The sequence below is a fragment of the Chryseobacterium sp. II3a genome, from assembly GCF_057815135.1.
In genome coordinates this window covers 576714-620224 of sequence record NZ_JBYPZJ010000003.1, presented here as the reverse complement: position 1 = coordinate 620224, position 43511 = coordinate 576714, and the positions used below count along the sequence as shown (strand labels likewise).

Annotated in this window: 37 protein-coding genes (1 of these 37 only partly in view); 21 read left to right on the top strand and 16 right to left on the bottom strand. The window is 35.6% G+C overall.

Annotation, left to right across the window (positions count from 1 at the left end; genetic code table 11):
• Positions 1 to 65 precede the first annotated feature (65 nt).
• The 3 genes from AC3HD6_RS11345 to AC3HD6_RS11335 form a co-directional block, all read right to left on the bottom strand.
• Complete coding sequence (locus AC3HD6_RS11345; protein ID WP_488896434.1) at positions 66 to 1100, bottom strand: IS110 family RNA-guided transposase; 1035 nt, start codon at positions 1098 to 1100, stop codon at positions 66 to 68.
• Positions 1101 to 1518: 418 nt separating this feature from the next.
• Positions 1519 to 2490, bottom strand: coding sequence for an iron chelate uptake ABC transporter family permease subunit (locus AC3HD6_RS11340; protein ID WP_488896433.1), 972 nt, complete (start codon positions 2488 to 2490; stop codon positions 1519 to 1521).
• A gap of 20 nt (positions 2491 to 2510) precedes the next feature.
• Entirely contained in the window at positions 2511 to 3074 is a 564-nt protein-coding gene (locus AC3HD6_RS11335; protein WP_488896432.1) for a TlpA family protein disulfide reductase, read from the bottom strand.
• Between the two features lie 32 nt (positions 3075 to 3106).
• Between AC3HD6_RS11335 and AC3HD6_RS11330 the strand changes: the two genes are divergently transcribed.
• Together AC3HD6_RS11330 and AC3HD6_RS11325 are read left to right on the top strand one after the other, a co-directional pair.
• A complete protein-coding gene (locus AC3HD6_RS11330; protein ID WP_488896431.1) occupies positions 3107 to 4231 on the top strand; it encodes a ferredoxin--NADP reductase in 1125 nt (374 codons plus the stop codon).
• Positions 4228 to 4845, top strand: coding sequence for a SanA/YdcF family protein (locus AC3HD6_RS11325; RefSeq protein ID WP_488896430.1), 618 nt, complete (start codon positions 4228 to 4230; stop codon positions 4843 to 4845). Before AC3HD6_RS11330 ends, AC3HD6_RS11325 begins: the two co-directional genes overlap by 4 nt.
• Here AC3HD6_RS11325 and tamL read toward each other — a convergent pair.
• Positions 4842 to 7448, bottom strand: a complete 2607-nt coding sequence (gene tamL / locus AC3HD6_RS11320) for a translocation and assembly module lipoprotein TamL (protein WP_488896429.1) — start codon at positions 7446 to 7448, stop codon at positions 4842 to 4844. The genes AC3HD6_RS11325 and tamL overlap by 4 nt on opposite strands.
• Here tamL and AC3HD6_RS11315 point away from each other — a divergent pair.
• Positions 7434 to 8159: a TrmH family RNA methyltransferase gene (locus AC3HD6_RS11315; RefSeq protein ID WP_488896428.1), complete on the top strand. Its 726-nt coding sequence runs from the start codon at positions 7434 to 7436 to the stop codon at positions 8157 to 8159. The genes tamL and AC3HD6_RS11315 overlap by 15 nt on opposite strands.
• 101 nt (positions 8160 to 8260) lie before the next feature.
• Here the strand turns inward: AC3HD6_RS11315 and AC3HD6_RS11310 are convergent, their stop codons facing one another.
• The 5 genes from AC3HD6_RS11310 to porQ form a co-directional block, all read right to left on the bottom strand.
• Positions 8261 to 8758: a phosphoribosyl-ATP pyrophosphatase gene (locus AC3HD6_RS11310; protein WP_488896427.1), complete on the bottom strand. Its 498-nt coding sequence runs from the start codon at positions 8756 to 8758 to the stop codon at positions 8261 to 8263.
• A complete protein-coding gene (locus AC3HD6_RS11305) occupies positions 8751 to 9071 on the bottom strand; it encodes a phage holin family protein (RefSeq protein ID WP_068943141.1) in 321 nt (106 codons plus the stop codon). Before AC3HD6_RS11305 ends, AC3HD6_RS11310 begins: the two co-directional genes overlap by 8 nt.
• An 80-nt stretch (positions 9072 to 9151) precedes the next feature.
• Positions 9152 to 9502, bottom strand: coding sequence for a YtxH domain-containing protein (locus AC3HD6_RS11300; RefSeq protein ID WP_045496352.1), 351 nt, complete (start codon positions 9500 to 9502; stop codon positions 9152 to 9154).
• Positions 9503 to 9597: 95 nt separating this feature from the next.
• Complete coding sequence (cmk, locus tag AC3HD6_RS11295) at positions 9598 to 10272, bottom strand: (d)CMP kinase (RefSeq protein WP_488896426.1); 675 nt, start codon at positions 10270 to 10272, stop codon at positions 9598 to 9600.
• A gap of 73 nt (positions 10273 to 10345) precedes the next feature.
• Positions 10346 to 11338 carry a type IX secretion system protein PorQ gene (gene porQ / locus AC3HD6_RS11290; protein ID WP_488896425.1) on the bottom strand — a complete coding sequence of 331 codons (993 nt, stop codon included), beginning with the start codon at positions 11336 to 11338 and terminating at the stop codon, positions 10346 to 10348.
• 168 nt (positions 11339 to 11506) lie between these two features.
• On the opposite strand from porQ, the gene pyrH reads away from it, so the two are divergent.
• The 3 genes from pyrH (at position 11507) to AC3HD6_RS11275 (ending at position 14142) form a co-directional block, all read left to right on the top strand.
• Positions 11507 to 12214 carry a UMP kinase gene (pyrH, locus tag AC3HD6_RS11285; RefSeq protein WP_068943145.1) on the top strand — a complete coding sequence of 236 codons (708 nt, stop codon included), beginning with the start codon at positions 11507 to 11509 and terminating at the stop codon, positions 12212 to 12214.
• A gap of 134 nt (positions 12215 to 12348) precedes the next feature.
• Complete coding sequence (frr, locus tag AC3HD6_RS11280; RefSeq protein WP_068943146.1) at positions 12349 to 12903, top strand: ribosome recycling factor; 555 nt, start codon at positions 12349 to 12351, stop codon at positions 12901 to 12903.
• A 177-nt stretch (positions 12904 to 13080) separates the two neighbouring features.
• Positions 13081 to 14142, top strand: coding sequence for a 3-oxoacyl-ACP synthase III family protein (locus AC3HD6_RS11275; protein ID WP_488896424.1), 1062 nt, complete (start codon positions 13081 to 13083; stop codon positions 14140 to 14142).
• A gap of 67 nt (positions 14143 to 14209) precedes the next feature.
• Here AC3HD6_RS11275 and AC3HD6_RS11270 read toward each other — a convergent pair whose 3' ends face one another.
• The 5 genes from AC3HD6_RS11270 to AC3HD6_RS11250 all read right to left on the bottom strand — a co-directional run bounded on the left by AC3HD6_RS11270 (position 14210) and on the right by AC3HD6_RS11250 (position 20760).
• Positions 14210 to 15007, bottom strand: coding sequence for a hypothetical protein (locus AC3HD6_RS11270; RefSeq protein ID WP_488896423.1), 798 nt, complete (start codon positions 15005 to 15007; stop codon positions 14210 to 14212).
• Positions 15008 to 15261: 254 nt separating this feature from the next.
• On the bottom strand, positions 15262 to 16719 hold the full coding sequence (locus AC3HD6_RS11265; RefSeq protein ID WP_488896422.1) for an LptF/LptG family permease: 1458 nt from the start codon (positions 16717 to 16719) through the stop codon (positions 15262 to 15264).
• A gap of 107 nt (positions 16720 to 16826) precedes the next feature.
• The gene (gene lolA1, locus AC3HD6_RS11260) at positions 16827 to 17474 is read right to left on the bottom strand and encodes an outer membrane lipoprotein periplasmic chaperone LolA1 (RefSeq protein ID WP_068943150.1); all 648 of its coding nucleotides are present in this window, start codon (positions 17472 to 17474) and stop codon (positions 16827 to 16829) included.
• Between the two features lie 120 nt (positions 17475 to 17594).
• Entirely contained in the window at positions 17595 to 18056 is a 462-nt protein-coding gene (locus AC3HD6_RS11255) for a hypothetical protein (protein ID WP_488896421.1), read from the bottom strand.
• 97 nt (positions 18057 to 18153) lie between these two features.
• Positions 18154 to 20760: an FtsK/SpoIIIE family DNA translocase gene (locus tag AC3HD6_RS11250; RefSeq protein WP_488896420.1), complete on the bottom strand. Its 2607-nt coding sequence runs from the start codon at positions 20758 to 20760 to the stop codon at positions 18154 to 18156.
• 1389 nt (positions 20761 to 22149) lie between these two features.
• Between AC3HD6_RS11250 and AC3HD6_RS11245 the strand changes: the two genes are divergently transcribed.
• The 7 genes from AC3HD6_RS11245 (at position 22150) to AC3HD6_RS11215 (ending at position 32104) form a co-directional block, all read left to right on the top strand.
• Positions 22150 to 25017 carry a DUF8202 domain-containing protein gene (locus tag AC3HD6_RS11245; protein ID WP_488896419.1) on the top strand — a complete coding sequence of 956 codons (2868 nt, stop codon included), beginning with the start codon at positions 22150 to 22152 and terminating at the stop codon, positions 25015 to 25017.
• A gap of 31 nt (positions 25018 to 25048) precedes the next feature.
• A complete protein-coding gene (locus AC3HD6_RS11240) occupies positions 25049 to 25549 on the top strand; it encodes a hypothetical protein (RefSeq protein WP_488896418.1) in 501 nt (166 codons plus the stop codon).
• 121 nt (positions 25550 to 25670) lie between these two features.
• Positions 25671 to 26315: a cysteine hydrolase family protein gene (locus tag AC3HD6_RS11235; RefSeq protein WP_488896417.1), complete on the top strand. Its 645-nt coding sequence runs from the start codon at positions 25671 to 25673 to the stop codon at positions 26313 to 26315.
• Between the two features lie 68 nt (positions 26316 to 26383).
• Positions 26384 to 26965, top strand: coding sequence for a Crp/Fnr family transcriptional regulator (locus AC3HD6_RS11230; RefSeq protein WP_488896416.1), 582 nt, complete (start codon positions 26384 to 26386; stop codon positions 26963 to 26965).
• Positions 26966 to 27252: 287 nt separating this feature from the next.
• On the top strand, positions 27253 to 30531 hold the full coding sequence (locus tag AC3HD6_RS11225; protein WP_488896415.1) for a cytochrome c biogenesis protein: 3279 nt from the start codon (positions 27253 to 27255) through the stop codon (positions 30529 to 30531).
• A 434-nt stretch (positions 30532 to 30965) separates the two neighbouring features.
• Positions 30966 to 31832, top strand: a complete 867-nt coding sequence (locus tag AC3HD6_RS11220; RefSeq protein WP_488896414.1) for an SPFH domain-containing protein — start codon at positions 30966 to 30968, stop codon at positions 31830 to 31832.
• Between the two features lie 83 nt (positions 31833 to 31915).
• Positions 31916 to 32104, top strand: a complete 189-nt coding sequence (locus AC3HD6_RS11215; protein ID WP_068943158.1) for a type II toxin-antitoxin system antitoxin — start codon at positions 31916 to 31918, stop codon at positions 32102 to 32104.
• Positions 32105 to 32281: 177 nt separating this feature from the next.
• On the opposite strand, the gene AC3HD6_RS11210 is transcribed toward AC3HD6_RS11215, so the two are convergent.
• Complete coding sequence (locus AC3HD6_RS11210) at positions 32282 to 32431, bottom strand: histidine kinase (RefSeq protein WP_045496381.1); 150 nt, start codon at positions 32429 to 32431, stop codon at positions 32282 to 32284.
• A gap of 136 nt (positions 32432 to 32567) precedes the next feature.
• Here AC3HD6_RS11210 and amaB point away from each other — a divergent pair, with 136 nt between their 5' ends.
• The 8 genes from amaB (at position 32568) to AC3HD6_RS11170 (ending at position 43197) form a co-directional block, all read left to right on the top strand.
• The gene (gene amaB / locus AC3HD6_RS11205; protein ID WP_045496383.1) at positions 32568 to 34118 is read left to right on the top strand and encodes an L-piperidine-6-carboxylate dehydrogenase; all 1551 of its coding nucleotides are present in this window, start codon (positions 32568 to 32570) and stop codon (positions 34116 to 34118) included.
• A gap of 112 nt (positions 34119 to 34230) precedes the next feature.
• Complete coding sequence (gene lat / locus AC3HD6_RS11200; RefSeq protein WP_488896413.1) at positions 34231 to 35556, top strand: L-lysine 6-transaminase; 1326 nt, start codon at positions 34231 to 34233, stop codon at positions 35554 to 35556.
• A 61-nt stretch (positions 35557 to 35617) separates the two neighbouring features.
• Positions 35618 to 35845 carry a DUF2007 domain-containing protein gene (locus AC3HD6_RS11195; RefSeq protein ID WP_488896412.1) on the top strand — a complete coding sequence of 76 codons (228 nt, stop codon included), beginning with the start codon at positions 35618 to 35620 and terminating at the stop codon, positions 35843 to 35845.
• Positions 35846 to 36286: 441 nt separating this feature from the next.
• Complete coding sequence (locus tag AC3HD6_RS11190) at positions 36287 to 36799, top strand: GNAT family N-acetyltransferase (protein ID WP_488896411.1); 513 nt, start codon at positions 36287 to 36289, stop codon at positions 36797 to 36799.
• 116 nt (positions 36800 to 36915) lie between these two features.
• Positions 36916 to 37371 (top strand): transcriptional regulator, encoded by a 456-nt coding sequence (locus tag AC3HD6_RS11185; protein WP_068943164.1) that lies wholly within the window; start codon positions 36916 to 36918, stop codon positions 37369 to 37371.
• Between the two features lies 1 nt (position 37372).
• The gene (locus tag AC3HD6_RS11180; protein ID WP_488896410.1) at positions 37373 to 38560 is read left to right on the top strand and encodes an efflux RND transporter periplasmic adaptor subunit; all 1188 of its coding nucleotides are present in this window, start codon (positions 37373 to 37375) and stop codon (positions 38558 to 38560) included.
• Positions 38560 to 41706 carry an efflux RND transporter permease subunit gene (locus AC3HD6_RS11175; protein ID WP_488896409.1) on the top strand — a complete coding sequence of 1049 codons (3147 nt, stop codon included), beginning with the start codon at positions 38560 to 38562 and terminating at the stop codon, positions 41704 to 41706. The genes AC3HD6_RS11180 and AC3HD6_RS11175 overlap by 1 nt, the downstream gene beginning before the upstream one ends.
• Before the next feature lie 75 nt (positions 41707 to 41781).
• Complete coding sequence (locus AC3HD6_RS11170) at positions 41782 to 43197, top strand: efflux transporter outer membrane subunit (RefSeq protein ID WP_488896408.1); 1416 nt, start codon at positions 41782 to 41784, stop codon at positions 43195 to 43197.
• Positions 43198 to 43339: 142 nt separating this feature from the next.
• Here AC3HD6_RS11170 and AC3HD6_RS11165 read toward each other — a convergent pair whose 3' ends face one another.
• Positions 43340 to 43511, bottom strand: the 3' end of a protein-coding gene (locus AC3HD6_RS11165; RefSeq protein ID WP_488896407.1) for a BtrH N-terminal domain-containing protein. Its footprint extends 812 nt past the window's final position; 172 of the gene's 984 nt are visible here — the last part of the coding sequence; the start codon falls outside the window, past its right edge; its stop codon occupies positions 43340 to 43342.

Here is a 43511-nt window from a genome sequence, read left to right as displayed (position 1 = left end):
ATAATATTTATATTTTTTTGTAAATTTGTTTTTTAAGTCGGCCTAGAGCTAGACTCTGTAGCGTGCTATACTATCTCAGTTTTCACGCTATTTTTTGATTTATATTTACCGTCATAAACGGTTTCATTTTTAAAAAGAATATAGATCAATTCTAATATTTTTCTTTGGATTGCTACTAAAGCCTTCATTTTTATTCCATGTTTTGAAGTGAGTCTTATATAAACTTCTTTGAAGTTATCATCCCACTTCACAATTGTTAAAGCCGGCAAAAACAAACATTTCCTTAACATTCTATTTCCTTTTTTTGATATCCGTGATTTACCTTTTACCGACGTTCCAGATTGTTTTTCTCTAACATCTAACCCTGCATAACTTGATAATTGAGACTTGTTTCTAATCAGTTCAAAGCCATTGGTCTCTCCCAAAACAGTAACCGCAGTTAAAACACCAACTCCCGGTATTGTTGTAAGTCGTTCTATCAATTGTTTTATCACAGGATTAGTATTGATAATACTATCGATATCTTTCTTTATTGCTTTTTCTTGAGCATTGAGCAAATTCATACGAGCTTGCATTCTTTCTATACTTTTTAAATGAGGAGAAGCTTGAATAGTTTCTGCATGAAGCTGATTTTTTATCACATTCCGCTCCTGAACAATTTGATCACGCTCTCTGGTAAGCTGTTGCAGCTCATTATAAGTCTGATCAGGTTTTTTCCAGTGATTTAATTTTCTTTCAAGACCGAACTGAGTAATAGCCTGAGAACAACTTTTATCAGTTATCGTTTTTATATCAAGAGTTCTTAGGTAGCTACTTATTTTATTGGGCAAAACGATATAGACCTTTTTATTATTCTCAGCAAGATAATAAGCGAACTTCTGATGATAAACCCCTGTGGCTTCCATAACATAGTGAATTTCCTGATCTTCAACACTTTGTTTTTCAATCCAATTAATCAATAATGGGATTCCAACATCTGTGTTTTTAAATACCTTATAAGCTAGAAATTTTATAGTTTGATCTTCATATAGACAACCTAAAGTAACTACTAATTCTTTTTGAGACACATCTATACCGGCTACTTGTTTTAATACTTTCATCTTTTATTGCTTTTTAAGTGAGATATCTTCCTTCGTCTTTTCTCCTGATTGGATATTCTGGATATTAAATGGGGTTTTTAATTCCTTACATTCTGCTCTGACTCTAAAAGATAAAAAAAGAATGAGGTCGTTTCTTGCGCCGAATATGTTTCTTTGAACTATTGGATTTTTATTCAACTCTCATTCTTATTCACTTTATGGCTAAGATAATATTTGAGATAAAGCAAATTATAACTTATACAAACATAGGAGGTTTTATACATTGTATATATTTTTAAGGCGCAAGAAAATCAAAGATTTTCAGCAAGCGGAGTGTTTTATTTATGGGTATTCAATTTTATCGTAGATAAAACCTTTGCGCCTTAAAGCCCAGTGATGGGAAATAATTTTGAGTCTTTGCGTTTATCCAACAAAAAAATTAAACCTTATTCTGTTTCAAAAGCATCAGTAAGATCACAGGAATTCCAAATACGGAACTTATCACATTCAGCGGGATCTGAGTTTTTTCCGCAATCACAGAGAAAAATAACATCACGAGCATTCCCAGGAACATATTTAAGATCCACTGCTGCCATAATTTGGAAGGATTGTAGATTAGTCGGCAAAAATGCGGAACAATAATTCCAATAAACAGAATTGGTCCTAAAAATGCAGTAATAGAGGCAGAAAGCAGGGAAGATGCTACTATTATTAAAAGTTTTAAATGCTTCAGATTAACTCCTAAACTCTGGGCATACGAAGTGCCTAATGAATTTCCGATTAATGGTTTTATAGATTTAAAGCAGAAAAATAATCCTATCAATACTAAGATGGATAACACATAGATCTGATTTCTGGTTACCATATTATTAGCCCCGAAAGACCATAAAATATAGTTTTTAAGACTTTGATTCTCCGCGTAAAACTGTAATAATGAAACGATAGCTCCGGCAAAGGCAGATACCAGAAATCCGAAAATAATTAGATAAGATTTATCCTGAAATTTATTAGACATGGATAAAAGGATCAGCATCAGTAATAAGCTTCCCCCAATAGCTGATAAGCTGAGAAAACTGTTCTGCAGAAATTCTGGGATCAGAATATTATGAGAGAAGAAAATATAGAAGGCTACTGATAAACTGGCCACAGAAGTTATCCCCAGAATATCAGGCCCTGCTAACGGATTTTGGAAGTATTCCTGCATCAAAAACCCTGATGTTGGAATTGAAATTCCAGCTAATAGCATAACCAGAACTCTGTTAATACGGATTTCTGCAATTTGGCTCTGTGCAGAATTCTGGAAGAAATCCTGAAGGTTTAAACTCAAAAATCCTGTGTTCAGGTTAACAATGGCGCCTCCAATGATGGCAATGGTCAACAATAAACACAGGATTTTAAATCTTTTTGACATGATTCAGAAAGATGTATATTTTATTTTAGAAATGCATCGATTTTAGAGTTTAATGCTTCCTCAGTCATCATTCCTAAAAATTCATCTGTTTTATCTCCTTTTCTCATGAACGTAAAGGGAATGGAACCGCCATCCCATTGTTTAAAGTTTTTGGAAAAGAAACCTGGATCCAACTTTTGTCCATCCAATAAAATAACATTGTTCCCAAGATTGTGTTCTGCCACAAAATCTTTCACTGCAGTATCCCAATCTGCCCTGTCATCAAGGTTTACAAAGGTGAACTTTACAGGTTTATCTTTCAGTTCCTGCATTTTATTCTTAAAACTTGGAATTTCTCTGATGCATGGGCCACACCACGTTGCAAAAAAGTTCGTAACGTATAACGTATCATTATTTTTAGCCAAATGTTGACCTACATTTTCAGGAGATAGTTCTTTGGGGATATATGTAGCTGTCTGAGCAGGTGTGTTTTGAGTTGTAGCTGCTGAATCTGTAGCAACGGTGCCTTCTTCAGTTTTTGTAGCTTCTTTTTTACAGCTGTAAAGTGCAGTCAGGACCAACGTGGATAAAATTATCTTCTTCATAAATTATTTTTTATCTATTTTTGAATTGAAGTATGGAACAACAAATCTATAAAGGGAAACTAATACAGTTTCATCCGTTAAAAATAGCGAAAAAGGTAGAGCTGACCAAAAATACTTTTTCTCTGGAGTTTGATATTCCGGAGAATTTGAAAGAAAATTTTAAGTTTGATGCGGGGCAGTTCGTCAGTGTAAAATTTCAATCACATGGAGCAGAAGTTATTAATGATTATTCAATGACTTCTGCTCCTTATGAGGGGAAAATATGTTTGGGAATAAAAGTTAATTCTCCAGGTGGAGCTACTTCTCAGCTTTTTCAGAATTATAGTGAAGGAAATGAGTTAATGGTAAGTGAACCTGCCGGAAGATTTACAATAGTATCGAAACCAAGCGAGTTCAGAACAATTGTTGCTTTTGCTGCTGGGATTGGAATTACACCTATTTTAAGTCATTTTAAAAATATCCTCCATAATGAACCAAGAACAAGATTGTTTCTGTTCTTTGGAAATAAAAGTTCAGAAGACCTAATCTACAGAGATCAATTAGACAACCTTGCCAGAACATGTGGAGACAGACTTCAAATCTTTTACTTCTTTTCACAAGAAAAAACGGCAGACCAGTTTTTCTATGGCCGATTAGATGAAAAGAAATTAAACTTAATTATCAATCAGATCCTTCATTTGGATAATACTGACGAAGAATCTACGATTTGGGATGCTGTGGATGAAGTATTGATCTGTGGAAAAGGAGAGATGATTAAAACACTGGCAAATGCTTGTTATCATCACGGAATTCCCAAAAGAAATATTCATTTTGAACTTTTTGAAGAATATAATGATGATATTTATCCTGTAGAAAAAGAATTCCCACTTATTGAGAATATAGAGGTTGAATTTACCATGCTTGGAAAAAAATATACTACTCAACTTCCTGATAATAAGGACAGAATATTACAGCAGCTTTTGATTCAAAAATTTCCGGTTCCTTATTCATGTAAGTCAGGAATCTGCGGAAGCTGCGAATGCTCTTTGGAAGAAGGAGAAGTGGAATTGCTGGAAAATGAATATCTTACCGAAAAAGAGGAAGGGCAGGGGCATATATTAGCTTGCATGTCCATAGTGAAAAGTAAAAAAATAAAGCTTAACTTTGATCTTAGTTGAGAATTATTAAGAACATATTTAACCTGGGATTGGTATCATTAGAATTAGGAATTTTAATGATATGTTTCTGTAATGTTTGGGTTTTCGGACTTACTAACGGCCGTACCTATACCAAAATTTCAAAAATTCCGCCACGGGAAGTTGCTTTAGTGCTTGGAACTTCTCCAAAGATGAGATCTGGTGTGTCTAATCCTTATTTTACCAAAAGAATGGATGCTGCAGCTCTTCTTTATCATCATGGAAAAATCAAAAAAATTATTGTAAGCGGGGAGAAAAGTAAAGGGTACAATGAACCCGCTGCAATGAAAAACTATCTGACCTATCAGGAAGGTGTTCCTGAAGATATCATTGTTGAAGATCCGAAAGGGTTCAACACTTACAAAAGTATTCTACGTTGTAAAGATGTTTATAAGAAGAAAAACGTCATTATCGTTTCCCAGGGGTATCATAATCTTCGTGCTTTATTTTTTGCGAGAAATAATGATATGAATGCGTTGGGATTTGATGCGCAGGATGTAACGAAGCCTGAAAGTTTTTACAGAAATCAGGCGAGGGAAATCCTCGCCCGTGTTATTGCTGTAGTCTATTTTATTTTGGGTGTGTCTCCGGATTAGAAAGGATATCCGAAAGCAAAGTTGATCGTAGGTTTGAAAGGCTGTAACGTTTTGAATCTCCAACGGTCACCTTCTGGCTTATTCGGATCAAAGATTTTATAAGCAAAATCTAATCTTAGGGTGATGTACGCTACGTTTATTCTTAAACCGAATCCACTACCAATACCCATTTGTCCTAAGAACTTGTTGAATCTGAATTCATCCTTGTGCGCATCATTATGATTACGAAGACTCCAGGTATTTCCTATATCTGTAAACAAGGCACCTTCATACATATTATTAAATGGGACTCTGTACTCAATATTGGTTGTTAGTTTTACATCATTAGTCATATAAGCACGTACTCTTTCATCTACCTGAGAATCCGCGGGACCTAGTCCTCCGAAAGCCACCCAAGCTCTGATATCATTAGATCCACCATTGAAATAAGATTTAATAATAGGCATGTCATCAGAATTTCCATAAGGAATACCAACTCCAATAAACTGGCGGAGAACCAAGGTCTGATTGCCATTGAATTTAAAGTATTTTCTGGTATCAATATCAAATTTTACGAATTGGGCATAAGGAATTCCAAAGATCGTTTTTTGGGGTGCTGAAACAACTCCTCCGTCATTACTTTTCTTATTGAATAGACTTAAAATATTACCTGCAAGCTCAACTTTTCCATTAAAATAGAAGGCATTTGGATAATCTTTCTTTCCAATTTCATTATAAACAAAGTTATAGATCATGGAAGATATAAAAACATCCTGTGTCTGTCTTTCTTTATTAATTAAACTTCCTTTGAATGTTGTAAAAAGATCTTGGCCTTGTTGATTAAGACCATTTTGATATTCGGTATTTTGAAGAATCATCTCTGTAAGCTGATCTCCTGTAAGCGTTCCTAATTTTAATCTTTTTAAAATCTCTTCTTTCGGATAGTGAGCATCATAGTCAATAAAAATTTCATCTCTTACAACCTTATCATTGACAAAATAATCATAATAAGCATTTTTATTTTTTGTCAAACTGATTTGTGTATTAAATAAAGTCAGTTTATGATATACCAAATCATTAACTGTTGCCTGATAATTTAATCCCGTATTAAAGTTAACCCTTCCAAGCCCGATATTGTTCTGTATAGATGCTCCCAACAAAATTGATGAAGTAGGTGTGTATCTTTTAGGAATGAATTTATAATAATTAAACGGCAATAGTAATCTTGGAAAGTTCAGAGATGCTTGAGCAGATATTTCATATGCCAATACTCTTTTATCTGTATTTTCTGTACTCGCAATAGACCCAAATGTTCCAGAAAGGCTGGTGGAAAGGTTTTCTGCCCCTCTGAAAAGATTTCGGGTAGTAAGATCCACAGAAGGAGAGACTCCAAGATTCAGAATCTGGGAATAATTAAGATCAGTCCCTACTTTAAGTTCATACTTAGGAAGCGGTTTCAATACGTATAAAACATCTACAATGCTGTCATTAGGGGAAGTAAATCCTCCATGTCTTAGAGAGTCTCTGGCTTTTACGATACTGAAGTTGTTCATCGTGAGAAGATTCCTCTTGGTAACATCCAGTTTCTGCTGATCATAGGTCTGTTTACTGTCTACAATGATGGTTCTCCACAATGATGATGTTTTATATTTGTCATTCATTTTATGGAATCTTATCCTTCTTAAACTGTCTTTAACCGTGTTTTTAGGATAGTCGCTGGCTTCGTCTACAATGGCTACATCAATATTTCCAAAAGTAGCCTTTTTATAAGGTCGATCCAGAGAATCCTTGTGGATCTCCAGAGTTAATGGAACTTGTTTTTTGCTTTTTAAAGAGTCAGCAACAAAATAGACTTCGTCATTGGTGCTGTTGAATTTATAATAGCCATATTCTCTCATCAGGTCAGTAATCCTTGTTACTTCCTTTTCAAGAACGGTCTGGTCCAGTATTTTACCTGACCTTACCAATGTTTTGTTTAGATAGGCATTATAAACCTGTTTTATTCCCTGGTCCGGAATATTAAAAAAGTAATCTTTAATATAGGTAGGGTCATTATGCTTGATAAAGTAGTTTACCGTCGCTTTCTTAGACGCAGAGTCTAAATTATGTTTGTATTTCACCTCTGCATCCCAATAACCTCTATAGGTAAGTCTTTTTTTGATAGATTCTGAACTCTTTTCACTTCTGGTCTGATCCAGAATAACAGGAGGAGAACCCCATGTGTGCAATAGACGGTCAAAGAAAAGATTTTTTCCGACACTGTTTTTCATATTATACTTAATAAATAATGAATCCCTCAGTTTCTGATCTCTCATTTCGCGAGGGTAGGTCATATATTCATTAAGGATTGTATCATATTTTGGATTGGCCATATTGTAAAACATAAGGCCTAAAGGCATAAAAAGAACTTGCTTCTTATTAGGCTTCTGCTGAACATAATCTTTCAGCTCTTCATCAAAAAATTCTTTCTTATCTTCGAATTCAAAATTGTTCTTAGTAAGCAGATAATCACCATCTGGAACTTTTTTTGTGGTACTACACGCATAAAGGAGGCCAACAAATGTTGCAAATGAGATAATTTTATAATATTTTTGAGGAGAATTCTTATAATGCTTACAGCTCATACAATAAAAGTTTTACAATCTTTAGATAAAAAGAAGTTCAGACAAAAATACAATTTGTTTTTGGTTGAAGGTAATAAAATCATTTGTGAACTTTTCAATTCTAACTTTAAAGTTAAAGAAATATTATCAACCGATCCGCAAAAATTGGACCGTACTGATATCCCTATCACTCATATCACTGAAAATGAGTTAAAAAAAATCAGTTTTCTAAAGACTCCCAAAGATTCTGTTGCGGTGTGTTATCTGGCAGAAGAAGAGACATGGGAAGATAAGAAGATACAGCTTGTTTTGGATGGTATCCAGGATCCGGGGAATTTAGGAACCATTATTCGATTGGCAGACTGGTTCGGGATAGAACAGATTATTTGTAGTGAAGATACTGTAGATGTTTATAATCCTAAGGTAATTCAGGCCACAATGGGGTCTTTTACAAGGGTAAATGTCGTATATACAGATCTTGTGGAATATCTTTCTAAAACTGAAAATGTAAATATCGGAACAGATATGGATGGAGAAAACATCTATACTTTTGAGAAACCTGAAAAAATCAATTTGATTCTTGGAAATGAAGGGAACGGAATGAGACCGGAAACAGAAAAACTATTGCAAAAATGTATCAGCATTCCAAGGTTTGGAAAATCCCAGTCTACGGAAAGCCTGAATGTATCCATGGCTGCCGGAATCATTTTAGGCCAGTTATTTTCTAAATAGATTGTAGGCTTCAGATATCAGATTTCAGACATTATTCGCGTGGGAAAATTGATTGCCCAACTGATAGATCTGAAATCTGATATCTAATACCTATAAACTTTCTATATCAATTGTTCCATGCTGGAAACACTTTTGTTTTTCTGGTATACTTCCAGTTTTTTTCTGACATATTTCAGCGCAATAGGAGCGAGGTAAATCAATGCAGCACCTACCAGTTTATTTTTCCAATTAGAACTTTTCATATTCTTTTTGGCGTAATTGCCAACGATAGCGGTAACACCCAGCTTGATAATACTGTCTGCAATATTTCCTTTAAAAGCTGTGTTGGCAAGTCCTACAGCCGTATTTTTACTGATCAGAAGGTCTTTAACTTCTGAAGTAAGCTGCCTGGCAATGACATCCTTTCGCAGGACCACTTTTTCATCACCATCTTCATCTACTTTTTCCTGAAGATACTGATCGCTCAAACCATTGGTAAATGCACTTAGGCTTTCTTTGGTATTCTTAAATGTAAGAAGGTTTTCCAGATCACTAATTTCACCTTTAAGCAGTTTTTTCTTTCTTCTTAATTCTTCTATGCTTTCATATTTTCTACTCATGGCTTGAATGATTTAAAAATTTAATAACCTGATCTGCAACAGTGTTCACGATCTTATTTTTGAATGAAATGACAAAAGCCATTACTAAAGCATAAAATGCTGCTACAATTAAGAAACCATAGGAATAATTATCCAGCGCTTTGCCAATAAGAAAAGCGATTCCAAAATTGAAAAGGATAATAAAAAAAGCAAAAGCAACAAGCAGTACTACAAAGTAGGTAATGAGCCCGGCAGAAAGAGATGACTTTTCTGTAGCTTCTATTTTCAGAAGATCGATTCTCTTTGAGGCGTATTCTTTAATAGTTTCTATCATTGTTTTTTTTTAAAGTTACAAAAAAAGGAACTTTCGCACAAAAGTTCCTTTCTGTAATTTACTTAAAAAAGATAAATTACTTATGATTTAAGATCGTTCAATTCAGCTTCTACATCTTTTACTACATCTGCAGTTTTAGAAACAATTTGATCTTTGTATTTATCATATCCGTCTTTCACAGTATGTGCTACGTTGTTCGCTGTTTCTTTAAAAGTAGAAGAAATATTGCCATATTGGTCTTTCACTTTTTCAGAAACCTCTCCGTATTTGTCTTTTGCCTGATCTTTTAGATCATTTGCTTTATTTCTGATTTTTTTTCTGGTTTCTTTACCTTCTTCAGGTGCATATAACATTCCTAAGATTACACCTGCTGCAGCTCCTGCAAGAAGTCCTGCCAATATACCTGCTGTATTTTTTCCGTTTTTAGACATTTTAAGTTTTTTAATAGTTAATAATAGATTAGTTTTTACACTAATAAAACTTACAATTTGTATACCAAAGGAGGCTGTATGCCTATTAAAAATTGTTAAATCTTTTCGATGTAAGAAAGAATCAGTTCTATGGTTTCTTCTTTAGTAAGCTCAGAATTGTCGATTACTGTAGCGTCGTCAGCCTGCTTTAATGGGGCAATTTCACGCTCACTGTCAATTTTATCTCTCTCAATAAGGTTTTGCTTTACTTGTTCTTTATCGGCTTCAATTCCCAGGTTTTTTAATTCGAGAAATCTTCTGTTGGTTCTTTCATCAATACTGGCAGTGAGGAAGAACTTATAGTCTGCATTGGGCAGAACTACTGTCCCAATGTCTCGTCCATCCATAATAACTCCTCCTTTTTCTGCTATAGAACGCTGAGATTGCAATAAATAATCTCTTACTTCTTTTTGTTTGGCTACCAGGCTTACATTATCAGAAACCTCATTGGAACGAATTTCCTTAGAAATATCAACATTGTTAAGATAAAGAACTAAGGTTCCTTCATTATTTTTAAATTCAAGATGAATCTGATCTAAAGATGAAAATAAAGCCTTCAGATCAATCCTGCCTTCTTCATTCAAACAATACTGCAGGGCAAACCAGGTAACTCCTCTGTAAAGCGCTCCTGTATCCATATGAATAAGTCCTAGCTTATCAGCAATGATTTTGGAGATAGAACTTTTTCCGGTAGACGAGTACCCATCGATAGCTATTACAGGTTTTTTCATACTGCAAATTTCAAGATTTTTTTTAGAAAATCAAGAACTAATGAGAAATTTTAAGAGGTATTTAATACTTTTTTTATTCTCCTCTGTGGCTGGAAATATCCATAGAAACTCCTATCTGATTGACGTTCGAAGCGTTATGGTATCTGATGTGGGCATAATCTATACGGAATCTTGAAACTTTAATTCCAAATCCGCCGGAAAGTCCTGAAAAATTTCTTTGATCTGCTACAGCAAGCTCATTTCCTCTTTTTACATTGTATCCCAATCTTATATTAAAGTTTTTTTCAGGGAATAGTTCTGCTCCTAAAGAGAAGTGGTCTGCAATTTTTCTTCCGGCATTGACTTCCTGGCCATCCTTATTATATTCAGATGAAATATTAAACTGCTGAAGATCGTGTGCTGTAATGGTAATCGCAAGAGGAAAGTTCTTTAATATTCTCGTATATCCCACGTCCACTCTGAATGGAAGGTTTTCACGGGTTCCATTGAATGATTTCAGCTGAAAACCGAAGTTTCTCAATACAAGGGAAAGAACTTCTTTGTTTTTTTTATTATGATACGTAATTCCGGCAGTTCCTGAGATCGCGGAAGAAGTATAATTGTCAATTTTTGAGGTAACGAAATTTAATCCTCCACCAATGGTCCAGTCTTCTTCAAACTGGTAGGCATATCCGGCGCCGATAGCTACATCAGAAGCCTTATATTCACCATCCTGAAATCCGCTTTCATCAGTTCTCGGAATACTTCCATAGCTCATGTACCTTGCATTGATAGTAGCCATGTGGCCATTTTCAAAGTCTTTGGCATACGCAATGGTTCCGTATTTGGAATCGGCAAGATAAGCGGTAGCATTTACTGAAAGCTGCTTGTCTGAATCTTTATTTAACAGGGCCGGGTTTGCAATAGCAAAGGAAACATCATAATCTCTTATCGAAATTGCATCTCCACCCAAGGCTGCCTGTCTTGCAGATACAGGTACATTTAAGAACGGATACACATTTGTTCCTGTTTGCGCATAAGAAACAATTCCTGATAGAAATAATGAAAAAATGATAATTTTCTTCAACTCAATTTATAATTAATGCAAAAATAATCCTTTTTCGTACTTTTCAAAATATTTCTTACATTATTTCTAATTAAATATTTTTCTTTTACCAATATTTTTAATGATTATATTTGCAAAATCAAATTTTGGGGAAACCCACACTAGTAAAAAGTTTATTAAAAATAAAAGATGAAATATAAAAGAATCCTTCTAAAACTTAGCGGTGAGGCCTTAATGGGGAACAGACAATACGGTATTGACAACGAAAGACTGCAGGAATATGCCGCAGAGATCAAAAAAGTAGTTGAAAAAGGCTGTGAAGTGGCGATCGTCATTGGAGGAGGAAACATTTTCCGTGGTGTAGCAGGAGCTGCAAAAGGCATGGATAGAGTGCAGGGAGACTACATGGGAATGTTAGCGACTGTAATCAATGGTATGGCATTACAGGGAGCATTGGAGGATGCAGGGATTAAAACCAGACTTCAATCTGCTATTGAAATGGATAAGGTAGCGGAGCCTTTCATCAAGAGAAGAGCAGTAAGACACCTTGAAAAAGGAAGAGTAGTGATCTTCGGTGCAGGGACTGGAAACCCTTATTTTACAACAGATACAGCGGCAACATTGAGAGCGATTGAAATTGGAGCGGATGTTATTCTTAAAGGAACAAGAGTAGATGGGATCTATGACAGTGATCCTGAAAAGAATGCTGATGCAGTAAAATATAATTCACTATCTTTCGACGAAGTATTTGAGAAAAATCTTAAAGTAATGGACATGACTGCCTTTACTTTAAGCCACGAGAATAAATTACCTATCATTGTATTTGATATGAACAAAGATGGGAACTTAGTAAAAATCGTGGAAGGAGAAAATGTAGGTACTCTGGTTGATTTGTAATCAGGTGATAGGTAACAGATAGTAGCTGCGAGCAGTTTAAATTTACTCATTGCTTATTATTAATTACTTATCATTTATTGTTTATCAATCATCATTTATCACTAATGTGTAATTTATCAAACTATACTATAATAATGGAAGAATTAGATCTAATATTAGAATCTGTAAAACAGGACATGGACGCAGCGGTAAAACACCTTGACCATGCATTTCAAAGAATCAGAGCAGGACGTGCTTCTACATCAATGGTTCAGGATGTAATGGTTGAATATTATGGAGCAATGACTCCCATCAACCAGGTTGCCAATGTTTCTATTCCAGATGCAATGACTATCTCTATTCAACCTTGGGACAGAACAGCAATCAATGCTATTGAAAAAGCAATTATCAATTCTAATTTAGGTTTTGCACCTTCTAACAATGGGGAGAATATTATCCTTAATGTACCACCTTTAACGGAGGAAAGAAGAAGAGAGTTGGCAAAACAAGCTAAAAGCGAAACTGAGCAGACAAAAATCGTTGTAAGAAACGCAAGACAAGATGGTTTGAAAGAGCTTAAAAGACTTGAGGGAGTTTCTGAAGACGTTGTAAAAGGGGTGGAAGAAGAAATTCAGACTTACACAGATAAGTACACCAAGCTTTGCGATGAGCATCTTAAGACTAAAGAAGCTGAAATTATGAAAGTATAATTTTCAGTTTTTGAAAATACAAAAAGAGGATTCCAGTGTTGGAGTCCTCTTTTTTGCATACTATTATTTATAAATTAATTATAATTATCTTTTTTGTTATAATATATTGATAAGGATTATCGTTATATTTATCGAATTATTCCTGAAAGTACTATAGAACAGGATAATGACATTAAGATGATGACTAGAATTATTGGCGTGGGAAATTATATCCCGTCAGAGACAATTACCAATTTATTTTTTGACAAGCATATCTTTCTTAATGAGGAAGGTGTTTTATTAAAAGACAATAATGCCTCTATCACAGAGAAACTTAAAAAAATTACCGGCATTGAAGAAAGAAGATATGCCAAAAGCACACAAGTTACTTCAGATTTGGGCCTTAAAGCGGCTCAGGCTGCCATAGAAAACGCCAGGATAGATCCTGAAACACTGGATTATATTATATTTGCCCACAATTTTGGAGATGTTCGGTTTGGTACCGTTCAGTCTGATATGGTTCCAAGTCTTGCAGCGAGGGTAAAGCATTTGCTGGGCATAAGAAATAATTTTTGTGTTGCTTATGATGTCTTATTTGGATGTCCAGGTTGGATTGAAGGAGTAATACAAGCGAATGCTTTTATCAAGGCGGGGATTGCCAAGCGTTGCCTGGTGATTGGAGCTGAAACCCTTTCCCGTGTGGTAGATATCCATGACAGAGACAGTATGATCTATGCAGACGGTGCTGGTGCTGCTGTTCTGGAAACGAATACAGAAGGTGAATCGGGAATTAAATCTCATTTATCTGCTTCTTATACTTTTACGGAAAAAGATTATTTGTACTTTGGAAAATCATATAACAATGAGCGATGCCCGGACACCAAATATATTAAAATGGATGGAAGGAAGATTTATGAATTTGCTCTTGTGCATGTTCCGGAAGCTATGAAAAAATGTTTGGATGATAGTGGGTATTCAATCCATGAACTCAATAAAATTATTATTCATCAGGCTAATGAAAAAATGGATGAAGCCATTGTCAACAGGTTTTATCAACTGTATAATAGTTCAACCCCGGAGCACATCATGCCTATGGTGATTCATAAATTGGGTAATAGCAGCGTAGCAACCATTCCTTCTTTGCTTGCCATGATTTTGAAAGGGGAACTGGAGCATCATGAGATCAAAAAGAATGACATTGTTTTGTTTGCTTCAGTAGGAGCCGGAATGAATATTAATGCTTTTGTTTATCAATTTTAGTCAATCATCAAACGGTATTTAAAAAAAAGAGACTCCGAATCTGGAGTCTCTTTATAATATTCAGTAATTATTTACAATTTTCGTTGTAATCTATAATCACTTCTTCTACAATTTCCGGAACATTAGACATAACATCATCAATCTGGCTTTTGATTAACCTGCCAAGGCCGGATCTTTTCTTTTCATCATTCTTCAGCGAAGCATAAGTACCACTGGTCATTTTACCTTTTGCATAACTACAGTCTGCGATAATTATTTTAGCTTTAGCGAAGGTAAGTTCTTCAATTTTGCCTCCTTTTTTGCTGTAGATATAAGATGGATGTTCTCTCATTCTCTTGGTTTCTGCATCAGCCGCCGCAATCTGGCTGGTTCCGGCTGAAAAAGTGGTAGGGTAACCGTATAATTTATATACTTTGATTTTTCCGTCTGTTACAATTTCAGCAAACTGTGTACTTTTTGTAAGGTTATTGAAGGCTTTGAGGTTACCGCTTAAGCCTCCTGTTGCAGTATTGAAACCTTCTTTCGTATTCGTGTATTTGATATTTTCGAAGTGTCTTTCAATATTGTTATTATCAATGGCCACATATTCTTTGATATCATCAGTGTCAAGTGTTTTGAACTTCTGCTTCTTTTTAGATTTATCAATATCAGATACGGCAACAAATTTTACTTTCTTCTGATTGTCCCAAGGAGACATGGCATCTCCGTTAAGTCTTACGATTCCTTCGACTTTTTTGCCGCTTTTATCGATAATATAGCCATATCTTTCATCCCCTCTTAATTCGTAATCCGTATTGTTATCTTCCTGCGCATAAGCATTAAAAGAAACCAGTGCAAACAGGCTTAAAGCCAGTACTTTTTTCATGGAGTTAAAGTTTTATTTTTTGCAAATATAATCTTTTTTGAAAAGGAAAAGGCAGGAAGCTGGAAGCTGGAAGAGGGATGTTATTTTAGTTTATATAAACAGAGGAAGTATGTGAAAAAATAATACCTGATTGTAATATTGTATTTATCCTTGTTATTGAACCTTATTCACTTTTGATGAAATAGATTATCATAACTTCCAGCTTTCAAGAAATATAAAGACCCGGAAAATCCGGGCCTTTATATTTCTTGAAATTATTGATATCTCTGATGTTCTTTACTTTTCGAGAATCTTTTCGTTATGGGTTTGAACAGTGCTTTGTATTTTTCTGCATCAAATAATTGTGAATCAGTTAGCGCTTTATAGGTCATCCATACTCCAAAAGGAAGAAGAATAAGATTAGGAAGCCAGGCAGCTAAATAAGGATTCATTTTACCACTCCAGGAGACATTTTCCACTCCAACATTGATCACATAGAAAATGATGAAAATAACAATGGCTATAATGACCGGAAGTCCCATTCCTCCTTTTCTGATGATAGAGCCCAAACTTGCTCCAATCAGAAAGAAAATAAGACAGGTTACCGAATAAGAGATGTATCTCTGCTGATAAATAACAACTTTACTGAAGTATTTTACATTGGTACTGAACTCATTTTTTTTAGCATCCAGAGTAGATTTAAGATTATCAAGCCTGTTGTAGGAGTTATAAATCATCTCAAGCTTCTTGTCATTTTTTACCGTATCCATTTTTATCTGTGCTTTGGGAGCAACTTTAGGCTTATTAGCCTGGTCCATGTAAGCCACGAGACTATTGGTTTGATTTAGCACATCAGTTCCTATGCTTTTAAAGAACACTGCATTTTCCTTTTTACTGGTAGCAATAGTGGTGTTAAGTTCATTATAAGTTTGGAAACGGTAGTCATCCGTGATCTGCTCTTTTTCGATGGCTTTGTTGATGAGCTCACTGATGTCAAAGTGATTCACTAATGTATCGAACTTAATCGCCTGATCAGGTTGTTTTTTTCTTACATCTTCTCCTTTTCCTGCAAAACTGTCTTCAAATACATATCCATTATAAAGAATAAGTTTTAGAAAGTTCTTATTGGCTGCCGGCACAAATTTTCCTTTTTCAGCTACAACAGATTGTTGGTTTTCGTATGTATTGGCCTTTTTATGAACGAATACTCCTTCAATATTTTCTCCGTTCTCCCCATAGATTTTATCAAATTTCACCAGATATCCGGGAATCTGATCAATGAACTGTCCTGGAGTAAAGTTGATCGCTGGTTTTGTTTGGGCAATATTGAAAAGCATATTCTTTGCCTTTCTCTGAAAATCAGGAATAATATTGTTGGAAAAGAAAAACAGCATGATGGCAAGAATCGTTGTAATTCCCAGTAGAGGAGTCATTACCCTGGTAAGAGGAATTCCGGCAGCCTTCATAGCTGCAAGCTCATACCGTTCTCCGAATTCTCCGAATGACATAATACTTGCCAAAAGGATGGTAAGCGGTAGAACCATACTGATAACGTTCACCCCAAGATAAAAAAGAAGTTTCAGGATCTGCCAATAGCTTAATCCTTTTCCCATAAACTGTCCTAATTGAACCCAGATAATGTTTACAATGAAAATGAAAAACAATACGCTGAATATAAAGAAAAACGGTCCAAAGAAGGTTTTTATGATATATCTGTCTAGTATTTTTAACATGCGCCAAAATTAATCAAAAAGCCGCAAACTTGCGGCTTTTATATTTTGTTATTTTTTTTTGAAGTAAAATTCCTAAAAGGTAAATTTACCTTTTTGATTATCAACTTTTAAAGTTCAGTAATGACGTAGTTTTTGAATTTATTCTTGTCAAAAACGAACATATTAGGATCGAGATCCTGATTCTCTTTGTATTCTTTGATCGCAATCACAGCAACATCTTTATTATTTCCATGCTGTTCCAGCTTTACCATTTGCTTTTTCGCAGAATCTACAAAAAGATATACAAATTGAATTCCGTTTGCCTTTACTGGTGTAAGTTTTATAAAATCTGTGTTCACTCCATTTACTGTTTTCTTACCATTATAAGTTACATTGTATTCATTTCTGTAATTAGTAAGGTAATTAATAGGGGAGAACATAGCACTGCTTCCGTTAGGTTTTGCAATGGTTACTTCCATATCATCAGCGTTGATATTATAGATTTTATTTCCATCGAAGATTTGTTCAGTATCCATAATCTTCAGTTTGTATTTATCTCCGGCGGCATAATAAATACCAGGTTCTGTTTTGTTCACCTGCCCATTTAATCCGCTTCCAAAAGAAAATTTGAAGTAAGAATTCTTTTTAGAATTGTAATTGGCTGTAATGTCATCCAATATCTTTTTAGCTTTTGCGTCTATTTTCTGAGCATTAGCCATACCTACTGCACCTACTACAAAACTTCCCAATATAACTTTTGAAATAATATTCTTCATTTTTCTTATTTAATAATCTTTAGATAATTTTAAAATTTCAAGGGTGAAACAATAGCGCTTTTTCCCTGTATTGATGCTATTCTTCCAAAAACTGTTCCAAAAAAAACACTTTCAGTACAGTTATCTTATCTCCGGTCTTTCAATGTACTTATCAAAGTTTTCCGGCAGGATATTAGTAATGGTTAATTTATTAGAAGTAATGGTGGGTTCAATTTTTATAACTTTAGTATGTTCATTAATTTCAACCGTATGTTTACTTCTCATATTCACCATATCTATGTGGAGTGCTGTAAACTCATGGTTTCCATTTTCTAAATTAACAATAACATATTCTCTTGGTCTGATTTGTCCCAGAGATTTACCATCCAGCCCAATATTTAATCTTGCTGTATTGTCCATTTTATGAAGAACTCCGGCACCGTTATAAATAAGTACTTTACCATTTCCCAAAGTATTATTGTCAATGACCTCTAGTTTTACAGAAGTATAGTCACTGGGAACGGATCGTAAAGCACATGAAGATAAGGTAAGAGTGCATGCAAAAAGACCCAGTTTGGTGATTTGCTGTATTGAAATTTTCATGATTATTTTTGAATTGAATATAATTTATATTATTCGGGCATATTTAAACAAATATGCCCGAAATTGATTTTTTTGAATTACTTTTTTTTAGGATGGATTAGCTTCTCAAATCTTCAAGAAACTGTTCCAAAGAATGAAGGTCACTAATCAAAACTTCTCTTGCTTTAGCTCCGTTGAACCCACCTACAATACCGCTTGCTTCTAGCTGGTCCATGATTCTTCCAGCTCTGTTGTATCCAAGTTTCAATTGTCTTTGAAGCATAGATGTAGATCCTTGCTGAGTAGAAACAATAATTCTTGCTGCATCTTCAAATAATGCATCTTTTTCATTAGGATCAAAAGAACCAGCAGCAGAACTGTTTGCGTCTTCTGAAACATATTCTGGTAAAAGGAAAGCTGATGAATATCCTTTCTGTTCTCCAATGAATTCTGCAAGTCTTTCCACTTCTGGAGTATCTACAAATGCACATTGAAGTCTTAATATTTCATTTCCATTGAAATAAAGCATATCTCCTTTACCAATCAGCTGATCTGCTCCAGGAGAGTCAAGAATTGTTCTTGAATCTACACTTGAAATTACTCTAAAGGCTGCTCTTGCAGGGAAGTTAGCTTTAATCATACCTGTAATTACATTTACAGAGGGTCTCTGTGTAGCTACTATAAGGTGAATTCCCACGGCTCTTGCCAGCTGTGCCAAACGGGCGATCGGTAATTCAACCTCTTTTCCAGCCGTCATGATTAAGTCTGCAAACTCATCTACCACCAACACAATATAAGGAAGGAAGCGATGGCCATTTTCAGGATTTAATTTTCTTTCTGCAAACTTTTTGTTGTATTCTTTAAGGTTTTTACAGAATGCATTTTTAAGAAGATCATATCTCGTATCCATCTCAATACACAGAGAGTTCAGGGTATTGATTACTTTATTGGTATCAGTGATGATGGCTTCTTCTGCATCTGGTAACTTGGCTAAATAATGTCTTTCAATTTTTGAATATAAAGAAAGTTCCACTTTTTTAGGGTCAACCATGACGAATTTTAGTTCACTTGGATGCTTCTTGTAGAGTAGGGAAGTAAGGATGGCATTGATCCCTACAGATTTACCTTGCCCTGTTGCTCCCGCCATCAATAAGTGAGGCATTTTGGAAAGGTCAGCCATAAATATTTCGTTGGAAATCGTTTTTCCGAAAACTACCGGAAGATCCATATCCGTATTCTGGAATTTATGAGAGGCAATTACTGAACGCATAGAAACCATGGTAGGATTTTTTCTTGGTACTTCGATACCAATTGTTCCTTTACCTGGCATTGGTGCAATAATTCTGATTCCCAAAGCAGAAAGGTTCAGGGCGATATCATCCTGTAGTTTTTTAATCGCTGCAACACGAATTCCCGCTTCCGGTACAATCTCATATAAAGTAACTGTAGGACCGATGGTTGCTTTGATCTCTGCAATTCCTACATTGAAATTTTTCAGAAGTCCAACGATCTTATTTTTATTTTCCTCTAACTCTTCTTTGTTGATGGAAATTTCCTCACTTCCATAATCTTTTAATAGCTCAACAGGCGGCATCTGGAAATTAGCCAGATCCAATTTGTGATCATATAAACCATGCTTTTCTATAAGCTCCTGAGATTTTTTATCAGAATCATCCAAAACATCAATTACTGGAGCTACTTCTACATTAAATTTAATGTTTTCCTGTGCAGGCGCTGGAGTTACAGGAACTGCAGGAGCAGGGGTAGCCACAGGGACAGAAGGTCTGACATCAAACGCTTCCTCTGGACTTGAAACAGGAATTGTTGGTTTTGAAGAAAGATTTAAGCTTACAGGTTGAGAAACCTCCTGTGGCTCATTGTCAAATGAAGTATGATTAGGAGTTGTAATGGCTTCAATAGCACTTGTTGCCGGAACTTCGGGAAATCCTTTTGGAATATTTATAGGTTCTGGTTCTTTAAATTTGTTGATAGTGCCATTGGAAGCAGGAGGCGTCACATCACTTACTGTAACATTAGGGGTAAATTCTTCTTTAATTTCTGTTTCCTCAATTTCTTCTTTTAAATCTTCATCAGCCTCAAAGTCTTCATCAGAATCAGGCATCATAGATTTTACTTTTCCAATAGTATTTTCATTGATCTTAGTCAGCTTTGCTTTGATAGAGCTTGGACGAAGATTGAATTCAAGAATGAAATATAGCAGGATACTGGCAGCCAACACAGTCCATAATCCTACAGATCCAATAATGGCATATAAGTAATCCATGATCTGGTATCCGTAAACACCACCCAGAACTCCTTGTCCTTTTGTAAGTGCTCCCATAAAAATTGGAAGCCAGCAGATGAAAAACAGGGAATGGCCAATTGTTTTCCATGGTTTGAAGATCTTCTTTTTAAGGATCAGGGTTCCAACAACCAGAAATAAAAATGCTATAATAAATGAGGCGATACCAATGCTTTCAAATATAAAAATGTTCCCAAACCAATCTCCGGCTTTGCCAAAAATGTTTGAAGATTTTATACTTTTGTCCAGCATGGTTCCTGCCTGACTTTGGTCTGCCTTCCAGTTCATTAAATAAGAAATGAATGATAGGGCGAGAACCGCAGAGAACAGTATAAAAGTAAGCCCGAAAAATATACGCGGCTTAGATAAAATTCTGCCTTTTTCAGGCGATTCAGTCGGTTTTTTTTGTGTCTTTTTATCCATAAATATCAATGAGGCAAATTTAATGTTTTTTCAATACGAAAAAGAATCTTTTTTCTTCAAAAAACATTTTGTAATACCACTTTTTACTGCGATTGTTTTAAGTTGATTTGAAAATATTTTGTGCCAGAAATATTGGTTGAAATAAAAGTAAGGTTATTTTTATAGTTAATCCAAATACAGTGCTGTTAAATTATATTAATTGACCAGTATTTCTTTATAATATTTCTAGAATAACATCAGCTTTGAATTTATAATTTACAAGAAAAAATAATTATTTCAGTCATATTTTTATCTTAAAATTGAAAAAAAAAGTTATCATGTCTAAAGAAATAGTAACAGTTTCAATTTATTTTTCATCAATTTCCATATTCCTTACTTCTTAGCAAATTGGAAACTTGTTACTCGATTTGCTGATTTGAAAAAACAGATACAAACATTAAAACTAGATCAATGAGAAAAGGACTGCTCTTTGCGTCTTGTTTGATAATTGTATGTTATGAGCAATATTCGGATGGTATCAAGAGTGGCAAGTCCTTATCAATATCAAAAATCCATATTCAGGAGTGATTTGTTATGTACAGTGAGCAAAATAATGGTAGTTGATGGGTTGAAATGGAGTTATTGGAAATAGATAATGTTTAAATAAATAGGAAAATGCTGAAAATATACTCTCAGTATTTTTAATGGCACAATATTGATAAAAACAATTGCTTTTTTTGATGTTCTGATACCAACGTGTGCATTTTGTTGTTTTTTTACTATTTTTTTAATGATAAAAATTATTAATTTTTATTCTCGAATTGATTTAAATTTAAATTAATTGTATTGATAAAAAGTAAATAATTTTGCATAGTATTGAAAAATTATATTTAATATTTTCTTATCATTTCTTAGTGAATTAGTATTGTTTTCTGACATAATATGGTAATTATTTAATATTTTTAATAAATAATCATTGTTTTATTAAAAAACAAGATATATCTTTGCTGTCAATATTAATAATTGCTGAACTTTTAAATACAGTAGTAAGATTAATGGCTATTGATCATATTTTAATTTTTAATACATAAAGTGAAATATTTATCATTAGTAGAAAAACACAATTTAACACAAATGGGAAAAAATAAACAATTATGGACAATAAATGCCTTGCTATTGCCAGCACTATGCTAGTATATACTGACTAAATTCAATATAATTTACCAAGACTGAAAATTAGAACAAAAAGGAAATTAGGTTTTAATAGACTTGATATTTACCTATACTTTTTGTGATTAATTGTACTTCTTTATTGGAGTACAGAGGTATCTTATTGGTTATATGTTCTAATCCCTACTTGATCATATAATAATTATCAAAATAAACACAACAATTGAAAAAAATCAACAAATGAAAAAGCTATTTTTTTTAGCCCCAATGTTATTAAATATTATTGCTTGGGGTCAGGTAGCCCCAGGTGGTGTTAGCCAAAACCTAGAATTTTGGTACAAAGCAGATCAGGGGTTCTCCGGTTCCCGATGGGATGATTCTTCATTGAAAGGAGTGCCTTTGGTCCAGTCGCAATCTCATCCGACTCCGGTACTGTCTACCACTTCAGCCCCGCAGCGTAACTTTAATCCTTCAGTGGGATTTTCCCAGGTTTCTAGTTACAGTATATTATTCAGAAATCAAAATGTTTTGCCTACCCCTTATGTGGCCGGACAAACCCAGGGTTCTTTTTATGCTGTGGCCAGACCTAAAGTAATAGATGGTAATTGGCAGACTGTATGGGATATGAAAGATAATGGGAGTAATTTAACCCTTGACAGAAAATGGACTTTCTGGAATAACGGATATTTTAATAATGCAGGAAATACAAATGATCCTGCGTTGCAACCCAATGTTAACACCATACAGATAGCAACGATACACTTTGCTTATCAGCAAAAATCTTCTTTTGAAGTAAATGGGTATTGGGCAAACGGTAATGCAAATGCGAGCGGCCTTGGGAATGGTTTTTATACAGTGGGAAATCAAAACCCGAATGGGAATGTTGAGCCATGGAGAGGAGATATTTCAGAGAACTTTGGATACTCAAAAAAACTCACTGGCACTGATCTGGAAAAAGTAAATACATATCTCGCTATTAAATACGGAATCACGCTTAAAGACAATAATGGGCTGTATGATTACAGAAGAAGTGATGGAACTGCCATATGGAGTGGTGCTACTGTCAATTCTGCTTATCACAACAATGTGGCAGGGGTAGGAAGAGATAATGCTTCTGCATTAAACCAGAAACAAGCTAATTCTGTAAACGATGGTCAGCAGGTAGTTATTTCAGTAAATGATTTTGTAACAAATGACAATGCGGCTAATGGGGGAAGTATTCCTAATTTACAGTTTCTAACCTGGGGAGATAATGGACAAAGCAGATCTTATGGAACAAGAATTACGGCTCCGTCAGGGATTATAGCCAACAAAAGAATGAACGCAATTTGGAAAATTCAACGTACTTCTGAATTTAATCAAAATGTAACGGTTGCACTTCCGAATGCTGTACCTGCTAACACTATATATATGGTAAGATCTGTAGATGAAGTTTTTGATTCTTCAGATACGTGGATCCCAATGAGTGTAACAACGGTAGGTGGAATAAGCTATGTACGTACACCTAATACTATAGACTTTTCTGTTAAAGGTGAGTATTTTACGTTTGCAATGGCAGAAGCTTCTCCTGGTGGTGTTAGTGAAAATTTAGAATTTTGGTATAAAGCAGATCAGGGATTCTCCGGTGCTCAATGGGATGATTCTTCATTAAAAGGAGTGCCTTTGGTCCAGTCGCAATCTCATCCGACTCCGGTACTGTCTAACACTTCTGCCCCTCAGCGTAACTTTAATCCTTCAGTGGGATTTTCTCAGGGTACTAATTACAGCATATTATTCAGAAGTCAAAATGTTTTGCCTACTCCTTATGTAGCTGGACAAACTCAGGGCTCTTTTTATGCTGTGGCCAGACCTAAAGTAATAGATGGTAATTGGCAGACTGTATGGGATATGAAAGATAATGGGAGTAATTTAACCCTTGACAGAAAATGGACTTTCTGGAATAACGGATATTTTAATAATGCAGGAAATACAAATGATCCTGCGTTGCAACCCAGTGTTAACACCATACAGATAGCAACGATACACTTTACTTATCAGCAAAGATCTTCTTTTGAAGTAAATGGGTATTGGGCAAACGGTAATGCAAATGCGAGCGGCCTTGGGAATGGTTTTTATACAGTGGGAAATCAAAACCCGAATGGGAATGTTGAGCCTTGGAGAGGAGATATTTCAGAGAACTTTGGATACTCAAAAAAACTTATTGGAACTGATCTGGAAAAAGTGAATACGTATCTCGGTATTAAATACGGAATAACGCTTAAAGACAATAATGGGCTGTATGATTACAGAAGAAGTGATGGAATTGCCATATGGAATGGTACTACTGTCAATTCTGGTTATCACAATAATGTGGCAGGGATAGGAAGAGATATTGCCTCTGCATTGAACCAGAAACAAGCTAATTCTGTAAACAGTGGTCAACAGGTTGTTATTTCAGCGGGAGACTTTATAACAAATGATAATATTGCAAACAGTACAAATATGGTCAATTTACAATTTTTAACCTGGGGAGATAATGGACAAAGCAGAGCTTACGGAACAAGAATTACAGCGCCGTCAGGGATTATTGCAACTAAAAGAATGAATGCGATTTGGAAAATACAACGTACTTCTGAATTTAACCAAAATGTAACAGTTGCACTTCCGAATGCTGTACCTGCTAACACTATATATATGGTAAGATCTGTAGATGAAGTTTTTGATTCTTCAGATACGTGGATCCCAATGAGTGTAACAACGGTAGGTGGAATAAGCTATGTACGTACACCCAATACTATAGATTTTTCTGTTAAAGGTGAGTATTTCACATTTGCAATGGGAGATAATAATAGTTATTGTACCAAAGATCCAGCAACAGGAACGCCTACAGGATTTACTAAAATAGGAATCACTGGACAAACGAGTATTCAAAACGGATGGCCCGGAAATATTCCTAACGGATTTATCGCTCTTGAATCTAAAAACAAAGGAATGGTAATCACCAGAACTACTTCAGCAAATATTGCAATACCGGTGGAAGGAATGTTGATCTATGATACTACAGACAAGTGCTTTAAATTGTATAATGGTACTGTATGGAAATGTATTACCAGATCTTGTAATGACTAGGATTTTCAATAATGATTTTTAAAAAAACAAAATGAAAAAAAATATTCTAATAATAATGCTGTTTTATACAGGGATGATCTCAGCACAGATTGCCATTGAGAAACCTCAGGTAGATGGAGATGGTCTTTTGGATTTTGCTGCTAACACAACAAAAGGTATTTTATTACCCATTGTAGAAACGCTTCCTACCAATGCTGTTGCGGGAACTCTTGTAATGGATAAAAATGATAAAACAATAAAAATGAATGTGGAATCTTCCTGGGTGTTTTTAAGTGATGAAGGTTCTATTACGAGTGCTGTTTTTAATACCAATGAAGAAATTCCAGGACAAAATAGAATTATCATGGGGGCGAGTACTACAACTGCTCCGGGAGTTTTGGTATTGGAGTCCTCAAAAAAGGCACTTATTTTACCTAAAGTAGCGGCCCCTCATACCGTTGTCAAAAGTCCATATCCAGGAATGATCTGTTATGATACGGTGAGTAAAACAATGGCTGTATTTGATGGATTGAAATGGAGTTATTGGAAATAAAAGAATGTAAGACCGAAGGAATACCCTTCGGTTTTTTATTTTTCAATCTTTATATGTTTTTGAACTAGTTCAAAGGATAGGTATTTAAGATGTGATAATTTTGCGCCATAAAATAGAATCAATGAAAAATATATTGAAAAGGACGTTAATCTTTTGTCTGGTTTTACTATCACTACTATCAATGAACGCACAACAAAAAAGAAAAATGGAAAATACTGCATTATTAATTATCGACGTACAGAATGATTACTTTCCCGGAGGAAAAATGACATTAGAAGGAGCTGAACAGGCAGGTAGAAACGCTCAACAGGTTTTAGGATATTTCAGGAAAAATAATCTTCCTGTAATCCATATCCGCCATATTTCAACCAATGAGGGAGCTTCTTTCTTTTTGCCAGAAACTTCAGGAGCAGAAATACATCCTTTGGTTTTCCCTTTAGCTAATGAGATGATCATTGAAAAACATTTTCCTAACAGTTTCAGAGAAACAGATCTTTTAAAATATCTGCAATCAAAAAACATTAAAAACCTTATTATTACAGGAATGATGACAGATGTCTGTGTAGAATCTACAACAAGAGCCGCTTTTGATTTTGGTTTTAAGAACACGATTATTGGAGATGCTACAGCAACAAGAGATCGGGAACTTAATGGCTATACCATAAAAGCCTCAGAAGTTCAGCAGTCTTTCCTTGCGGGAATATCTGCACTGGACGGCCTTTATGCAAATATTATCAATACAGAGAATTTTTTTAAAGGAAAATAAAGTTCACCAATTCATTAATGAATAAAGATATCAGGAATATGGTATCTTTATTTTTGTTAAATTATATTATGTTCAAACAGCTTTATGACAATATCAGTCGTTATATTGATCTTTCTGAGGGCGAATTCAGTCAATTTGCCGGGCCTTTCCAATTAAAAAGTTTTAAAAAGAAAGAGATAGTTATGAAGGAAGGGGAATATTGTCTTTTTGAAGGTTTTGTTCTGAATGGATGTTTCAAAATCTATTACCTGAATGAAAGTGGATTTGAGCAGACCCTCTATTTTGCAGTAGAAGGATGGTGGATTACAGATATTGACAGCCTTATTAATGATGTTCCAAGTATTTTAAATATTGAAGCCCTTATGGATAGTAAGGTACTAATGATCTCAAAAAAAGATAAGGAACACCTTTATGAAACAATGCCTCAGGCTGAAAAGCTTTTCAGGATCATGAATCAGCGGTCATCAGTGGCATTGCAGAGACGAATTCTTTCTTTAACAGGGAAAACGGCAGATAAAAGATATCTTGAATTTCTTGATAAATATCCTGGTCTTGAGCAGAAGCTTACCCAGCAACAGGTGGCATCCTATCTTGGAATTACCCATGAGTTTTTAAGCAAAATCAGGAAAAAAATATCTCTGAAAAAATAAATGAGTAACTGATTGTTTTTAGGTGAAAACTGTTGGTAAATATTTGAACATATTTTTCTATTTTGAAATAAAAAGTAATACTATGAAATAGAAGTTTTCAATCTCTAGTATAGGTATTATAAATCCTTATTCCTTCGGGGTTAGAAATTGATTTTTTCTTAATAATTTTAATATTATTAAGAATGGTTCAAAATAAGACTAATGGGGCTCAAAATGACAAAAAACAGCTTTTTTTCAGCTCTTTATGGTTTATCATCCTTATTTTTGCATGTCAAGTACATATCAACATGAAGAAGCTCCAAGATATTATTATCTCAACCAGGACAATGGCTGTATTGTTACTGGTTTATGCATTCGCAATGGCCTATGCAACGTTCTTAGAAAACGACTACGGAACTCCTACAGCAAAAGCATTAATTTATGAGGCGAAATGGTTTGAACTCATTATGGTGCTGCTTATCGTTAACTTCATAGGCAATATCGGAAGATACAGACTGTGGAAAAAGGATAAATGGCCGGTTTTGGTTTTTCACCTTGCCTTTGTATTCATTTTTATTGGTGGTGCCATCACAAGATACATCAGTTTTGAAGGGACCATGCACATCAGAGAAGGGGAAACATCCAATGAAATCGTAACGGATAAAAACTTTCTTAAAATCCAGATCGAGGAAAAAGGAGATGTCCTAAACTACCAGGATATTCCTTACCTGATGTCTCCACTTCACAAAGATCTTAATGCTACTTACGATTTCCACGGAAAAGAAGTAAAGATCTTCGCAAAAGAATATATTCAGAGAAAAAAAGACAGTTTACTGGCTGATCCTAACGGAACTGAATACCTTCACTTAGTTTCTACAGGAACAACAGGAAGACAAAATATTTATATCAAAGCAGGAGATACAAAATCCATTAACGGAACTTTGGTAACTTTCAACAGAGCCATTGATGGAGCTGTTGAATTCAAAAATGAAGGGGGTAAATTATTCATCAAAACTCCAGTAGACGCAAGTTACATGACCATGGCAACACAGGCTACCGGAAATACTGTAAAAGATGAATTCCAGCCTTTAGCATTGAGAAGTTTATACAGCATCAATGAGCTAAAGCTTGTAGTACCTGAAGGTCTTAAAAAAGGAAAACTAATGGCTATTGAAGGGGACAGAAAGAAAGATGCTGCCGTTCCGGATATGCTTCAGATTGAATTGCAAGGGCCAAAAACAAAACAACTGGTTGATCTTTCCGTTGAAAAAGGAAATCCAAATGCTTACAAGCAAATTACGATGGACGGGTTAAACATTATGGTTGGATTCGGGCCTAAAGTTTATAACACTCCTTTCGCATTGAAATTAGATGATTTCGTGATGGAAACGTACCCGGGAAGTAATTCTCCAAGTGCTTACGAAAGTCACGTGAAAATTGTTGATGAAGGAAAAGAAACTCCTTATAAAATCTATATGAACCATGTTCTAAACTATAAAGGTTACCGTTTTTTCCAGTCAAGTTTTGATCCGGACAGAATGGGAACTGTATTATCTGTAAACCACGATTACTGGGGAACTTTAATTTCTTATATCGGATACGGTCTTTTATTCTTAGGAATGTTTGTGATCTTCTTCTGGAAAGGAACCCACTTCTGGAAATTAAATAAAATGCTGAAAGACGTTAATAAAAAGAAAGCTGCAGCAGTACTTTTATTATTCTTAAGCTTAGGGTTAAATGCTCAGAAAATTGAAACACATGGAACTACTGACGGAAGCAGAGATCATGTACATGTAGAAGGTGACGGGCATACACACGCAGCACCGGTTCCTGAAGCTAAAACAACGAGCCAGGATAGCGAAATAAAACAAAACTCATTAGCCTCTCCAATGGGGAAAATGAGAACCATTTCAGCTGATGAAATTATTTCGAGAAATAAGATCAGCAAAGAGCACGCAGAGAAATTCGGTTACCTTTTGGTTCAGAACTTTGAAGGACGAATCATTCCAATGAATACGCAAGCTTTAGAAGTTTTAAGAAAACTTTACAAGCATGACAGCTTCAAAGGAACAGACGGAAAATCTCTGGATGCTAACCAATGGTTCCTTTCAATCAATACAGATACAGAAAGCTGGACATCAGTTCCTTTAATCAAAGTTGATGAAAAAGGAGGAAAAGCACTTCTTGAAAAAACAAAAGCCAATGAAGAAGGCTATACTTCTTTACTGAATTTATTCCCGGTAGATAAGAGAACAGGAATGTTAACTTATATTCTGGAAAAAGACTATAACACAGCTTTCGCCAAAAAACCGGGAGACCAGTCTGAATACGACAAGCAGGTAATTAAACTTAATGAAAGAGTTCAGATTTTCAATGAATTTTTCAGTGGTCAGTTCTTAAGAATTGTTCCTGTGAAAAATGATGCAAACCATACTTGGCACTCTTGGCTGGATCAGAAATTTGAACCGGACATGGAGTCTCAGCAGGTAATGGGCCCTTATTTTTCAGAAGTTATCGGAGCGCAGAGATCAGGAAACTGGAGCAAAGCAGACTCTGAATTGGTAAAACTTTCAGACTATCAGAAAAAATGGGGGAAAGCCGTAATTCCAGATCAGTCTAAAGTAGATCTTGAAGTATTCATGAACAATGTGAATATCAACTTCAAATTATTGATTTTTTATACCATTATTGGAGGTCTTCTTTTAATTTTAGGTTTTGTTGAGCTGTTCAAGCCTAATAAAACTTTAAACAAAGTCATTAAAACAATTATTGCTATTGGGGCTGTAGGATATGTATTCCATTTCCTGGGGCTTATAGCAAGATGGTATATTTCAGGACATGCGCCTTGGAGTAATGGATATGAAGCTATTATTTTCATCTCATGGGTAGGTATTTCAGCAGGTTTTGCATTGTATAGAAATGCAAATGCTTTGATTCCTGCATCAGGATTCATGGTAGCGGTAATTATGATGGGATTTGCGCACGGAGGTTCAGCACTTGATCCACAGATCACACCGCTGGTTCCGGTATTGAAATCTTACTGGTTGATCGTTCACGTGGCTATTATTGTATCTAGTTATGGTTTCTTTGCCCTGTCCATGATTATTGCGGTGCTATCTTTGGTGTTCTATATTATTTCAAGCAAAGAAACTTATAAAATTCACCACGATACAACCTTGAAAGAACTGGTAATTGTTTCTGAAATGTCATTAACAATTGGTCTTTTTGCTTTAACAGTTGGAAACTTCCTTGGAGGAATCTGGGCTAATGAATCTTGGGGTAGATACTGGAGCTGGGACCCGAAAGAAACTTGGGCTTTCATTTCCATTATGGTGTACGCTTTCGTACTACACATGAGATTGGTTCCTGGATTAAGAAGCAGATGGGCATTCCATGTAGCAACCATGTTTGCTTTCTGTTCAATGGTAATGACTTACTTTGGGGTAAATTACTACCTGAGCGGACTTCACTCTTACGCAGCAGGAGATCCGGTACCAGTACCAGCTTGGGTATACATCGGAATCGCTACAATGATAACTTTGGCTGCTTTATCTTATTTCAAGTTTAAAGCTTTAACGAAGAAATAATCTTTTAGAACATACAACTCAAAATCCCGGAATTCACTTTCCGGGATTTTTTTTGCCTAAAGTGAAAGTTTATGTATACATATAAAGTCAATAATGAAATAATACAGAGGCATATTTCTGAGTTTGTTTTTTAACGCCAGGTTCGCAAGGAAAATGATAAAGTACGTTTTAAATTTTATGTTCGCAGCGGCACTTCGTTTAGCGAAGAATATCTTAGCTGAATGAAACGCCTTTGCGCTCCTTTACATTATAAAAATAGTAAAATCCTTTGCTTTTATACTGGGATTACAGTAGAACATTAAAAAACGAATAATCCTACATAAATCCCAACCACATACCCGCAACCATTAAAAAAATCAAAATTTATCATTCAGAATCCAAAAATTACTGCTACCTTTATGATATCAAAATAATATCAAATTAAAAATTCAATCATGGAAAAAACATTAAAACCTATGTCGGGTTATCTTACATTAGTGATCTGTCTGATACTTTTTGTTGCTGCAGCTTACTTCTTTATTAGCGGAGTAGATCAAAGTATTACGTTTGTTGTTATTGCAATGCTTTGCTTCCTGCTGGCCTGCTTTTTCTTAAAAGGACTGATGATTATCCAGCCTAACCACTCAAGAGTATTGAACTTCTTTGGAAAGTATGTAGGAACAGTAAAAGATAATGGACTCTTCTTTATCAATCCTCTGTACTCCTCTCAGAAAATGTCATTACGTTCAGAAAATCTACAGGGACAGACGCTGAAAGTAAATGATAAAATGGGAAATCCTATTGAAATTGCAGTGGTCATTGTATGGAAAGTAGGAGATACGTATAAAGCTGCTTTTGATGTTGAGCGCTATTCAGACTTTGTAAGAATGCAAAGTGAAGCGGCAGTGCGTCATTTGGCAATGAGTTTCCCTTATGATAATCTTGAAGATGATCATGCTCCTATCACATTAAGAGAGGGCGGAGATAAGATTAATGCTATTTTGGAACAGGAACTTACAGACCGTCTTTCAAAAGCAGGAATCGTAATTCAGGAAGCAAGAATTTCCCACTTAGCGTATGCTTCTGAAATTGCCGGAGCGATGCTTCAGAGACAGCAGGCTACAGCGATTGTGGCAGCCAGAACAAAAATTGTTGAAGGAGCAGTAGGGATGGTAGATCTTGCCCTGAAAAAACTTTCTGAAGAGAATATCGTTGAGCTTGACGATGAAAGAAAAGCAGCAATGGTAAGCAACCTAATGGTGGTACTTTGTGGTGAAAAAGCGGCAACCCCCATACTGAATGCAGGAACGCTGTATAATTAATTAAAATAATCAAGAATTTCAGATTCACCAAAGCTGTAAATCTGCAAATAATCCAATGCATCTTGCATCAAAAACAAGAATAAATGAAATCAGAAAAAGCTCAGAACACTTCGGAAAACAAAGGCAAAAAATCCTTTGTCTTAAGGATAGATGAGTCTACCTATAAACTCCTAGAGAAATGGGCCAATGATGAATTCAGAAGTGTAAATGGTCAGATTGAATATTTGCTTCATCAGAGTCTTGTTAACTCAGGAAGAAAGAAAAAAGAGTAGCTGGTAGATAAAAATGGAGAATAGAAAGACTTTTCAAACCATTTTCAAGCCAATAAAAAGAGTGTAAACAGGCCTGATAGATGAAAAAAATATTATTTTAAGGCACTTTGTTTGTCAATAAAACATTTAATTAACCTTAACCTTAAAAAGAAAGCAGAGAAAATTTTCTCTGCTTTTTTATTTTATACAACTCTGAAGCGTATCTGCTCCAAAGTAGAAGATTACGAGCCAAATCAAGCCTTTAATGGTAAAGAAAGCAAACCCTGCCCATCCCACACGCTTGAACCACTTTTTAAACTTTGAGTTATTTTCTTGTGAATTTTCCATTGGTGATTATCAAAAAGATTACGCTACAAAGATAAGCATGTTTATAATTAGTCCAAATAAATAACAGATTAAAAAATTAAAGTTTTGAGGTTCGCATAATATTTTTATCTTTAGAGAGAACGAAAAGTAAGATTTTATGTCAAAAAAAGTAAAGGATTTCGGAATCGAAAAAACACTCAAAAACCTTGGTATTAAAGAAGAGAATAAAGGGACTTCAGTGGGCGGTAAATATTTCGCTTCAGGAAAAACGATTGAAAGCGTATCTCCTGCAGACGGGAAATTAATTGCAAAAGTAAAGACTTCCGGAGAAAGTGATTATGACAAAGTAATTGAAACGGCTCAAAAGGCATTTCAGGAATTCAGGCTGATCCCGGCTCCTAAGAGAGGAGAGATCGTAAGACAGCTTGGTTTAAAGTTAAGAGAATATAAAGATGATCTTGGAAAACTTGTTTCTTACGAAATGGGTAAATCTTTGCAGGAAGGACTTGGAGAAGTACAGGAAATGATTGATATCTGTGATTTTGCCGTAGGACTTTCAAGACAGCTTCAGGGATATACCATGCATTCGGAAAGACCTGGTCACAGAATGTACGAGCAATATCATCCGCTTGGGGTAGTGGGAATCATCACTGCATTCAACTTCCCGGTAGCAGTATGGTCTTGGAATACGGCTTTAGCTTGGATCTGTGGTAACGTTACCATCTGGAAGCCATCAGAAAAAACTCCACTTTGTGCTATTGCATGTCAGAATATTATGAATGAAGTGTTGAAAGAGAACAACCTTTCAGAAGGAATTTCAAGTGTATTGGTAGCAGACCACGAAATCGGGCAGAAATTAGTAGACGATAAGAGAGTAGCATTAGTATCTTTCACTGGTTCTACAAGAGTAGGAAGAATGGTTTCTTCTAAAGTAGCAGAAAGATTCGGGAAATCTATCCTTGAATTAGGAGGTAACAATGCGATTATCATTACTAAAGAAGCGGATCTTAACATGTCTATCATCGGAGCGGTATTCGGAGCGGTAGGAACTGCAGGACAAAGATGTACTTCTACAAGAAGACTGATTATCCACGAAGATGTATATGATGAAGTAAAAACAAGATTGGTAAAAGCTTACGGACAATTGAAGATCGGAAATCCATTGGATGAAACCAATCATGTTGGACCACTAATTGACGTTGATGCTGTCAATCAATATCAGGAATCTATCAAAAAATGTAAAAAAGAAGGTGGGAAGTTTGTTGTTGAAGGCGGCGTTTTATCTGGAAAAGATTACGAATCCGGATGCTATGTTAAGCCTTGCGTTGCTGAAGTGAAGAACTCTTATGAGATTGTTCAGCATGAAACGTTTGCGCCAATTTTATATTTAATCAAATACAAAACATTAGAAGAGGCGATCGCTATTCAGAATGATGTTCCACAAGGATTATCGTCTGCTATCATGACCCAAAACCTAAGAGAAGCAGAATTATTCCTTTCTCATGCAGGTTCAGATTGTGGTATTGCGAACGTTAATATTGGTACTTCAGGTGCTGAGATCGGAGGAGCTTTCGGAGGTGAAAAAGAAACCGGAGGAGGAAGAGAGTCTGGGTCAGATGCCTGGAAATATTATATGAGAAGACAAACCAATACTATAAATTACACTGCACAACTTCCTTTAGCACAAGGAATTAAATTTGATTTATAAAAGCTTTACTTCAAGCGACCAAAAAACTATAAAAAACTTAATAACCTGAATGATTAATGCTCAGCCTTTTGATCTTTTTTCATTCACTTATTAAATCACACAACAATTTATTATGGAACACACATTAGATATACAAGCAAATAAAGTTAAGGAAACAGTTGGAAAACATGTGTTGGCAGACGGTTTCGATTTCGTGATGGATATTGAAAAATCACATGGATCATGGCTTTATGATAAACTTACAGACAGAGAGTACCTGGATATGTTCTCTATGTTTGCATCAGCTTCCATCGGGTACAACCACCCGTATCTTGTAGAAAGATCAGAATGGTTGGGAAAAATGGCTGTCAACAAACCAACATTGGCAGACGTTTATTCAGAAGAATATGCTCACTTTTTAGAAGTATTTGAAAGAGTAGTGATTCCTGAAGAATTACAATATGCTTTCTTTATCGAAGGGGGAACTTTGGGTGTTGAAAATGCATTGAAGGCTTGCTTTGACTGGAAAACACGTAAAAACTTTGAAAAAGGTCTTGATACCGAAGCTGGAATTTGCATTCATTTCAAACAGGCTTTCCATGGTAGAAGTGGTTATACTTTAAGTTTAACAAACACTTCAGATCCTAGGAAATATCAATATTTCCCAATGTTTAAGTGGCCAAGAATCTTAAACCCGAAATTATCATTCCCAATTACAGAAGAGAATCTGGCAGAAACAATCAAAAACGAGCAATTAGCTTTAGTTCAGATTGAAGAAGCAATTCTGATGAATCCTGATAAAGTAGCTTGTATCATCATTGAGCCTATCCAGGCAGAAGGTGGTGACAACCATTTCAGAGATGAATTTTTGTTAGGATTAAGAAAAATCTGTGATGACAATGAAATCTTACTGATATTTGACGAAGTTCAGACAGGTATTGCCATTACAGGAAAAATGTGGGCTTTCCAGCATTTTACAGCAAAGCCGGATATCATTTCTTTCGGTAAAAAAGCTCAGGTTTGCGGGGTGTTAGCCAACAAAGAAAAATTTGACGAAATTCCTAATAACGTTTTCAGAGAAAGTTCAAGAATTAACTCAACATTCGGAGGAAACTTTATTGATATGCTTCGTTTCCAACTGGTAATGGAAGTTATTGAAAAAGAAAATCTTGTTGAAAATGCAAGAGTGGTAGGAGATTTCCTATTAGAAAGCTTAAAAGCAATGGCTGAGAAATATCCTTCAAAAATTTCAAATGCAAGAGGTAGAGGGCTTATGTGTGCCATTGATCTTCCATCCGGAGCAGACAGAAACAAAATGATGACTGAATTATTCAATGATGGATTGATTATTCTTCCATGTGGAGATCAGTCTTTACGTTTCAGACCACATCTGAATGTTACTAAAGAAGAAATTCAGCTAGCATTAGATAAAATTGAGAATAATATTAATAAAATTTAAAAACAAAGATTTGTAATTTTCAAAAAAACATTGTACATTTAGATACTCAAACAATTAGAATATGGAAAGAAGTACGAGAGTGTCAGTTTACGAAAGTGATAACCCTTCAGAAATTCAGTTGGTTAAGTCTAAATTGGATGACGCGCAAATTACAAATAACATCGAAAACAACTATCTGACATTTACCACAACCCCTACAGCAACATCGCTAAAGGTAATGGTGGATCTGGAAGATGAGAAGAAAGCATTTGAAATTATTGATGCTTATCTTCAACAAAGTGAAAATTAATAAAACAATTTCATAATTTTAAATTTTACTACTTCGAACCGAAAATTAATTCTTAATTAATTTTCGGTTTTTTAATTAAATCAATCATTAAATTATTAAAAAATTAAATGTTTAAAAGATGACTTGAAGAACTATTATTTTATATCAGAACCAAAAGTTATATAAACATAAGTTTGTATTAGTCTGATTTGAATTTGACGAAAAGTTTTAGCAGCCTTATGTTATATTTTTAAAGAAGTAAAGAAGAAAATCAATGAAATTGATTCTCATTAGGTGGCGCTTATTCAACGGCGAAGTCGCAACCTTTGCTTACTTAAAATTTTAAGCCTTATAAATAAACCTTTGTGTTAATAAAAATTGGACTTTAGTTAAGATAATAAGAGATAAATAGTTCAGAATTTTACCTTTTTAACTTTATGTTTTTTAATCAAAATCAACAACATGAATCCAGAAATCAAACTAAGAAAATCGGAAATTGAAGACAGAGACATTATTTGGGGAATCATCCAGCAATCCATTGAAAGAAGAAGACAGGACGGAAGTACACAGTGGCAGAATGGCTATCCTAATCTTGGAACCGTAGAGAGTGATATAGCGAAAGGTTTCGGATATGTGCTTACAGTAGACGGGGAAATTGCGGTATACGCCGCTTTGATCCTTAATGATGAACCAGCTTATAGTAAAATTGAAGGCGCATGGCTAAGTGACGGAGAATTTGTAGTGGTACACCGTGTAGCTATTGATGAAAAGTTTGCAGGGCAGGGAATGACTAAAAAGCTTTTCGATCATATAGAAGAATTTACCAGAGCTAATGGAATTCAGAGCATTAAGGTAGATACGAACTATGATAATATTGCTATGCTGAAAATTCTTGAAAGCAAAGGATATTCGTATTGTGGAGAAGTTGTTTTGGCAGACGGACTGAGGAAAGCTTATGAGAAGATTATAATTTAAGCAAAAAGTTAAATCCAATTTCATTGAATTTTTAAACCACCCTGTATTTATAATGTCTATCAGCTTTGTTCGTTTGGTTCTGAACTAATTTTTACTTTTGTTCAAATTTTTATATTATGCACCAAAGTATAGAAATTGATGAAAAAATTTTTCAGGATGCCGTAAAATTCTACGGCACCATTTTCAACCTACCCCCATTAGCTTCGAAAATCTATTCCTACCTTCTTTTTGATTATGAGAAAGTAGGAATTACTTTTGACGAGTTTGTTGAAGTGCTCTCTGCGAGCAAAAGTTCTGTTTCCACTAGTATTTCATTACTATTGAATGCTCAGCTTATCGTAGATCATAACAAGATGGATGAGCGGAAACGGTATTTTTTCATCAATGATGAATACAAAAAGATCCGATTTGAGAAAATTGTCCAGAAAATGCAGGACGAATTAAGACTATTAGATGATTTAAACAATTTTAAAAAAAGTAAAGACGATGGATACAACGAAAGAATAGAAGTTTACAAAGCACTCTTAAATAAAAACATAGAAAATATTCAGGAATCTCTTAATAAACTATAAAATGAATAATAAGCTAGTTATACTTTCCATTGCAGCGCTTTCTCTCACAGCCTGCAAAAAAGAAGCTCCGAAACAGGATGGTGCCAAGCCGTACCCTGTTGTTTCTGTGGAGTCAAAAAATATAGTAGGGTATCAGACGTTTCCGGCTACCATCCAGGGTAGAGTAAACAATGATGTACGTGCTAAAATACAGGGATATATTACCCAGGTATTGGTAGACGAAGGACAATACGTTACCAAAGGGCAGCCTTTGTTCCGGTTGGAAACCAATATTCTTACTGAAAATGCCGCTGCTTCTAAAGCAGGAATCGGGGCTGCTGAATCTACTATTGCCGCCGCACAGGCATCTGTAAATGCTGCCCAGGTTGAAGTGAACAAACTCAAACCTTTGGTTCAGAAAAATATTATCAGTAATGTACAGTTACAATCTGCACAGGCTCAGTTAGCCCAGGCTCAGGCTCAATTACAGCAGGCACATGCTGCGAAAAGACAAGCAGAAGCCAACTATAAAGGAGTAGAAGCCAATATTGAATATTCCATTATTCGTGCACCTATTTCAGGAGTCGTAGGAAGGCTTCCGTTAAAAGTAGGAAGTTTGGTTGGTCCGTCTGATCAGACCCCTCTGACAACAATTTCTGATACTTCTGAAATCTTTGCCTACTTTGCGATGAATGAAAAAGAGTATTTTGATTTCCTTGAAAAATCTCCGGGAGCTTCTATGCCTGAAAAAATTAAAAACTTACCAATGGTTGAGCTCCAGTTAGCCAATGGAAGTCTTTATCCTGAAAAAGGAAGAATTGAAGCCATTACTGGTCAGATTGATCCTACAACGGGTACCATCCAGTTCAGAGTTGGCTTCACTAATGCTCAGAAATTATTAAGCAATGGTAACAGTGGAACGATCAGATTCCCTCAGAATTATGATAATGTTCTTGTTGTTCCTGAAAGTGCTACTTACGAGCAGCAAGGTATTGTATACGTATACAAAATTGAAAAAGGAGATACAGCGAGAAACGTTGTTGTTAATGTTATTGACAGAATCGACAATTTGGCGCTTATCAAATCTGGAGTTAATAAAGGTGAAAGAGTTGTTGCAGCTGGTATCGGAGGTTTGAAACCGGGAACCGCAGTGAAACCAAAGCCAATTAAAATGGATAGTCTTGTTCAATCAATAAAACCGAAATTCTAATGATAAAAAACTTTATTAACAGACCGGTTTTATCTACCGTAATCTCAATCTTGATTGTGATTCTCGGTGTGCTAGGACTGATCTCGTTACCGGTTACACAGTATCCGGATATTGCACCGCCTACAGTAAGCGTTTCTGCGAACTATACAGGAGCCAATGCGGAAACTGTAATGAAAAGTGTGGTAGTCCCTTTGGAAGAGCAGATCAACGGGGTGGAAGGAATGGACTATATCACTTCCTCTGCAGGAAATGATGGTTCTGCACAGATCCAGGTGTTCTTCAAACAAGGAATAGATCCGGATATTGCTGCAGTAAACGTACAGAACCGTGTTGCCAGAGCAACGCCTCTTTTGCCGTCTGAAGTAACCCGTTCAGGGGTTGTAACCCAGAAACAGCAGACCAGTGCCCTGATGTATATGTCTTTCTATTCGGAAAATAAAGATCTTGATGATGTGTATCTTCAGAACTTTCTGAATATCAATATTATTCCAAACCTGAAAAGGGTAAATGGTGTAGGGGATGCCAACGTTTTCGGAGGTAAAAACTATTCCATGAGAATTTGGCTGGATCCTGCAAAAATGGCTGCTTACGGTGTAACTCCTACAGATGTTACTAATGCGATCAATGAGCAGAGTAGAGAAGCTGCTGCCGGTTCTATTGGTCAAAACAGTGGAAGCTCTTTTGAATATATCATCAAATATGTAGGTAAATTCAACGATAAGGAACAGTATGATAATATCATCATCAAATCTCTTGCAAACGGACAAAACCTGATGCTGAAAGACGTTGCTAAGGTAGAATTGGCAGGTCAGTCTTATACAGGAGTGGGTGAGAACGGAAACAATCCTTCCATCAGTATGGGGATCTTCCAGACGCCGGGTTCGAACGCACAGGAGATCATTAAAAATATCAAAACTTATCTGAAATCGGCAGAAAGTACTTTTCCTAAAGGAATTAAATATACTTTCAACTTTGATACCAACGAATTCTTAGAAGCTTCTATTGAAAAGGTAGTGCATACGCTGATCGAAGCTTTCATATTGGTATTTATTGTGGTATATATTTTCCTTCAGGATTTCAGATCTACCCTGATTCCGGCCATCGCGGTTCCGGTATCTATTGTAGGAGCGTTCTTTTTCCTTAATTTATTTGGATATTCATTAAACCTATTAACCTTATTTGCATTGGTACTGGCGATTGGTATTGTGGTGGATGACGCCATTGTCGTCGTCGAGGCTGTGCATGCAAAGATGGAACACGGTATTTCAGATGCTAAAAAAGCCACCGTAGAGGCGATGGATGAGATTACAGGTGCTATTATTTCTATTACTTTGGTAATGGCAGCAGTATTTATCCCTGTGACATTTATTACGGGTCCTACAGGAGTCTTCTACCAACAGTTTGGTATTACCCTGATTATCGCGATCATCATTTCTGCGATTAATGCATTAACGTTGAGTCCTGTTTTATGTTCATTATTCTTAAAGCCACATGCTGAGCACCATAAAGAGTATCAGAACATGAATTTCCTTCAGAAATTCTTCTATAAGTTTAATATTGCTTTTAAAACAACAACAGATCGTTATGGAAGAGGATTTGTATTCTTATTGAGACACAAATGGGTAACCTTAGTGATCTTTGCTGTTACAGGAGGTATTTTATATTGGGCAAGTGGAAGCATGAAGAAAGGTTTCGTACCTACAGAAGACAGAGGGATTATCTTTACCGATGTTCAGCTTCCTCCGGGAGCTTCTATGGAAAGAACTTATAATGCATTGAAAACACTTCAGGCTAAAGCAATGAAAGTTCCGGGAGTACAGAATGTAACGATTTCCACAGGTAGAGGATTCTTATCCGGAAATGGAAGTAACAACGGTCTTGCCTTTGTGAAACTGAAACCATTCGAAGAAAGAAAAAAAGATGGGCAGACGTCTGAAGATATCACCAAAAAATTATTTGGAATTGTAGGAGCTGTTCCTGATGCTAAAGTAGTATTCTTTCAACCGCCAAGTGTACCGGGATTTGGTAGCAGTGCAGGTTTTGAAATGGTATTGCTGGATAAATCAGGTGGAGAATATGTTGACTTGGATAATAAAACCAATGAGTTCATTGGGAAATTGATGGAAAGACCTGAAATTCAGTTCGCACAAACTTCATTCAATACAAAATATCCTCAGTATCAGATGGAAATTAACGTTCCTCTGAGCAAGCAGCTTGGGGTTTCTGTAAATGACATTCTGGCTACCATGCAAGGGTATATCGGGGGTATTTACACAGCTGACTTTACCAAGTATGGAAAACAGTTTAGGGTAATGGTTCAGGCTCTTCCTGAAAACAGAAAGAGCATCGAAAATCTGAACCAGCTCTATATCAGAACAGGTTCAGGGATCATGTCTCCGATTTCACAGTTTGTAACCTTGAAAAAAGCTTATGGACCACAATCTGTAAGCCGTTATAACTTATTTACTTCGGTGAAGGTGACAGGAGCAAACTCTGACGGTTACAGTTCAGGGGATGCTATTGCGGCAGTACAGCAAGTTGCCCATGAAACCCTGAATCAAAACTATGCAGTAGAATTTACCGGATTAACCAGAGAAGAATTAAATTCAGGATCTCAGACCCTTCTGATTTTCGGGCTAAGTTTGGTCTTTGTTTACTTTATCCTTTCTGCACAGTATGAAAGTTATATCCTTCCGCTTATCGTTGTTATCTCTCTTCCTCTTGGGGTAATGGGAGCTTATTTCGGACAGAAGATTATGGGCTTGGAAAATAATATTTATTTCCAGATTGCCCTGATCATGCTCGTCGGATTATTGGCAAAAAATGCGATCCTTATTGTTGAATTTGCAGTCCAGAGAAGACATCATGGTGAAACCATTGTAATGTCTGCCATCAATGCAGCAAAAGCGAGAGTAAGGCCGATTCTGATGACTTCATTTGCCTTTATCTTCGGTTTATTACCATTGGTGTTGGCAAGTGGAATTGGAGCTGTAGGGAACAGATCCATTGCAACGGGAGCAGCCATAGGATTGTTGATAGGTACTATTTTAGGACTTTTTGTAATTCCGGTATTGTATGTGATTTTTGAAACCCTACAGGAAAAAATTAAGCCTATTAAAAAAGAAGATATCAATTTAGCAGAGTAAATTAATTTAGTTTAAGGTTTTGGAGTTAAAGTTAATACTGAAAACCGGAAACCTTAAACTTTTAAATTTCAAATAATGAAAAGTTTAATAAACATCATAAAAGGAATCACTTTCTCAGCGATTATGCTGGGAGCCATCACGTCCTGTATGGCCAGAAAGGAATACGAAAGGCCGAAGAACGTTGTTGACGAAAAGCTTTTCCGTACAGATATGCTTCCTTCAGACAGTACTACTGTTGCTAATGTTTCCTGGAAGGAAATCTTTACAGATCCCTTGCTTCAAGGACATATTTCAAAGGCTTTAGATAATAATCTGGATATCAGAATTGCTTTACAGAGTATCACTTCTGCAGAAGCTTACCTTAAACAAAGTAAGGCAGCCTATGCACCAACCCTTTCGGTTGGACCCAATTATACTTTCCAGACCCAGTCTATCAATACTCAGTTTGGGCAGATCATTGGAGAAAGACGTTATGTTAATCAGTTTGACATTACTGCAAGTTTAGGTTGGGAAGCAGATATATGGGGGAAAATGAAAGCACAGGAAAAAGCACAGTTAGCGGCTTATTTAGGAACTGTTGCTGCTCATAAAGCGGTAAAAAGCAGTCTTGTTTCTTCCATTGCTTCTGCATATTATCAGTTGCTGACATTTGATGCTCAAAAGAAGATCATTACAGAAACCATTGGAATTCGTGAAAAGAACCTGGAAACAACAAAAGCACTGAAAGCTTCCGGAACCCTTACAGAAGTTGCCGTACAGCAGAGTGAAGCCCTTGTATTCAATGCAAAATCTTTATTGATTGATATCGATACACAGATTCAATTACTGGAAAACACCATGAGTCTTTTAATGGGAGAGCCATCACATACTATTGAAAGATCTACATTGGAAGGTCAGAATCTTCCAATTGATCTTAAGCTGGGTTACCCGGCTCAATTATTGGCCAACCGTCCGGATGTCATGAGAGCAGAATACAACTTAATGAATGCTTTTGAGCTGACCAATGCTGCAAAAGCACAGTTTTATCCTACCTTAAAGCTTACAGGAACGGGAGGACTTCAGTCTGTAGATATTGATCACCTGTTCAATGTGAATTCATTATTCGCAAATGTGGTAGCAGGATTAGCCCAGCCTATTCTGAATAAAAGAACTATTAAGACCAACTATGATGTGAGTCTTGCCAATCAGGAGACAGCATATCTGAACTTCAGAAAAACAGTTCTTACAGCAGGAAAAGAAGTTTCTGATGCCATCAGAGTCTTCTCTGTTCAGGATTCTTTCATAGACTTAAAGCAAAAAGAACTGGATGCCTACAAAAAATCAGTAGATTATTCCCAGGAATTGGTTAACTACGGTATGGCCAATTATCTTGAAGTGTTGAATGCCAGTGTGAATTCATTGAATGCAGAACTTAATATTTCTAATGCGAGATATAACAAAATGAAAGCTGCCGTTGAACTGTATCAGGCTCTTGGTGGAGGCTGGAAATAATACGGTTTTATAATAATTTAATGAAAACGTGTATCAGTAATGATGCACGTTTTTTGCTTTTAAAAGAAAGAACTGGAGATTGGGAAGAAGGGAAGTCTCTTAATCAAGTAACGAAAAACATTGCTGTTTCCTAGCATTAACGCTATGATATTGTTGCCAATATTTCCATGGCCTTTTTTTCTTTATTGGATATTGTTTTTAAAATCCCTGATGCTTCTTGAATATATTTAAAATCTTTTGTCTGACTAATCTTTTCAAATAACTTGGCCACCGTTGTCCAGTCTTCTGCAATTTCTGTAAATGTTTTAAATCCT

Excerpts from the sequence above, each read along its gene's own strand:
- AC3HD6_RS11345 (WP_488896434.1), bottom strand. The coding sequence starts at position 1,100 with ATGAAAGTATTAAAACAAGTAGCCGGTATAGATGTGTCTCAAAAAGAA.
- AC3HD6_RS11340 (WP_488896433.1), bottom strand. The coding sequence starts at position 2,490 with ATGTCAAAAAGATTTAAAATCCTGTGTTTATTGTTGACCATTGCCATC.
- AC3HD6_RS11335 (WP_488896432.1), bottom strand. The coding sequence starts at position 3,074 with ATGAAGAAGATAATTTTATCCACGTTGGTCCTGACTGCACTTTACAGC.
- AC3HD6_RS11330 (WP_488896431.1), top strand. The coding sequence starts at position 3,107 with ATGGAACAACAAATCTATAAAGGGAAACTAATACAGTTTCATCCGTTA.
- AC3HD6_RS11315 (WP_488896428.1), top strand. The coding sequence starts at position 7,434 with ATGCTTACAGCTCATACAATAAAAGTTTTACAATCTTTAGATAAAAAG.
- tamL (WP_488896429.1), bottom strand. The coding sequence starts at position 7,448 with ATGAGCTGTAAGCATTATAAGAATTCTCCTCAAAAATATTATAAAATT.
- AC3HD6_RS11310 (WP_488896427.1), bottom strand. The coding sequence starts at position 8,758 with ATGAGTAGAAAATATGAAAGCATAGAAGAATTAAGAAGAAAGAAAAAA.
- AC3HD6_RS11305 (WP_068943141.1), bottom strand. The coding sequence starts at position 9,071 with ATGATAGAAACTATTAAAGAATACGCCTCAAAGAGAATCGATCTTCTG.
- AC3HD6_RS11300 (WP_045496352.1), bottom strand. The coding sequence starts at position 9,502 with ATGTCTAAAAACGGAAAAAATACAGCAGGTATATTGGCAGGACTTCTT.
- cmk (WP_488896426.1), bottom strand. The coding sequence starts at position 10,272 with ATGAAAAAACCTGTAATAGCTATCGATGGGTACTCGTCTACCGGAAAA.
- pyrH (WP_068943145.1), top strand. The coding sequence starts at position 11,507 with ATGAAATATAAAAGAATCCTTCTAAAACTTAGCGGTGAGGCCTTAATG.
- frr (WP_068943146.1), top strand. The coding sequence starts at position 12,349 with ATGGAAGAATTAGATCTAATATTAGAATCTGTAAAACAGGACATGGAC.
- AC3HD6_RS11275 (WP_488896424.1), top strand. The coding sequence starts at position 13,081 with ATGATGACTAGAATTATTGGCGTGGGAAATTATATCCCGTCAGAGACA.
- AC3HD6_RS11270 (WP_488896423.1), bottom strand. The coding sequence starts at position 15,007 with ATGAAAAAAGTACTGGCTTTAAGCCTGTTTGCACTGGTTTCTTTTAAT.
- AC3HD6_RS11265 (WP_488896422.1), bottom strand. The coding sequence starts at position 16,719 with ATGTTAAAAATACTAGACAGATATATCATAAAAACCTTCTTTGGACCG.
- lolA1 (WP_068943150.1), bottom strand. The coding sequence starts at position 17,474 with ATGAAGAATATTATTTCAAAAGTTATATTGGGAAGTTTTGTAGTAGGT.
- AC3HD6_RS11255 (WP_488896421.1), bottom strand. The coding sequence starts at position 18,056 with ATGAAAATTTCAATACAGCAAATCACCAAACTGGGTCTTTTTGCATGC.
- AC3HD6_RS11250 (WP_488896420.1), bottom strand. The coding sequence starts at position 20,760 with ATGGATAAAAAGACACAAAAAAAACCGACTGAATCGCCTGAAAAAGGC.
- AC3HD6_RS11245 (WP_488896419.1), top strand. The coding sequence starts at position 22,150 with ATGAAAAAGCTATTTTTTTTAGCCCCAATGTTATTAAATATTATTGCT.
- AC3HD6_RS11240 (WP_488896418.1), top strand. The coding sequence starts at position 25,049 with ATGAAAAAAAATATTCTAATAATAATGCTGTTTTATACAGGGATGATC.
- AC3HD6_RS11235 (WP_488896417.1), top strand. The coding sequence starts at position 25,671 with ATGAAAAATATATTGAAAAGGACGTTAATCTTTTGTCTGGTTTTACTA.
- AC3HD6_RS11230 (WP_488896416.1), top strand. The coding sequence starts at position 26,384 with ATGTTCAAACAGCTTTATGACAATATCAGTCGTTATATTGATCTTTCT.
- AC3HD6_RS11225 (WP_488896415.1), top strand. The coding sequence starts at position 27,253 with ATGAAGAAGCTCCAAGATATTATTATCTCAACCAGGACAATGGCTGTA.
- AC3HD6_RS11220 (WP_488896414.1), top strand. The coding sequence starts at position 30,966 with ATGGAAAAAACATTAAAACCTATGTCGGGTTATCTTACATTAGTGATC.
- AC3HD6_RS11215 (WP_068943158.1), top strand. The coding sequence starts at position 31,916 with ATGAAATCAGAAAAAGCTCAGAACACTTCGGAAAACAAAGGCAAAAAA.
- AC3HD6_RS11210 (WP_045496381.1), bottom strand. The coding sequence starts at position 32,431 with ATGGAAAATTCACAAGAAAATAACTCAAAGTTTAAAAAGTGGTTCAAG.
- amaB (WP_045496383.1), top strand. The coding sequence starts at position 32,568 with ATGTCAAAAAAAGTAAAGGATTTCGGAATCGAAAAAACACTCAAAAAC.
- lat (WP_488896413.1), top strand. The coding sequence starts at position 34,231 with ATGGAACACACATTAGATATACAAGCAAATAAAGTTAAGGAAACAGTT.
- AC3HD6_RS11195 (WP_488896412.1), top strand. The coding sequence starts at position 35,618 with ATGGAAAGAAGTACGAGAGTGTCAGTTTACGAAAGTGATAACCCTTCA.
- AC3HD6_RS11190 (WP_488896411.1), top strand. The coding sequence starts at position 36,287 with ATGAATCCAGAAATCAAACTAAGAAAATCGGAAATTGAAGACAGAGAC.
- AC3HD6_RS11185 (WP_068943164.1), top strand. The coding sequence starts at position 36,916 with ATGCACCAAAGTATAGAAATTGATGAAAAAATTTTTCAGGATGCCGTA.
- AC3HD6_RS11180 (WP_488896410.1), top strand. The coding sequence starts at position 37,373 with ATGAATAATAAGCTAGTTATACTTTCCATTGCAGCGCTTTCTCTCACA.
- AC3HD6_RS11175 (WP_488896409.1), top strand. The coding sequence starts at position 38,560 with ATGATAAAAAACTTTATTAACAGACCGGTTTTATCTACCGTAATCTCA.
- AC3HD6_RS11170 (WP_488896408.1), top strand. The coding sequence starts at position 41,782 with ATGAAAAGTTTAATAAACATCATAAAAGGAATCACTTTCTCAGCGATT.